Origin of the sequence: Streptomyces sp. NPDC046197, assembly GCF_040646295.1 — a bacterium.
GTDB lineage: Bacteria > Actinomycetota > Actinomycetes > Streptomycetales > Streptomycetaceae > Streptomyces.
Window position 1 is genome coordinate 91730 of sequence record NZ_JBEYZY010000017.1, and the last position, 55994, is coordinate 147723.

Below are 55994 nucleotides of genomic sequence, written 5' to 3' on the forward strand. Positions count from 1 at the left end.
CCCGAGCCGACGGGTGAGCTGACGCCCGGGCCGACGGTTGCCAGGCCCGGATCAGCGGTGAGCGGGCGCCCCGGGCCGGCGGTGGGCAGGCGCCCGGATCAGCGGTGAGCGGGCGCCCGGATCAGCGGCGAGCGGGCGCCCCGGGCCGACGGGTGAGCTGACGCCCGAGCCGACGGGTGAGCTGACGCCCGGGCCGACGGTTGCCAGGCCCGGATCAGCGGTGAGCGGGCGCCCCGGGCCGGCGGTGAGCCGACACCTGGACCGCGGTGGGCAGGCGCCCGGATCAGCGGTGAGCGGGCGCCCCGGGCCGGCGGTGAGCCGACACCTGGACCGCGGTGGGCAGGCGCCCGGGCCGACGGTGGGCAGGCGCCCGGATCAGCGGTGAGCGGGCGCCCCGGGCCGGCGGTGAGCCGACACCTGGACCGCGGTGGGCAGGCGCGCGGGCCGACGGTGGGCAGGCGCCCGGATCAGCGGTGGACCGACGCCCGGGCCAGCCGTAGGCCAGCCGTGGCCCGACGACCGCGGGCCAGCGGTGAGCCGGCACCGCGCCGGCGGTCGGCCCGCACCCCCGCCAGCAGTAGGCCGGCGCCGGATCAGCCGTCGCCCGGATCAGCCGTGGGCCGGCCCCCGTGCCAGCGGTGGGCCGGCCCCCGTGCCGACCATGGGCCGACCATGGGCCGGCGGTGGGCCGGCGGTCGGTGTCGTGGGCCGGTCGGGTGGCACGCCGTACCCCCGCGTGGGCGGGGGGCTGGGCGTGCCCGATAGCCTTCGGCCATGACCACGCTGCATTCCGCCGTGCGACGGCGCCGCGCCGTCGCCGCTGCCGGCGCCGTTTCCGCCGGACTGCTCGTCCTGTCCGCCTGCGAGAAGCCGACGCCGATGGCCACGATCACCGTCGGCAAGTCCTCGGTCAGCTCGGAGGCCACCTGCTACAACAACGGCAACCCGCTGAGCCCCGCCGACCCGAAGTGCCGCAAGGACTCGGGCGTCAAGACGATCACGGTCGACCCTGACGAGACCGTGCGCTTCGGTGTCGACCCGAAGATCGCGGACCAGGGCTGGACCATCCTGATGAACGGTCAGCAGCTGACCGACTCCAGCAAGAAGACCTACCGCGCCATTCCGGGCAGCGTGTTCTTCAACGCCCAGTACGGCGCCAGCGGCAACTCGACGCTGGTCACCATCCAGGAGGGCCAGAAGAACGTGATCGGTCTGTGGGCCTTCAAGCTCAAGAAGGCCTCCTGACCACGTCCGTACGCGTCCTCGTGGCCACCGCGGTCCCCGTCGAACGGGACGCGGTGGCACGGGCGTTCGCGGGACCGGTCCGCGAGGTACCGCTGCCCGCGGTGACCCTGCACCGGCTCCAGGGCCCCGGCCACGACCTGATCGCCGCCGGTGTCGGCCCCGCCCTGGCCGCCGCCTCCACCGCGTGCGCCCTCACCGCCGCCGCCCTCGACGGCACCCCCTACGACCTCGTCGTCTCCGCCGGCATCGCCGGGGGTTTCCCGCCCGCCGCGCCCGTGGGTTCACTCGTCGTCGCCGACGAGATCACCGCGGCCGATCTGGGCGCCGAGACCGGCGACGGCTTCCTGCCGGTGACCGAGCTGGGCTTCGGCACCGTCACCCACAGTCCACCGGAACCACTCGTACGAGGGATCGCGGCCGCCATCGGAGCACCCACCGGCACGGTGCTGACCGTCTCGACCGTCACCGGCACCGCCGCCCGGGCCGACGCACTGCGCGCCCGTCACCCCCGCGCCCTCGCCGAGGCCATGGAGGGGTTCGGGGTCGCCGAGGCCGCCGCCGCGCACGGCGTCCCCGTGCTGGAGATGCGCGCGGTCTCCAACCCCGTCGGCCCGCGCGACCGCGCCGCCTGGCGCATCGGCGACGCCCTGGCCGCCCTGACCGAGGGCTTCGGGAAGCTTGCGCCCGTCCTGGAGGGTTGGAACCCACATGAACTCTGAGAGCCGTCGCCTGCAGATCGCCTACTCCCCCTGCCCGAACGACACCTTCGTCTTCGAGGCCCTCGCCCACGGCCGCGTCCCGGGCGGGCCCGCGCTGGACGTCACCTTCGCGGACATCGACGTCACCAACGGCATGGCCGAGCGCGGCGAGTTCGACGTGCTGAAGGTGTCGTACGCGGTGCTGCCGTACGTCCTGGGTGAGTACGCGCTGCTGCCGTGCGGCGGCGCGCTGGGCCGGGGCTGCGGACCGCTGGTGCTCACCCGGGAGCCGGAGACCGGGGGCACCTCCCACGCTTTCGGCGGTGGGGGACTGGCGGGCCGGACGGTGGCCGTGCCGAGCGAGAAGTCGACGGCGTACCTGCTGTTCCGTCTCTGGGCGGCGGACACCGTCCCCGGCGGGGTGGGTGAGATCGTCGTGATGCCGTTCCACGAGATCATGCCGGCCGTGCGGGACGGGAAGGCCGACGCGGGGCTCGTGATCCACGAGGCGCGTTTCACCTACCAGAACTACGGCCTGCACAAGCTCGCCGACATGGGCGAGCACTGGGAGAACACCACCGGTCTGCCGATCCCGCTGGGCGCGATCATCGCCAAGCGGTCGCTGGGCGCGGACACGCTGACCTCGCTCGCCGAGTCGATTCGCGCCTCCGTACGCGCCGCCTGGGACGACCCGGAGGCCTCCCGGCCGTACGTCATGGAACACGCCCAGGAGATGGATCCGGCCGTCGCCGACCAGCACATCGGGCTGTACGTCAACGAGTTCACCGCCGGCCTCGGCGAGGACGGCTACGCGGCGGTCCGCGGCCTGCTCACGCGTGCGGCGGCCGAGGGGTTGCTGCCGCCCCTCGGCCCGAACGCGCTCGACTTCCCGTGAGAGTGGCTCCCGCGGGGCCCGCGAGAGCCCGCAAGAGCTAGACGTCCAACTGGTCGGCGACCGCGCGCAGCAGACCGGCGATCTTCTTGCCGGAGGCCTTCTCGGGGTAGCGGCCCTTCTCCAGCATCGGCGTGATGTTCTCCAGCAGGGTCGTCAGATCCTGCACGATGGAGGCCAGCTCGTCCGGCTTCCTGCGCTGCGCGGCCGCCACCGACGGGGTCGGATCCAGCAGTGTGACCGACAGGGCCTGGTCGCCGCGCTGCCCGGCGACGACACCGAACTCCACGCGCTGTCCCGGCTTCAGCGTCTCGACTCCGGCGGGGAGGACCGAGGAATGGACGAAGACGTCACCGCCGTCGTCGCGGGAGAGAAAGCCGAAGCCCTTCTCGCTGTTGAACCACTTGACCTTGCCGGTAGGCACGTCTGTCCTCGTCCTCGTACTCGTCGGAAAACTGCTTCGGAAACGGCTCTTGATAGCACTGGGGCGGGTCGCGTCGGGACCCGCCGGTACCAAGGCTAATGGTCTTGGGGCCGGTGACAAGACGTCGCCCGGTTGTTCCTTCGCGCTGGGAACTACCCTGGTCCGGTGCGTGACAAAACCCAAACGAATTCCCCCGCGGCCGGTGACCGGCTGATCCGTGCCGGTGCCATCGTCTTCTTCGTCGGTGCCGTGGCCACTGTGGTCACGGTGGCGCCGCTGTTCGTCGGGGCGAAGCCTTTTCCCACGTACATGTTCGGTCTGAGCATGCTCATGGGCGTCGGCTTCCTGATCGCGGCCGCGGGGGTGCTCCGGTCGATCGCGGCCGGGCGCCGTCAGGCCCGCGGCGACTCGCGGTAGCCGGTGCCGTCCGACGGGTCGCCGTTCGAAAAGACCGCGCGATAGTCCGAAAACCAATTCGGGAACTCGGTCAGGTCCGCGAGAACGACGTCCGCGCCCGCCGCGCGCAGTTCCCGCTCGTCGCACGGCCCGGTGGCCACCGCCACCGACAGCGCGCCCGCGGTACGGGCGCCGCGCACGTCTCCGACGTGGTCGCCCACGTACACGCGCGCGCCGTGCTCGCGCAGCGCCTGCGCCTTCTGTTCCGCCCACAGTTCGCCGATCACCGCGTCGGGTTCGATGCCCAGGTGCTCCAGGTGCAGCTTCGCGCTCGGCTCGTACTTGGCGGTCACGACTATCGCCCGACCACCCGCCTCCCGCACGGCGGCGATCGCCTCGCGGGCCCCGGTCAGCGCGGGCGTCGCGGTGACGGCGATCGTCGGGTACATCTCGCGGTACAGGTCGACCATGGGCCCGACCTGGTCGGCCGGGAACCAGTTGGCCAGCTCCTCCGCGAGCGGCGGGCCGAGCCGGGTGACCACCAGATCGGCGTCGATGTACGTCCCCGTCCGCTCGGACAGCGCCAGGTAGCACGCGCGGATGCCGGGGCGGGAGTCGATCAGGGTCATGTCGAGGTCGAAGCCGACGGTCGGCGGGCGCGAGGTCATGGGGGCCATTGTCCCCAGGAGCCGGGACCGCCGGAGCTCCGGCCCGTGTGACCTGCGTCCGTCCCGAGGGGCCGCCTGCGTGGCCCGGCGAGGCCACGCAGGACAGCCGGACAGGCCCTGATCCTGGCTCTGCCTCTGCCTCTGCCCCTGCCTCTGCCCCTGGCTCTGCCTCTGCCTCTGCCTCTGCCTCTGCTCCTAGCGCTGCCTCTGTGAGCGCCACACCAGGAACAGGGCCGAGAGGACGGCCGCGGCGCGGACCACCCAGGGCCAGGTCTCGGCGATCGCGTCGTTCATGTGGCCCTGGGCGATGGGGTCGCCCCAGCGTCCGTTGCCGCGGCCCCACAGCCAGACGATTCCGCCGGCGGCCGCCAGACCGGGCATGCCCATGACGGCCCACTTGGACTCGCTCGCGGTCAGGCGGCGGGAGGCGTAGGCGATGAGCCAGCCGAGCAGGAGGGCGAACCAGTTGCCGAGGACCGCGCCGGCGACCAGCAGTCCGGCCGCGAGCAGGAGCAGGGGATTGCTCCACCGGCCCGGGCGCAGCGCCAGGAGGCGCCGACGCGGTGCGGGGGCGTCCACCGGGATCGCGGGCTCCACGGGCTCCGCGGTGTCCTCCGCCTGTTCCACGGCCGCCGCGGGCCGGCCGTCGGCCTTCCGCGCGGGTTCCCGCGGTGGCGGCTTGAGCAGCTCCGGGATCTCCACACCGCCCGTGAAGCCCGGTACGTCGTCGCCGATCCCGAAGGCGGAGGGGTCCGTCCGCCACCAGTCGGGCGAGGTCGCCGCGCCGCCGAGTTCGTCGGCGCTCGCCAGGTGCGGCGGGGACGGGGAGCCGGAGGGGGCAGGACCCGGATTCGGCCGGGAGGGGCGCGGCCGCGGCACGACCCGGCGCAGTCCCTTCGGCGTCGCGTCCTGCTGCTCGTCGCCCTCGCGCTGGACGGGGACGGAGGGCGCCGGTGCCTTCGCGGTGCCGCCTCCGGCGCCGGTGCCGCCCGCGGCCGAGACGACCTCGTCGGGGCTGCCCAGGCGGTCCAGGATGCGCCGGACGGCGGCGGGGCTGTCGACGGCGGCCCTGGCGCGGCACCGGTCGATCTCGTTGCGCAGCTCCGAGACCAGACGCATTCTCGTGGCCGACGGCAGCTGCCGTTGCTGAGCGACGTCCCCGACGCGGCTCAGATACTCGTAGACGACCTGGTCGCTCTCGATCCCCACGGAACCCCTCCGGGGCGATGGGCGAAAACCCCGTGGAACGAAGGTAGCGCAGGCCAACACCTCCCCAACGCGGGCCGCCACCACCAGCCGTCCTGCACCCAGCAGCCCGCCCGGCACCTCCCCAACGCGGGCCGACACCCACCAGCCCGTCCGGTGCTTGAGGACGAGGCCGTTCAGGCCGAAGGGGGGGTCCGGGGGCACAGCCCCCAGCTACCCGCACCCCAACCAACCCGAGCCCCACTTCCCCGTGACCGCCGGAGGCAACCCGCTACCGTTGGTCGGATGAGCAGCGATGAGAAATCGGCGGCCCCCCGCTCGCTCGCCGAAGCGCTCCGCGCGCGCGACGACGCCTCTCTGGCCGCGCTCCTGCGCAGCCGGCCGGATCTCATCACGCCCGTTCCCACCGACCTCACCCAGCTCGCCACCCGGGCCGGCACCCGCGCCTCGGTGGTCCGCGCCCTGGAGCGGCTGGACCGGTTCGCCCTGCAGACAGCGGAGGCACTCGCCGTCGCGGGCGACCCCGCCACCCATGGCGAGCTGCTCGGCCTGATGGCCGGGGACACCGGTGATCCGGTCGTCGCCGCCGCCCTGCCCCGCGCCCTGGGCACCCTGCGCGAACAGGCCCTCGTGTGGGGCGGCGACGACCGGCTGCGCCTGGTGCGCACCGCCCGCGAGTTGCTCGCCCCCTCGCCCCAGCACCCGTCCCCGACAGGGCTCGGCCCGACGGTGCAGGAGGCGACGGCGGGCATGTCACCGGGCCGGATCCAGGAGCTCCTGACCACTGCCGGGCTGCCCTCGACGCACGACTCGGTCTCCGCCGTGGCCTCGCTGACCGGGCTCTTCACGGACCGGACGCGGATGGCGGCCCTGCTCGCCGGGGCCCCGGCCGACTCCCTCGGCGTACTGGACCGCCTGGTGTGGGGCCCTCCCTACGGCCAGGTCACCCCCGATCCCGCGCCCCGGCTGCGCTGGCTGCTCGACCGCGGTCTGCTGCTGCCGACGGCGCCCGGCACGGTCGTACTGCCCCGCGAGGTGGCCCTGCACCTGCGCGAGGGCCGCGCCCACCGCGAACCCGAGCCGGTGCCGCCGCCCGTCGAGGCCGCCGCGACCCACCGTCCACAGGTTGTGGACTCCACCGCGGCCGGGCAGGCGTACACCGCGCTCGCGACCGTCGAGGAGCTGCTGAAGGACTGGGACGAGGGCGGGCCGAACGTGCTGCGGGCCGGCGGTCTGAGCGTGCGCGATCTGAAACGCACGGCCGTCGCCCTGGACTTGTCCGAGCCGGTGGCCGCCTTCTGGGTCGAACTCGCCTACGCCGCCGGTCTGCTGGCCTCCGACGGAGAGCCGGACGAGCGGTACGCGGCGACCCCCGCCTACGACGAGTGGCTGGAGCGGCCTGCGGCCGAGCGCTGGGCGCGGCTGGCCGGGGTGTGGCTGACGGCGACCCGGACTCCGGGGCTGGTGGGCGGGCGGGACGCGAAGGACCGCGCGCTGTCGGCGCTCGGCCCCGGACTGGACCGTTCGGCGGCGGCGGAGGTACGGCACCGGGTGCTCACCCTGCTGGCCGGCCTGCCGGAGGGCGCCGCGCCGTCCCACGAGTCGGTGCTGGCCCGGCTGCGCTGGGAGCGGCCGTTGCGCGGCCCCCATCGGGAGGACGACCTGCGCAGCCGGCTGGCCCGGTGGACGCTGTCCGAGGCGGAGCTGCTCGGCGTGACCGGGCGGGGCGCGCTGTCCGCGCACGGGCGGGCGCTGCTGGGGGCACCGCCCGCCAAGGCCTCCGCGGCGGAGGCCGAGCCCGCGGGCCCCGGTGACAAGCTCCCCGTCCACAAGCACCGCCGGCCCGCGGGAGCCTCCCCCGGCCCACTGGGGACCGTATCGGGCACGACCGGTGCGAAACCCCTTCCCCCGGCCTCCGCGGAACCGACCTCCCCCGCCGAACGGGCCACCGCCACCGCCGCGGCCGCCCGCCTCCTGGCCCCGCTGCTGCCCGAGCCCCTCGACCACATCCTGCTCCAGGCCGACCTCACCGCGGTGGCCCCCGGCCCGCTCCAGCGGCCGCTGGCCGACATGCTGGGGGTGCTCGCGGACGTGGAGTCCAAGGGCGGCGCGACCGTCTACCGGTTCACCCCGGCCTCCGTACGGCGGGCCCTGGACGCCGGTCGGACCGCCGCGGACCTGCACGCCTTTCTCACCGCGCACTCCCGTACGCCGGTGCCGCAGCCGCTGGCGTACCTGATCGACGACGTGGCCCGCCGGCACGGGCATCTGCGCGTGGGCGCGGCCTCGGCGTACGTGCGCTGCGACGACGACGCGCTGCTGAACGAGATCCTGGCCGACAAGCGGTCCGCGGCCCTGCGGCTGCGCCGCCTGGCGCCGACCGTGCTGGCGGCACAGGCCGATCCGGCGACGCTGCTGGAGGGCCTGCGGGCGATGGGCCACGCCCCGGCCGCCGAGTCCGCCGAGGGGGACGTCCTGGTCACCCGCGCGCACGCCCACCGCACCCCGCCGCGCACCGCACCCGAGCCGGTGCCGGACGGCCCGCCCGCGCCCGACGCCACCCTGCTGTCCGCCGCCGTCCGCGCGATCCGGGCGGGTGACCTGGCCTCCACCACACCGCGCAAGCCGGTCGCGGCCCCGCTCGCGAACGGCGTCCTGCCCCGTACCAGTTCTGCCGAGACCCTCGCCACCATGCAGGCCGCCGTCCTGACCGGCGGGAGCCTGTGGATCGGCTACGTCAACGCCGAGGGCGCCGCGAGCCAGCGCGTCATCGCGCCGATCCGTGTGGAGGGCGGCTTCGTGACGGCGTACGACCACACCGCGGACGAGGTCCGCACCTACCCGCTGCACCGGGTCACGGGCGTGGCCGAGCTCGCCGACGACCAGGAATGAGCAGCGGGCGGGAAACGGAAAAGTCATGAAACAGCTGCGCCGACGGCTACGTTCTGTGCTATTCCAGTGACAACGCATCAACGGCCGGGATGCGTTGCCCGGGGGGACGGCAAGGGGGGCGGCCGCGATGAGCGATCCAGGAGCAGGACCACCGGGGCACGGACCGTCGCCCGACGGACATCGCCGCACCGCCCGGGCGACCATCTGGGCGGCGGTGATCGGGGGCTGCGCGACGATCGTGGCCGGTGTGCTGGCGGCTTTGGTGGCGGGCGTGTTCCAGACCGATGCCGGGCCGAGGACGGTGTCCGTGGTCTCGTCGCCGCCGTCGGCGGAGAGCTCCTCGGCGGACGCCGGTCCGGGCGACCGCACCACGAGTTCCGCCTCGGGCCCGGGGGACGGCTCCGCCTCGCCCGCGGACGATCCGTCCGGGGAGCCCACGGACGACCCCACGGACACCCCGGCCGGAAGCCCGACGGACGACCCCGGCGGCGACCCGACGGACTCCTCCGGCCTGACGCCCCAGCAGCGGGAGCTGGCCGACCGGATCGCCGGAGGGGACCTGTCCGGCTGCCGGGCCGCGAGCCCCGGCGCCTACGCGAGCGCGGCCGTCAACTGCCGGTCGGCCACCGGTCCGGCGCGGAACCCGCTCGTCGTCTCGTTCGCCGACGCCGGCCGGATGGCGCTGTGGCTGAACGCGGAGAAGTCGCGGTTCACCGTCAGCACCCTCGCCGCCAACTGCTACACCGCCCAGGCCTACGCCGGCCCCTGGTACAACAGGTACGGGGCCCGCACCGGCACCATCCTGTGCCACTGGGACAGCGGCAGGTACCGCATGGCGTGGTCGTACGACGACAAACTGGTCGCGGTGGTGGCGGAGGACCCGAACGCTTCGTCGCTGGTCACCTGGTGGCGCGGGATCCCGGTCGATCCGTGATCGCGCGGTCATTTGCGACACTGGATGTTCGGCCGCTACGGAAAGGGTGCCGCGCGTGAATGGTCCGCTGATCGTCCAGTCAGACAAGACCCTGCTCCTCGAGGTCGACCACGAGCAGGCCGACGACTGCCGCCGGGCGATCGCGCCGTTCGCGGAGCTGGAACGGGCACCCGAGCACATCCACACCTACCGGGTCACCCCGCTCGGCCTGTGGAACGCCCGCGCGGCCGGCCACGACGCCGAGCAGGTCGTGGACGCGCTGGTGCAGTACAGCCGCTACCCCGTGCCGCACGCGCTGCTCGTCGACATCGCCGACACGATGGACCGCTACGGGCGGCTGACGCTCAGCAAGCACCCCGCGCACGGGCTGGTGCTGTCGACCACCGACCGGCCGGTGCTGGAGGAGATCCTCAAGTCCAAGCGGATCACTCCCCTGGTCGGCGCCCGCATCGACCCCGACACCGTGGCCGTGCACCCCTCGGAGCGGGGGCAGATCAAGCAGGTGCTGCTGAAGCTGGGCTGGCCCGCCGAGGACCTCGCCGGGTACGTCGACGGCGAGGCGCACCCGATCGAGCTGCGCGAGAACGGCTGGGCGCTGCGGGCGTACCAGAAGCAGGCCGTGGAGAACTTCTGGCACGGCGGTTCGGGCGTGGTCGTCCTGCCCTGCGGTGCGGGCAAGACGCTGGTCGGCGCCGGATCGATGGCGCAGGCCAAGTCGACGACGCTGATCCTCGTCACCAACACCGTGTCCGCCCGGCAGTGGAAGCACGAGCTGGTGAAGCGGACCTCGCTGACCGAGGACGAGATCGGCGAGTACAGCGGGACGAGGAAGGAGATCCGGCCGGTCACCATCGCCACCTACCAGGTGCTGACGACCAAGCGGAAGGGCGTCTACCCGCACCTGGAGCTGTTCGACTCCCGCGACTGGGGGCTGATCGTCTACGACGAGGTGCACCTGCTGCCCGCTCCGGTCTTCAAGTTCACGGCCGACCTCCAGGCGCGGCGGCGACTGGGCCTGACCGCGACCCTGGTGCGCGAGGACGGCCGCGAGTCGGACGTGTTCTCCCTCATCGGCCCCAAGCGGTTCGACGCGCCCTGGAAGGAGATCGAGGCCCAGGGCTACATCGCGCCCGCCGACTGCGTCGAGGTGCGGGTGAACCTGACGGAGGCCGAGCGGCTGGCGTACGCCACCGCCGAGACGGAGGAGAAGTACCGCTTCTGCGCGACGACGGAGACCAAGCGGAAGGTCACGGAGGCCATCGTCCGGCGCTTCGCGGGGCAGCAGATCCTGGTCATCGGCCAGTACATCGACCAACTCGACGAGCTGGGCGAGCACTTGAACGCCCCGGTGATCAAGGGCGAGACGACCAACCTCCAGCGCGAGAAGCTCTTCGACGCCTTCCGTGAGGGAGAGATCAGCGTGCTGGTGGTGTCGAAGGTCGCGAACTTCTCCATCGACCTGCCGGAGGCCACCGTCGCCATCCAGGTCTCGGGCACCTTCGGCTCCCGGCAGGAGGAGGCCCAGCGCCTGGGCCGGGTGCTGCGCCCGAAGGCAGACGGTCACCAGGCGCACTTCTACTCGGTGGTGGCCCGGGACACGATCGACCAGGACTTCGCCGCCCACCGGCAGCGCTTCCTGGCCGAGCAGGGCTACGCCTACCGCATCGTGGACGCGGACGAGATCCTCGCCGAGAGCTGATCGCCCGGCCCTTTGGCGACCGGGCGCAGCCGGAGGGCCAAGGCCGCCAGCAGGCCCAGCCCCAGCAGCACGTACGGGGACGCCAGGGGCTGCTGCCACCACGGGACGTGCAGGTCCAGGTCGCCGTCGTGCGGGACCAGCCACATCGTGCGGGCCGTGAAGACGACCGCGGTGAAGACCGCCCACCGCCCGTGGCCATCGGCCACGAGTACGGCGATCAGCGGGATGCACCACACCCAGTGGTGGGACCAGCTGATCGGCGAGACGAGCAGCGCGGTGACCGCGGTCAGCAGAACGCCCCACCGCTCGTCGGGGGCCCGGCGCGCGAGCCACAGACCTGCGGCGGCCACCACCAGCGACGGGACCAGCCACGCCAGGCCCGGTGCCGGGTCCCGCAGCGCGCGGGCGACCAGCCCCTGGATGGACTGGTTGTCGATGATCCACGGCTTGCCCACCCGGCCGGTCTCGTACAGGCGCCGGGTGAAGAAGTCGACGCTGGCCGTGGGCAGGACGAGGGCGCCGAGGGCGACGGTCGCGGCGAACCCGGCCGCCGCCGTGGCCGCCTCGCGTCGGCGGCCCTTCAGCAGCAGGTACACGATGAAGAGTCCCGGCGTCAGCTTGATGCCGGTGGCGACGCCCAGCGCGAGTCCCCTGCCGCGGGCGCCGGGTGGCCGGGTGAGGTCCCACAGGACGAGGCAGGTGACCGCGAGGTTGATCTGCCCGTAGACGAAGGTCTGGAAGACCGGTTCGAGCCAGACGGCGAGGGCGGTGACCGTGCACAGCAGCGGAAGACCGGCCGGGCGTCCCGCGAAACGGGCGGAGAGGTGGACCAGCCAGGCGAGCAGGAGCGCGTTGCCCGCGAGGAACGCCGCCTTCAGGACCGGGGCCGGCATCCACGCCGTCGGTACGAACAGCAGCGCCGCGAAGGGCGGGTAGGTGGCCGACAGCCGCCACTGGGTGAGCGTGACGCCGTAGAGGTCACGGCCGTGCAGGACCGCCCGGCCCTCGTCCCGGTAGACCAGCGCGTCGGACATGTGCAGGTGCTGGACGACACACAGGGCCGCGAGGGCGCACAGCGAGACGGCGAGGAGGACCAGGGCAGGGGCTGCATGTGACCGCAGGGCCACCGTCCGTTCTTCCACGGGCCGACCCTAGTTGGTCACTTGTGACGTACGCCTGCTTCCTCGCCGTACTCGCCGAGGATGATCACGTCGAACGCCGCGCCCGCGAAGACCCTGACGGCGTGCAGGGCGTCGCCCAGGCGGTGGTGGTGAATGCCCCGCACGGCCGTGGCGCCGGCCGGCCGGGCGGCGGAGGCTGGATGAATGGTTGCTGCGCTCATGTCTCCATGGTGAATCTCCCGGCCCCCTTCCGGAATCGGTCTCCGGGGCCAATTCCGCCGGTCTTCCCGTACCCCCGTAGAGGGAGCGCACCCCCTACACCGGGGGGACGCAACCCCCTAGGGGTAGGGGTGCGGAGATCGTCGTACGCGGAAATCCGTTGGCCTCCGCGTCCCCCTCCGGCCTAGAATCTCCGCTCTTGCCCGCCTCCTCACGGAGAGCCGCCGACCGGACGGAAACCGGACGGCATCCGCACCGGCGTTCCGCAGCCGTCTGTCCCGTAGGCCTCCGGAGGCACACCCTTGTCCACGCCAGCCGACGCCCCCCTCGCCCGCGAACGGTCCCACCTGGCCGCGTCCCGGGCCGCCCTGCGCGCCATGCGCGAGGACGTCGAGTCGCTCGACATCAGCGACGTCACCGCGAACTGGGTCAACGCCGAGGTCCTGGCCCGCCAGATCGACGAGCGCATCAAGGCGCTGGCCGACCTCGGCGGCACCCCGCTGTTCTTCGGCCGCCTCGACTACCTGCACGCGCCCGGAGCCGAGCAGGCCGAGGGCGCCGAGGGAGAGAGGTTCTACATCGGGCGCCGGCACGTGCACGACGCCGACGGCGACCCGATGGTGATCGACTGGCGCGCGCCCGTCTCGCAGCCGTTCTACCGGGCCTCCAAGAAGGACCCGATGGACATCGCGCTGCGCCGCCGCTTCGGCTACACCGGCGGCGACCTCACCGCGTACGAGGACGAGCACCTGTCCGAGCCGGCCGACTCGTCGGAGGCCACCACCAGCAAGCTGCTCCAGCAGGAGATCGAGCGCCCGCGCGTGGGCCCGATGCGGGACATCGTCGCCACCATCCAGCCCGAGCAGGACGAGATCGTACGGTCGGGGCTGTCGGGCACGGTCTGTGTGCAGGGCGGGCCCGGCACCGGGAAGACCGCCGTCGGCCTGCACCGGGTCGCCTACCTCCTCTACGCGCACCGGGAGCGGCTGGCGCGCACCGGCACCCTGGTCATCGGGCCCAACCGGTCCTTCCTGCACTACATCGAGCAAGTCCTGCCCGCCCTCGGCGAGTTGGCGGTGCGCCAGGCAACGGTCGACGACCTGGTGGCCCATGTGGAGGTACGGGGCACGGACGATGCGGCGGCGGCGATCGTCAAGGGCGACGCGAGGATGGCCCAGGTGCTGCGCAGGGCCGTATACGCGCACGTCACCCCGCCCACCGAACCGGTCGTGGTGGTGCGCGGCTCACGGCGCTGGCGCGTCCCGGCGTACGAACTGGAGGACATCGTCCGCGAGTTGCTGGATCGCGGCATCCGCTACGGCGCCGCCCGCGAGGCCCTGCCGCAGCGCATCGCCCACGCGGTGCTGGTACAGATGGAGCGCTCGGGCGAGGCCCCGGACGACCGCGTGCAGGACGCCGTCGCGCGCAACCCGGCGGTGAAGGCCGCCGTCAAGGCGATCTGGCCGCCGGTCGACCCGGCGAAACTGGTGCTCCGGCTGCTGACGGACGCGGACTTCCTCGCCGAGCACGCCGGGGGAGTCCTGAGCGAGGAGGAGCAGAAGACGATCCTGTGGGCCAGGCCCGTGCGGTCGGTGAAGTCGGCCAAGTGGTCGGCGGCGGACGCGGTGCTGATCGACGAGGCGACCGACCTCGTCGAGCGGACGCAGTCCCTGGGCCATGTGGTGCTGGACGAGGCACAGGACCTCTCCCCCATGCAGTACCGGGCGGTCGGCCGGCGCTGCACCACGGGCTCCGCGACCGTCCTCGGCGACCTGGCCCAGGGCACCACGCCCTGGGCGACCCGCACCTGGGAGGAGGCGCTCGGCCACCTCGGCAAGTCCGACGGGGCCGTCGAGGAGCTCACCGCCGGATTCCGCGTGCCGACGGACGTCATCACGTACGCCTCCCGGCTGCTGCCGCACATCGCGCCGGGCCTGACACCGGTCGCGTCGGTCCGCGAGAACCCCGGGTTCTTCGAAGTCCGCGCGAGCACCGGTGACGCGGAAGTGGTCGCCGCCTGCGAGGAGTTGCTGCGCAACGAGGGTTCGACCGGCCTCATCGCCGCCGACGCCCGTGTCCCCGCGCTCGCCGAGGCGCTCACGGCGGCCGGACTGACGTATCTGGCCCCCGGCGAGGAGACGACGGCGCAGACGCGACTGACCCTGGTCCCGGCCTCACTGGCCAAGGGCCTGGAGTACGACTACGTGGTCCTGGACGAGCCGCAGGCCGTGGTCGACGGCGAACCCGACGAGCGCACCGGCCTGCGCCGCCTGTACGTGGCGCTGACCCGCGCCGTGTCGGGCCTCGTCGTGACCCACGCGACCACGCTGCCACCACAGCTGTCCGCTCGTGATCAATACACCTAGGGGGTGTCGTTCGGATCGCCTCGGATCAGGCCGCGGCGCATGGTGCGGTGCATCGCAAGGCGGAGCATGACCCGCGTACTGGGTGTACTCGGGTGATGCGACAACGCCGCGAGGTGCCGTGCCAGGCGTCACGGACCCGCGGTGATCCGAACGACACCCCCGGGGGGTGTGCGCGCAGCTCAAGGCCCTAGCGGGATGACACCTCCCCGTCCAGGACTGTTCGCCACTCGGCCACGGCCTCGGGCGAGACCGGGCCGTCCCACCCGGTGGGACGAGCCGCGCCGCCGATGTGGAAGGCGTCGATCCCGGCGGCCCGGAGCGCGGCCACGTGGTCCAGCCGCAGGCCCCCGCCCACCATGATCCGCTGCTCGTACCCGGGCTCGCCCGTCCGCGCCGCCTCCGCGACCAGCGTGGGGAGGCCGTCGTCCACGCCGGACGCCGAGCCCGCCGTCAGATACGTGTCGAGGCCGGGCAGCCCGTCCAGCTGTTTGCGCAGCGCGTCGCGGTCCGCGGCCCGGTCGATCGCCCGGTGGAAGGTCCAGCGGCACCCGTCCAGCTCGGCGACGACCCGCTCCACGGCGGTCAGGTCCGCGCCGCCGTCCGCGTCGAGGAACCCCAGCACGAACTCCTCGGCTCCCGCGGCCCGCATCTCCCCGGCCACCCGGACCAGCCGGTCCACGCCCCCGGCCCCCGCCGCGGCGAAGCCGTCCGCCAGCCGCAGCATCACGCGCAGCGGAATGTCGACGGCGGCACGGATCCCGGCGAAGGTCGCGGCCGGCGGGGTCAGCCCGTCGGCCGCGATGTCGGTGACCAGCTCAAGGCGGTCCGCGCCTCCGGCCTGGGCGGCGACCGCGTCCTCGATGCCGAGGGCGATCACCTCCAGGACTGCACGCGTGCTCATAGGACCCCTTTCCTTGGTTTCCCTGGTTTCCCCTGGAGCGGACAGGTCTAGTCCAATCTCAGGGTACGCCCGCGGGATCCCCGGTCCGAGCACAGGGAGCGGAACCGGTCACCCGAAGATGTTCAGCTCCGCCCGTTCCGCCCCCGCCAGCTCGTACCCCACCCCCGCCACCGGCACCGGACGCCCCGCGTACAGCCGTACGAGCGTGGCGGCGTCGCCGATGTACCGCGCCGGGGTCCGCTCGCCGCTCACGTCACCGAGGCGCAGCGGCTCGTCCACGTCGTCGAGGTCGGCGTGCAGCGGCAGATGCCCCTTCTCACGGGTGACGCGGGCCAGCAGGGTGAGCGCGTGCGGCAGCCCGTCGCCCGCGTAGGCCCCCGGTTCGCCGAGGGTCTCGCGCACGTCTCCGGCGTGCACCCACTCCCCCAGCGCGATCATGTCCAGTACACCGCCGGCCCGGGCGATCACCGGCCCGGCCTCGGTCATCCCGCGCTCCAGCTCGTCGACGACCCGGGCGTTCGTCCAGTCGGCCCGCTCGGCGATGTCCCGGTCATTGGACCCGGGAGAGAAGACACCCCGCTCGAACCGGCTCTCCACGACCCTGAGCAGCGCGGCGGAGCAGTGCGCCAGCACGTCCCGCACCGTCCACCCGGGACACGCCGCGGTCGGCCGGCCGAAGTCCGCGTCCGGCCTGGCCCGCAGCAGCGGAATCAGCACGTCCCGCTCGGTCATGAGCAGCCGCCCGGGCAGCTCGGGGTCCCGTACGTCGTTCACGGCAGAAGTCATGGGCTCCACGCTAGGGCGTGTCGTCGAACTCGCGCCTCCCCCGCGACGCCATGCACACACCCTCCCGGACGGGAGAATGAGCACATGGCCGATCACGCCGACCTCGACGCTCTGCGCGCTCGCTGGACCCGTGCCCTGGAAGGCGCTCGGGGTCCCGGCGCCGGTCCCGATCCGGCGCCGTACGCCGACAATCTGCTCGCCCGCTGGCAGGAGCCGCAGCGGCGGTACCACACCCTCGCGCACCTCACGGCGGTCCTGGACCGCATCGACGTACTGGAGCAGTACGCCGACGCCCCGGACGTCGTCCGCCTGGCGGCCTGGTTCCACGACGCGGTCTACCTTCCCGACCGGTCCGAGAACGAGGAGCGCTCGGCCCGCCTCGCCGAGCGCGCGCTGCCCGAGGCCGGACTACCGGAGGACCGGACCGCACAGGTCGCCCGCCTGGTCCGCCTGACCGTCGGCCACGACCCGGCCGACGACGACCGGGACGGGCAGGTCCTGTGCGACGCCGACCTGGCGATCCTCGCCTCGCCGCCGTCCGTGTACGCCGCGTACACGGCCGCGGTCCGCGAGGAGTACCACTTCGTCCCGAACGACGTGTTCCGCGAGGGCCGCGCCGGCGTACTGCGTCAGCTGCTGGCGATGCCACGCCTGTTCAGAACCCCGTACGCGGCGGCGACATGGGAGCGGACGGCCCGCTACAACATGGCCTCCGAGCTGGAAATGCTGTCGCTGTGAGTCCCCCACCGCGCCTACCCTGCGGTCATGGATGACTGGGGCGGGGAACAGGTACAGCAGGCCGTCGCGGGCGCGGTGGCGCTGCTGCGGACGGTGACGGACCGGGACTGGGAGGGGGCGCGGGCCGGGCGGCTGGAGTGGAGCTGCCGGCACACGGCCGAACACATCGCGAGCGATCTCGTGGCGTACGCGGGACAGCTGGCCGGGCGTGCCCAGGAGGCGTACGTCCCCTTCGACATCGTCCTCGACGACGGCACCGGAAACGCGGGCGTCCTGGACGTGATCGAGACGACCGGCGCCCTGCTCACCGCCGTCGTCCGCACCACCCCGAGGGAGGTCCGCGCCTTCCACCCGTACCCCTTCCGCAGCGCGAACCGTGAGGGCTTTGCCGCGATGGGGGTCACCGAGGTCGTGCTGCACACGCACGACATCGCCCAGGGCCTGGGACTGGCCTACGAGCCGCCCGCCGAGCTGTGCGCGGACCTGCTGACCCGGCTCTTCCCGCACGTCCGGCCGGGCCCCGCCCCCTGGCCGACCCTGCTGTGGGCCACCGGCCGCGGCGAACTGCCCGGCCGGGCACCGGTCACCGAGTGGCGGTGGAGCAACCCGCTCGTCGTCCCCGCGCCGCGGCTCGTCCTGGAGGGCGTCACCCCGGCCGCCGCGCGCGACCTGAGCCTCGGCGGCGACGGCGGCTTCCCCTGGATCGAGGGTGGCCCCTACCAGGGCACCCGGGATGCCGCCGGGATGGTGGTGAAGGCGTACGAGAGCGGGCTGCACCGGCCCGAGTGGGGCATATTCGTGCTCGTGCGGCGGGAGGACGGCCGGGCGCTCGGCGCGCTCGGCTTCCACGGCGCCCCCGACGAGGACGGGCGGGCGGAGGTCGGGTACGACCTCGCCGAGGCCGCCCGGGGCCGCGGCTACGCCACCGAGGCCCTGCGCGCCCTGTCGCGGTGGGCGCTGGCCCGGGACGACGTGGAGCGGCTGTTCGCGCGGGTCGACCACGACAACCTGCCCTCGCAGCGGGTGGTCACCCGCGCCGGATTCGTCCCCGCCGACCGGACGGGCGAGGGCGGCGACGGCGAGGAACAGCTCGCCTACGAACTGCGGGGCTGAGAGCGAGCGGGCCGCTACGAACTACGGGCTGAGCGAGCGGGCCGCTACGAACTGCGGGGCCGGACGCGGTGCTTGGGGCGGCGCAGGCCCGAGGCGTGCAGCAGCCGCACCACTTCACGGCTGCTGACCTGCACGGCTCCGGCGGCCACCGCGTCCGCGTAGCGGTCGGAGGGCAGGTCGTAGTGGTCGCGCTCGAAGGCCCGGCGCGGTACGCCCAACTCCTCCGCGAACAGGTGCAGTTCCTCGTAGGAGTCGTCGCTGACGAGGTGGGACCACATCCGGCCGTGCCCGGGCCAGTTCGGCGGATCGATGTAGATCGTCACCGCGCCACCCCCGTACGGGTCGGGGTCACGAGGGCGGCTTTCCACCCGTCGCCCCCGCCAGTGACCCCACCGGCGCCACCTTCACGCCCGCCTTGGAACACACCCAGTGCGGGTCGGGCCCGAGCTCCGGCTCGACGTCCAGCGCGTGCGGGTCGCCGGAGCCGCACACGGGACACAGCGGCCAGCGGCCGTACCGTTCCAGGAGCGCGTCCTGGACGTCCTGCGCGACCAGGCCGGCCACGTACTCCGCGCCGTCCGGCCACTGCTCCACCCACCAACGGCGCTGGGCGACGGAGTCCTCCACGAGCGAGACCACGTCCGCCTCCGCGACATCGCCCGCCACCAGGTCGGCGAGCACCAGGGCGCGGGCGGCGTGCAGTGCCTGCTCCAGGGGACTGATGGGATCCATGCATCCATTGTGCGCACTCTTGACCGCACCTCGGCGCCGAAAATATCTTTCACTGTGTGACCCAGGACCTGAAGGAAATTTTCGCGATGAGCGGCGGCACGGGCGGCACGCCACCGGCGCCCGCCGCCCTCGCCGCCAAGGTGCGGACGCTCGCCCCCTCGATGACCCGTTCCATGCAGCGGGTCGCCGAGGCCGTCGCGAACGACCCGGCCGGCTGCGCGGCCCTCACGGTCACCGGCCTCGCCGAGCTCACCGGCACCAGCGAGGCAACGGTCGTACGCACCGCCCGGCTGCTCGGCTACCCCGGCTACCGCGACCTGCGACTCGCCCTCGCCGGACTCGCCGCCCAGCAGCAGTCCGGCCGCGCGCCCGCGATCACGACGGACATCGCGGTGGACGACCCCATCGCCGACGTCGTCACCAAACTCGCCTACGACGAGCAGCAGACCCTCGCCGACACCGCAGCCGGTCTCGACACCGTGCAACTCGGCGCGGCCGTCACCGCGCTCGCCGCCGCCCGCCGCACCGACGTGTACGGCGTCGGCGCCTCCGGTCTGGTTGCCCAGGACCTCACCCAGAAGCTGCTGCGCATAGGACAGATAGCCCACGCGCACAGCGACCCTCACCTGGCCGTCACCAACGCCGTGCAGCTGCGCGCGGGCGACGTGGCGATCGCAATCACCCACTCGGGGTCGACGGGAGACGTCATAGAACCACTGCGCGTCGCCTTCGAGCGCGGGGCGACCACGGTCGCCATCACCGGCCGGCCCGACGCGCCCGTCACACAGTACGCCGACCACGTCCTGACCACCTCGACGGCCCGCGAGAGCGAGCTGCGCCCGGCGGCGATGTCGTCCCGGACCAGCCAACTGCTCGTCGTGGACTGCCTGTTCGTGGGCGTGGCGCAGCGTACGTACGAGACGACGGCGCCGGCGCTGGCCGCGTCGTACGAGGCCCTGGCCCACCGCCACAGCCCGCGGGGCGGCGGAACACAGCGCTAGACCGGCCGGCCCTCGCACCTCACCCCCACCCCCACGAAAGAGCCCCACAACAGCCGCAGAACAGCCGCAGAACAGCCGCAGAGCATCGCAGAACGGCAGAACGGCCTTGGAGCAGCCGTAGAGCAGTCCCAGATCAGTCGTTGAGCATCAGTACTGGTAGCCGTACGCACGAAGAGAGTCGCCCCCTCATGACCTCCACGTCCCACTACCGTGAGCTGCGCGCCGAGTTGGAGACGCTGACGACCGAGGCGTTCCGACCCGAGCTGTCCGAGATCGACCGGCTGCCCACCGTCGAGATCACCCGGCTGATGAACGCCGAGGACGCGACCGTGCCCATCGCCATCGCCGAGCGGCTGCCGGAGATCGCCGCCGCCATCGACGCCGTGGCGGAACGGATGGCGCGGGGCGGCCGGCTGCTCTACGCCGGTGCGGGAACGGCGGGGCGGTTGGGGGTCCTGGACGCCTCGGAGTGTCCACCGACCTTCAACACCGACCCCGCCCAGGTCGTCGGCCTGATCGCGGGCGGGCCAAAGGCCATGGTGACGTCGATCGAGGGGGCGGAGGACTCCCGGAAGCTTGCGGTCGAGGCCCTCGACGCGCTCGGCCTCACGCCCGACGACACGGTGGTCGGCATCTCCGCCTCCGGCCGCACGCCGTACGCCATCGGCGCGGTCGAACACGCCCGTGCGCTGGGCGCGCTGACCATCGGCCTGGCCTGCAACGCCGCCAGCGCGCTTGCGGCCGCCGCCGAACACGGCATCGAGATCGTGGTGGGCCCGGAACTGGTCACCGGCTCGACCCGGCTGAAGGCCGGGACGGCCCAGAAGCTGGTCCTCAACATGCTCTCTACGGTCACCATGATCCGCCTGGGCAAGACGTACGGGAACCTGATGGTCGACGTGCGCGCCTCCAACGACAAGCTGCGCGCCCGTTCCCGCCGTATCGTCGCGCTCGCCACGGGAGCGGCGGACGACGAGATCGAACGCGCCCTGGCGGCGACCGACGGCAAGGTGAAGAACGCCATCCTGACCCTTCTGGCCGGGGTGGACGGCTCGACGGCCGCCCTCCTTCTGGAGGAGTCCGGCGGTCATCTGCGTGCCGCGCTGGCGGCGGCGGGGAGCTGACGCGCACGCTCGGGACGTGCGCACGAACCCACCCTCCACGGCAGCCGCGATCCTCCTCCAGGTCGGCGGTCCGGCGAACGTCACCTCCGTCGCCCACTGCATGACCCGCCTGCGCCTGGGCCTCGCGGACCCTTCCCTGGCCAACGAGGAAGCGCTGCGAGCGCTGCCGCAGGTGCTGGGCGTGGTCACCACCGGCGACACCTACCAGCTCGTGCTCGGCCCCGGCCTGGTCGTCAGCGTGACAGCCCAGTTCGAAACCCTGCTGAAGAGGGGCCGGGCGGCACAGGCAGCGGCGGACGCCTTGGCAACGCACACGGCGGCGGGCGCCCCGGCGGCGCAGGCGGCGGGCGGCCCGCCGACCGGGACAGTGACGGACGGCCCGGCGGCCGGGACGCTGACGGTCGGGCCGGAGGCGGGGACCTTGGCGGATGGGCTCGCCGGGCGGGGGAGGCAGTTGCGGGAGGCTGCTCGGCGGCGCAATGCGACGCCGGTCAAGCGGGCGCTCGGGCGGGTGGCGAACGTCTTTGTGCCGCTGATCCCGGCGCTGATCGGGTGCGGGGTGCTGGCAGGCGCGGCCGGCCTGCTCGCCAACGCCGGCTGGCTGCCCGGCCTCACGCCCGCGCTGACGTCCCTGTCCTCGGGCTTCATGGCGTTGATCGCGGTGTTCGTGGGGGTGAACACGGCGAAGGAGTTCGGCGGCACGCCGGTGCTGGGCGGCGCCGTCGCGGCCGTGGTGGTCCACCCCGGCGTGGCGAAGGTGACGGCGTTCGGGACGGCCCTGCGACCCGGCCAGGGAGGGGTGCTGGGCGCACTGGCGGCGGCGCTGCTCGCGACCCGCGTGGAGAAGTGGTGCCGGGGCCGGGTCCCGGGCGCGCTGGACGTCCTGGTGACCCCGACACTCACGGTGCTGCTCTCCGGCCTGGCGACGCTGTACGGGCTGATGTACGCGGCCGGAGCCGTCTCCACCGCCGTGGGCACGACGGCGAACTGGCTGCTGCAGACGACGGGCGCGGCGGCCGGCCTGATCCTGGGGGCGCTGTTCCTGCCCCTCGTCATGCTGGGCCTGCACCAGGCCCTGATCCCCCTCCACACCACCCTGATCGAACAGCAGGGCTCCACACCGCTGCTGCCCCTCCTGGCGATGGCGGGCGCGGGCCAGGTCGGCGCGGCCCTGGCGGTGTACGTCCGCCTGCGCCACGACACCTCTATCCGTACGACGATCAGATCGGCGCTCCCCGCCGGCCTCCTGGGCGTCGGCGAACCCCTGATCTACGGCGTCTCCCTCCCGCTGGGCCGGCCCTTCCTGACCGCCTGCGCGGGCGGGGCGGCGGGCGGCGCCTTCATCGGCTCCTTCGCGATGCTCGGGACCAAGGTGGGCGCCACCGCGATCGGCCCGTCGGGCTGGGCCCTGTTCCCCCTGCTGGCCGGGAACAGGAGCCCGGCCGCGACGGCGGCGATCTACGGGGGCGGTCTGCTGACCGGCTACGCGGTGGGCTTCCTGGCGACGTACCTCTTCGGCTTCGGGGGCCGGTCGCTTCACGACGGTGAGAACCGGGCCGGGTAGGGTCGAGCCGCTCCCCCGCCCGTCCTACCCTTGGGGAGACACCGTCGAGCCGCCCCCCGTGGACGCCACCCTCGACACCGGAAAGCTCAAGGACCGCACCGACTGACGACGATGAACCACGCCCAGCTCACCGCCCTCGGCCGCGCCCTCCGCCTGCTCGGCGAGCACGGCGAGGCCCTCACCGCCGACACGCCGGACGCCAGGCTGCACGAGATGAAGGGCGATCTGCGGCGCGCCCTGGACCTGCTCGACGAGAGCGTCACCGGCACGGCCCCGGCCACCCGTTGCCCCGAGCACCCCCATGGCCCCGTCGACGAGGGCGCCCAGGACCTGTGCCTGCTGTGCGAGACCCGGCGTCGCGCCGCCCGTCGCTCCGAGGTCAACGGCTCCTACCCGTCGTACGCCCGGCCCGCCGAGCCCACCGCCACCGCCCCGTCCCGCTACGGCGTCCGCGAGGACCGCCCGCAACCGCAGCAGCGCTGGCTGCCGGAGCTGTGGAACGGGCGGGAGTGGCAGTTGTGCGGCACCCCGCGCCGCGACCGGCGCGAGGCCGAACTGTTCCTCGCCGCGCAGCGCCGTGGGCCGCACGCCGCCATGGCCTACCGGCTCGTGCACGAGTTCACCGACTACGAGGTGGTACGGGTCTGGGGGACCCCGGTGCGGGTCGACATCGAGCCGATGGGCAACAACGGATAGGCCGAAAAGGGCGGCGCCCCGACGGGCGCCGCCCCGGTCGCGGACGTCGGCGACGTCAGCTCAGCGTCTTCAGCGCCGACGCCTCGTACGGCTGAAGCTCGTGGACGCGGTCCCCGAGGACCTTCGCCGCCCACTCGGGGTCCTGGAGCAGCGCGCGGCCCACGGCCACCAGGTCGAACTCGTCGCGCTCCAGGCGGTCGAGGAGGTTGTCGAGGCTGCCCACCTGCGCACCCTCCCCCTGGAACGCCTTGATGAAGTCGCCGTCGAGACCGACCGAGCCGACGGTGATGACCTGCTTGCCCGTCAGCTTCTTGGTCCAGCCGGCGAGGTTGAGGTCGGAACCCTCGAACTCCGGCAGCCAGTAGCGGCGCGTGGAGGCGTGGAAGACGTCCACTCCGGCCGCCGCCAGCGGGGTCAGGATCGCCTCCAGCTCCTCCGGGGTCTCGGCGAGCCGAGCGTCGTAGGCCTCCTGCTTCCACTGCGAGTAGCGGAAGATGATCGGGAAGTCGGGCGAGACGGCGGCGCGGACCGCCGCCACGATCTCCGCGGCGAACCTGGTGCGGGCCACCGGGTCGCCGCCGTAGCCGTCCGTACGGCGGTTGGTGCCTTCCCACAGGAACTGGTCGAGCAGATAGCCGTGGGCGCCGTGCAGTTCCACACCGTCGAAGCCGATGCGCTGGGCGGCGGCCGCCGCCTCGGCGAACGCGCCGATGACCTCGTCCAGGTCCTGCCGCGTCATCGCCCTGCCGGTGCCCTCGGTGCCGTCGATGCGCAGCCCGGAGGGGCCCACCGCAGGGGCCTCGGGGTAGGGCGGCTCGCCCGGCTTGCGGACCATGCCGATGTGCCACAGCTGCGGCACGATCGTGCCGCCCGCCGCGTGCACCTCCTCGGCGACCTTCGCCCAGCCCGCGAGCTGCTCCTCCCCGTGGAAGCGCGGCACCCGGTCGCTCTGCCCGGCGGAGTCGTGCCCCACGTACGTGCCTTCCGTGACGATCAGACCGACTCCGGCGGCGGCACGGCGGGCGTAGTACGAGCGCACGTCCTCGCCGGGGATGCCGCCCGGGGAGAACATGCGGGTCATCGGGGCCATGACGATCCGGTTGGGGACCGTGAGCCCGTTGAGCGCGATCGGACGGGAGAGGATCTGGGCCGCGCGGGAGGCGGGGGACGTGTTGACGGTCACGTGGGGGCTCCTCGTGAGTGGCTCTGTCGACCAGGCGGTATGTGCACGCGCATTGTTGCAGCTACTAAAGTAACTGCCCCCGCAGTGGGCCCATTCCGCAGCCGGCCGGGCCATCGTGTGATCCCGGACACGCCCGAGGGCGGCACTCCCTGCTTCCAGGGAGTGCCGCCCTCGGTACGAAAGGACGGTCGATCAACCGGACCGGTCGATCAGAAGTCCATGTCACCGCCCGGCATGCCGCCGCCGGCCGGCGCGGCGGCCTTCTCCGGCTTGTCGGCGATGACGGCCTCGGTGGTGAGGAACAGCGCGGCGATGGAGGCGGCGTTCTGCAGCGCGGAACGGGTCACCTTCGCCGGGTCGATGATGCCCTCGGCGATCATGTCGACGTACTCGCCGGTGGCGGCGTTCAGACCGTGGCCGACGGCCAGGTTGCGCACCTTCTCCACGACGACGCCGCCCTCGAGACCACCGTTGACGGCGATCTGCTTCAGCGGGGCCTCCAGGGCCAGCTTCACGGCGTTGGCGCCGGTCGCCTCGTCGCCCTCGAGCTCCAGCTTCTCGAAGACCTGGGAGGCCTGCAGCAGGGCCACGCCACCACCGGCGACGATGCCCTCCTCGACGGCCGCCTTGGCGTTGCGGACGGCGTCCTCGATGCGGTGCTTGCGCTCCTTGAGCTCGACCTCGGTGGCGGCACCGGCCTTGATGACCGCGACACCGCCGGCCAGCTTGGCCAGGCGCTCCTGGAGCTTCTCGCGGTCGTAGTCGGAGTCGCTGTTCTCGATCTCGGCGCGGATCTGGTTCACGCGGCCCTGCACCTGCTCCGGGGAGCCGGCGCCGTCGACGATGGTGGTCTCGTCCTTGGTGATGACGACCTTGCGGGCGCGGCCCAGGAGGTCCAGGGACGCGTTCTCCAGCTTGAGGCCGACCTCCTCGGAGATGACCTCGCCGCCCGTGAGGATGGCGATGTCGCCGAGCATGGCCTTGCGGCGGTCACCGAAGCCCGGGGCCTTCACGGCAACCGACTTGAAGGTGCCGCGGATCTTGTTGACGACCAGGGTCGACAGGGCCTCGCCCTCGACGTCCTCGGCGATGATCAGCAGCGGCTTGCCCGACTGCATGACCTTCTCCAGGAGCGGGAGCAGGTCCTTGACCGAGGAGATCTTGGAGTTGGCGATGAGGATGTACGGGTCCTCGAGCACCGCCTCCATGCGCTCCATGTCGGTCGCGAAGTAGGCGGAGATGTAGCCCTTGTCGAAGCGCATGCCCTCGGTGAGCTCGAGCTCCAGACCGAAGGTCTGCGACTCCTCGACGGTGATGACGCCTTCCTTGCCGACCTTGTCCATGGCCTCGGCGATGAGCTCACCGATCTGGGTGTCGGCGGCGGAGATGGAGGCCGTGGAGGCGATCTGCTCCTTGGTCTCGACCTCCTTCGCCTGGTCGAGCAGGGCGGCGGAGACGGCCTCGACGGCCTTCTCGATACCGCGCTTGAGGGCCATCGGGTTGGCGCCGGCGGCGACGTTGCGCAGGCCTTCCTTGACCAGGGCCTGGGCGAGAACGGTCGCGGTGGTCGTACCGTCACCGGCGACGTCGTCCGTCTTCTTGGCGACTTCCTTGACCAGCTCGGCGCCGATCTTCTCGTACGGGTCCTCGAGCTCGATCTCCTTGGCGATGGAGACACCGTCGTTGGTGATCGTGGGGGCGCCCCACTTCTTCTCAAGGACGACGTTGCGGCCCTTGGGGCCGAGGGTCACCTTGACGGCGTCCGCGAGCTGGTTCATGCCGCGCTCGAGGCCGCGCCGCGCCTCCTCGTCGAACGCGATGATCTTGGCCATGTGAAGTGGTCCCTCCAGGACTGGGGGTGATTACTTCGGACCGCGCCCGCGCCCGCGACGGACGGCCCCGGCCGGTGGTTCCCTGCCCCACCCGGTCCGTGGCCTCACCGACCCGGTCCTTCATTGTCACTCTCACCTTCAGAGTGCTAACGCCAATGATTAGCACTCGACCCTCCCGAGTGCAAGCGACCAGGGGGGAGCGGCGGCCGCGGTCAGCCCCGCGCGAACAGGCGTGTCGCAGGGCGGCGCGCCCGGACCCGGACACGCCGAAGGGCCCGCACCACGGTGAGGTGCGGGCCCTTCGACAGAAGACGTTTCTTGCGGTGGTCGCGCGATTCAGGCCGTGACGCGGACCATGTCGGCCTGCGGGCCCTTCTGGCCCTGCGAGATCTCGAACTCGACCCGCTGGCCCTCTTCCAGCGTGCGGTAGCCGTCCATCTGGATCGCGCTGTAGTGGACGAAAACGTCCGCACCACCGTCGACCGCGATGAAGCCGTACCCCTTCTCCGCGTTGAACCACTTGACGGTGCCCTGAGCCATGCCTAACTCCCCTATTACTGGCCCTTGCACAGATCCACACCTCGCGGACCCGGGTCAGACCTCACCCCCCATGGATTGGGGGCGTGCGCCGGAACGCGTCGACCGCGGCTGAATGTATCTGTCCAACTGCCGTCTGCAACAGGTCAATCGGACGAGAATTCCAGACGCGCATGGTCCGGAATTTGGCGAAAAATCACCTGAATTCAGGGCAAGTCAGACCCCGCAAACGGCGCAAAAGCCGCAAATCGCCCTCGCACTTTGGCTACTTCTTGTCGGGCATGCGGCAGGAATCCATGGCTTGCGCCCCTGAGATCAGGAGCGCGTTCCCCAACTGTACCGCGCTCAATCACACTGAATTGCCCCCTCCGCTTCTCTCACGGAGGAGGCAATTCGATGAACTCTCAGTGACGGGCATTACCGAAGGTAATGACGAGGCCGTCCGGGGCCGCCGCGCGGCACGCCGACGCGCCGTCAGCCGCCGGCCACCGCCGGAATGATCGAGACGCCGGCGCCGTCCGGGGTGGCGGTCTCCAGGCCCTGCTCGAAGCGGACGTCGTCGTCGTTGACGTACACGTTGACGAAACGGCGCAGCCTGCCCTGGTCGTCCAGGACCCGGGCGGCGATGCCGTTGTGGTTCTTCTCCAGGTCGGCGATGACCTCGGCCAGGGTCGCGCCCTGGGCCTTCACCTCGGCCTGGCCGCCGGTGTAGGTGCGCAGGATGGTCGGGATGCGAACGGTCACGCTCATGCGAGGCCAGCCTCTCGGAAGGAGTCCAGGTTCGGACGGATCGTCGCGGTGAGCCCGGTACCCGCCACCGCGTCCAGGGTCTTGAGACCGTCGCCCGTGTTGAGGACGACGGTGGTCTTGGCCGGGTCGAGCACGCCGTTGTCGATCAGCTTCTTCGTCACCCCGACCGTCACACCGCCCGCCGTCTCGGCGAAGACGCCCTCGGTCCGGGCGAGCAGCCTGATGGCGTCGACGACCTGCTCGTCCGTCACGTCCTCCACCGCACCGCCCGTGCGGCGCGCGATGTCGAGGACGTACGGGCCGTCGGCCGGGTTGCCGATGGCGAGGGACTTGGCGATGGTGTTCGGCTTCTGGGGACGCACGACGTCGTGGCCGGCCTTGAAGGCGGTCGACACCGGCGAGCAGCCCTCGGCCTGGGCGCCGAAGATCTTGTACGGCCGGTCCTCCACCAGCCCGAGCCCGATCAGCTCCTGCAGACCCTTGTCGATCTTGGTGAGCTGTGAGCCGGAGGCGATCGGGACCACGATCTGGTCGGGCAGCCGCCAGCCGAGCTGCTCGCAGATCTCGTACGCCAGGGTCTTGGACCCTTCCGCGTAGTACGGGCGCAGGTTGACGTTGACGAAGCCCCAGCCCTCGCCGGCCGGGTCACCGATCAGCTCGGAGCAGAAGCGGTTCACGTCGTCGTAGTTGCCCTCGATGCCGACGAGCTCACCGCCGTAGATCGCGGCCATGACGACCTTGCCCTGCTCCAGGTCGTGCGGGATGAACACGCACGAGCGGAAGCCGGCCCGCGCGGCGGCGGCACCGACGGCACCGGCCAGGTTGCCGGTGGAGGAGCAGGACAGGGTGGTGAAGCCGAAGGCGCGGGCGGCCTCCAGTGCCTGGGCGACGACACGGTCCTTGAAGGAGTGGGTCGGGTTGCCGGAGTCGTCCTTCACGTACAGCCCGCCGGTGACGCCGAGTTCGCGGGCGAGGTTGTCGGCCTGGACGAGCTTGGTCCAGCCCGGGTTCAGGTTCGGCCTGGTCGCCACGTCCGCCGGGACGGGCAGCAGCGGCGCGTAGCGCCAGATGTTCGCGGGGCCCGCTTCGATCCGCTTGCGCAGTTCCTCGGTGTCGTAGGCCGAGAAGTCGTAGGCGATCTCCAGCGGGCCGAAACACTCCTCGCAGGCGAACACAGGACCCAGAGGTACACGGTGGCCGCATTCGCGACAGGACAGCGCGGCGGCGGGGCCGAGGTCGACGGTGGGGTCGGTGCTGCTTGCAACAGTCTGCACAGCCATGTGAGGCGAGGCCCTTTCTCCTCATCTTCCTCACGACGCATCTCGCCGTGAGACGGATTTGGCACCTTCCCTAGCCGGGAGCCTCGCGAAGACGATCTGCTGTGCTCGCAAGCAGTCGATACGAGAACCGGCTGGAGGGTTGCCGGGGCTTCATCGGGCCGTGTCCCTCTGCCCCTCTGGATGAGCGGTATGTGGTTGTGAAGCCGCGGCGACCCCCGACACGTGATGGTCATCCGCGTTGTTCAAGACTGTAACCGACGGCCACGACAGTTGAGATAGTCGTCCGAACCGCGAGACGGATCACCGGACCGTGTGATCCGTGCCGTGATCCGAACACCAGTGAGGAGCCGCCGACCGTGCTGGAAGAAGTCGAGCGCTGGCTGAGGACACGCTCCTGGTCCGTGACCGATCGCCCGCTCCACACGATCCTGGCCGCCAAACGCGCGAGCGGCTCGTCGGTCAGCGTCGTGCTGCCCGCGCTCAACGAGGAGGAGACGGTCGGCGACATCGTCGCCGTCATCCGCCACGACCTCATGGAGCAGGTGCCACTCGTCGACGAGCTCCTCGTCGTCGACTCGGGCTCCACCGACCGCACCTCCGAGGTGGCCGCCGCGGCCGGCGCCCGGGTCGTCCACCGCGACGACATCCTGCCGCGCATCCCGGCCGTGCCCGGCAAGGGCGAGGTGCTGTGGCGCTCGCTGCTCGTCACCCGCGGGGACGTCGTCTGCTTCGTGGACGCCGACCTGAGGGAGTTCTCCTCCGACTTCGTCACCGGGATCGTGGGCCCGCTGCTCACCGACCCCGGTGTGGACCTGGTGAAGGCCATGTACGACCGCCCGCTGACGCTCGCCGGCGAGTCCGCGTCCGGCGCGGCGGCAGGTCAGGGCGGACGCGTCACCGAGCTGATGGCGCGTCCACTGCTGAACATGCACTGGCCCCAGCTGGCCGGCTTCGTGCAGCCGCTCGGCGGCGAGTACGCGGCCCGCCGCTCGCTGCTGGAACAGCTTCCCTTCCCGGTCGGCTACGGCGTCGAGCTCGGCATGCTGGTCGACGCGCTGCACCTGGTGGGTCTGGACGCGCTCGCGCAGGTCGACGTCGGTGTGCGCAAACACCGGCATCAGGACGGGCAGGCGCTGGGCCGCATGGCCGCCGCGATCTACCGCACCGCCCAGCTCCGTCTGGCCCGCGGCCATCTGATCCGCCCCTCCCTCACCCAGTTCGAACGGGGTGAGGACGGCTTCGAGCCGCGCACCTACTCGGTGGACACCGAGGAGCGGCCGCCCATGGTGGAGATCGCGGAGTACGCGGCCCGGAAGGTGGCGTAAAACGCCGGCCCGGCCGTATACGGCCACCCACGAAGCGGAACCGTACGTTTGAGCGTTTCCGGGCCGGGCTAGGTTGAGGACCATGGTTTCAACGCACGGTGCCGAGGTGCTGGTCGCGTCCAACCGCGGCCCGGTTTCGTACGAAGTGCGCCCCGACGGTGGGGCCGGCTCGCTGCACGCCAGACGCGGCGGCGGCGGGCTGGTGTCCGGGCTGTCGGCGATCGGCCCGGACGCGGGCGCGGTGTGGGTGTGCGCCGCGCTGAGCGACGCCGACCGCGAGGCGGTGCGCCGCTTCGAGGGCGGCCGCCGGCTGCCCGCCGACGCGACCGGCGGTCAGCAGGTACGGATGCTCGACATCGACGCGGACGTCTTCGCCGACGCCTACAACGGCATCGCCAACTCCGTGCTGTGGTTCGTCCACCACATGCTCTACCAGACCCCGCTGGAGCCGGTCTTCGACGCGGAGTTCCGGCGCCAGTGGGCGTCGTACGAGGCCTACAACCGGGCCTTCGCGCAGGCGCTGGCGGAGGAGGCGGCCGAGGGCGCGGCGGTCCTGGTGCAGGACTACCACCTGACGCTGGTGCCGGGGATGCTGCGCGACTTCCGGCCGGATGTGCGCATCGGCCATTTCTCGCACACGCCGTGGGCACCGGTGGACTACTTCCGGATGCTGCCGGACGACATCGCCGAGCAGGTGCTGCGCGGCATGCTGGGCGCCGACCGGCTCGGTTTCCTCACCCGGCGGTGGGCGGACGCGTTCACCGGGTGCTGCGAGGCGCTGGTCGGCGGACTCGGGGGCACCCGGGTCGGGGTGCACGGGCTCGGCGCGGACGCGGACTTCCTGCGCAGGCGGTCGCGGGAGGCCGACGTGGACGAACGCATGGCCGCGCTGCGCGCGGAGATCGGCACGGGGCCCGACGGGCGCGCCCGCAGGACCATCGTGCGGGTGGACCGGACCGAGCTGTCGAAGAACATCGTGCGGGGCCTGCTGGCCTACCGGCAGCTGCTGGAGGACCACCCGGAGTGGCGCGAACGGGTGGTGCACCTCGCCTTCGCCTACCCCTCGCGCCAGGACCTCGCCGTCTACCGCGACTACACGGACGAGGTGCGGCGGCTGGCGGAGGAGATCAACGGGCAGTACGGCAGGCCCGGGTGGACGCCGGTGGTGCTGCATGTGAGGGACGACTTCGCCCGCTCGCTCGCGGCCTACCGGCTGGCCGACGTGGCCCTGGTGAACCCCGTCCGGGACGGCATGAACCTGGTCGCCAAGGAGGTGCCGGTGGTGTCCGACTCCGGCTGCGCGCTGGTGCTGTCGCGGGAGGCGGGGGCGTACGCGGAGCTGGGCGAGGACGCGCTCGTGGTCAACCCCTACGACGTGGTCGGGACGGCGTCGGCCCTGCACGAGGCACTGACCCTGCCGGCGCACGAGCGGGCCGATCGCTCCAAGAGGCTGGCGGCAGCGGCCACCGCGCTGCCGCCGGCTCAGTGGTTCCTGGACCAGCTGCACGAGCTGACGGCCGAGAACTGACGGCTCAGAACCGACGGCCAGGAACCCGCCGCTCGGAGCCGACGGCTCAGCCGAGCCGATCGGCGAGGTTCCGCAGCAGCTCCACCACCCCCTGCGGGCCGTCCACCACCAGGTCGGCCCGCTCCGAAAGTTCGGTCACCTCGCTGCTGCCGCTGCACACCAGCAGGCCCGGTACGCCCTCCGCGCGAAGTTTGCCGACCGCGGCGAAGGCGGGCAGGTCGCCGAGGTCGTCGCCGGCGTACAGGACCGACGCGGCGCCGATGTCACGGACGTAGTCCAGCAGCGCGACGCCCTTGTCCATGCCCGGCGGGCGCAGTTCGAGGACCATGCGGCCCGGTTCGACGATCAGGCCGTGCCGGGTGGCCAGCTCGGTGAGGGGCTCACGCAGCACCTCGAAGGCGGCCTGCGGGTCCTTGGCGCGGCGGGTGTGGACGGCGACGGACCGGCCCTTCTCCTCGATCCAGGCCCCGTGCCAGGCACCGATCCGGTCGAGGAGGCCCGGCAGTTCGGCCCGGACGGCCGCGACGCCGGGATCCGCGGCGGGGGCGCTGACGGAGCCGGTGGCGGCGTCCCAGCGCTCGGCGCCGTAGTGACCGAGGACGACGAGGTGCCGCAGGCCGGGAACACCCGCGAAACCGCCGTGCCGCACGGCGACCCCGGCCGGGCGGCCGGTGACCACCGCCACGGCGGCCACCTTCGGCGCGAGCGCGGCCAGCGCGGGCACCGCCTGCGGGTGTGCCCGGGCCTGGTCCGGGTCCGGCACGATCGGCGCGAGCGTCCCGTCGAAGTCGAGCGCGATCACCGCCTTCTCCGGCCGCGCGAGGATCGCGGCGAGCCCGTCCCGCCCGGCCCGCGTGGCAGGCGTCGGCAGGGAGTGCTTGGGTTTGGTCGAGTCCGTGTCGTGGCTGCCCATACGGCGACCCTATCCACGCGGGGCCGCCCGCACTCCTCGTCGAGCCGACGCCGAGCGGCCCGCCGACGGGCCGTCCACGCACGGCCCCGCACTCCCCCACACAGGGGCGGCCGCGGCGACGGCCAGGGCAGTGGCCAGGACCGTGGCCAGGCATCACCGCTCGCCCCGTCGCTCCTCCCGCACCCGGCGGAGCCGGTTGACCGTCACCGGGTCGTGCGCCAGCGCGCGTCTGTCGTCGAGCAGGGCGTTGAGGAGCTGGTAGTAGCGGACCGGGGACAGGCCGAGCTCCTCGCGTATCGCGCGCTCCTTGGCACCGGGGCCCGGAGAGCCGCGGCGCTCCAGGGCGAGGATGTCCCGTTCCCTGCGGCCGAGCTCCTCCTGGTCGTCCTGGTCGTGGTCCATACCGGGAACCGTAGCCCCCGCCACCGACACAGCTCCGTCCGCCCGCCCCGCGGCTGCCTACCCGCCTTGCGTGCCTACCTGGCCGCTCACTACCTGCCGCTCGCCGCGCTGTCCGCGGCGGTGGCCGTCGCCTGGAGCCCGCCGAGGACCGCGGCCGGGCTGCCGCCGGGGGCGACGGCCTGGCCGATGTGCTGCTTGATGTCCGCGCTTACATGGGCCCAGGACGTCTTGCCGGCCGGGTAGAGCTGGGCGGCGGAGAGCGCCGCCAGGAACGGCCCGAGCTTCTTGTCCTCCTCCGCCGCGGCCATCGTGTCGGACGCGGTGCCGGTGACGGGCAGCAGGTCGTACTCGCGGGAGAAGTCGAGCACGTTCTTGTCGCTGTAGACGAAGTCGAGGAAGTCGCCGATCTTGTCGCGGTGGCCGTTCTTCTTGAAGGCCATCATCCAGTCGGCGACGCCCATGGTCGCCTTGGCCGTGCCGTTGCGGCCCGGCATCGGGACGGTACCGAACCGCACACCCTTCTTCGCGGCCTGCTGCATCAGCGTGGGGTGGCCGTTGAGCATGCCCACCTCACCGTCGGCGAAGGCGGCGAACGCGTCCGCACGGTTGAGCTTGCCGGGGGCGACCGGCCCGGTCAGCCCCTTGCCGACCAGCTCGTCCTTGAGCCAGTCGAAGGTCTTGACGTTCTGCGCCGAGTCCAGGGTGTAGGTACCGCCGTCGTCGGTGTAGCCGGAGCCACCGCTGAGCAGCCACTGCATGGTCTCCGCCTGCGCCTCCTCCGGGCCGAGGGGCAACGCGTACGGGTACTTCACGCCCTGTGCCTTCAGCGCCGTGGCGTCGGCGGCGAGCTCGGCCCATGTCGTCGGCGGGGTGAGGTGGGCCCGGTCGAAGAGCGTCCTGTTGTAGAAGAGGACGCGCGTGGAGGCCGCGAACGGAATGCCGTACTGCACGTGCTGCAGCTGCCCGGCGTCGGAGAGCTGGCCGATGAAGTTCGCCTGGACGGGGATGGAGAGCAGGTCGTCGGCCTTGTAGAGCAGACCCCGCGACGCGTAGTCGGCGTACGCGCCGATCTGCGCCATGTCGGGCGCGTTGCCCGCGTCGACCATCTCCTTGACCTTGCGGTCGACGTCGGTCCAGGAGTAGACGCTGACCTGCACCTTCACGCCCGGGTGCTGGGACTCGTAGTCCTTGGCGAGCCCGTCCCAGTACTTCTGGGAACTGTTGGCCGCCGAGTCGCCGTAGTCGGCGGCGACCAGTCTGAGGGTGACGTCGGAGGAGCCGGTGCTCCCGCAGCCGCCGAGGACCGCCGTCATGCCCAGTGCGGACACCACCGCGATCATTCCTGTCCTACGCCGCTGCACTGCTTCTCTGCCCCACACACTGCCGGCTCGCCGAACGGAAACGCACAGAACCGGAACCTGCGCCGCCGCAAGGCGAAAACTTTCAAAACGTCAGCCATAAGGTCTACACCACGTAAGTGGACTAGACCTCTCGCGGGTCCGCGGGCCACACTGTCCTCCGTGAGACACGTCATCGCCCTCGATGTGGGCGGCACCGGCATGAAGGCCGCCCTGGTGGCGGCCGGCCCCGTGCCGTCCGGCGGGACACCCGCCGGGCCCCCCGCCCTGCTGCACCGGGCGCGCCGGGCGACCGGGCGCGAGCGCGGGCCCGAGGCCGTCGTCGAGGAGATCCTCGGCTTCGCCGCCGAGCTGCACGCCTACGGCGCGGAGCGCTTCGGTGAGCCCGCGGCCGCGGCCGGCGTCGCCGTGCCCGGCATCGTCGACGAGGAGCGGGGCGTCGCCGTCTACGCGGCCAACCTCGACTGGCGTGACGTGCCGCTGCGCGACCTGCTGGCCGAACGGCTCGGCATCCCCGTGGCCCTCGGCCACGACGTGCGCACCGGCGGGCTCGCGGAGGGCCGGGTCGGGGCGGGCCGGGGCGCCGACCGGTTCCTCTTCGTGCCGCTGGGTACCGGGATCGCGGGAGCCATCGGCATCGACGGCCGGGTGGAGGCGGGGGCGCACGGATTCGCGGGCGAGATCGGCCACGTCGTCGTGCGGCCCGGGGGCACCCCCTGCCCGTGCGGGCAGCGCGGCTGTCTGGAGCGGTTCGCCTCCGCGGCGGCGGTCAGCCAGGCGTGGGCCGAGGCCTGCGGGGACCCGGACGCGGACGCGGCGGACTGCGCCAAGGCCGTGGAGTCCGGGGACCCGAGGGCCCGCGAGGTGTGGCAGGAGGCGGTGGACGCGCTCGCCGACGGGCTGGTCACCGCGCTCACCCTGCTGGACCCGCGCACGCTGATCATCGGTGGCGGGCTCGCCGAGGCGGGGGAAACCTTGTTCACACCACTGCGGGACGCCGTCCGGCGCCGCGTCACCTTCCAGAAGCTGCCGTCGATCGTCCCCGCCGCCCTCGGGGACACCGCCGGATGCCTGGGCGCGGGGCTCCTCGCCCGGGATCTCCTGAACACCCCTACGACTCCCCGGAGGTAACCACCTGATGGCCGCTAGCAAGGTTCTCACCGGTGCCCGGGTGGTACTGCCCACCGGGATCGTGGACGGCGGCCGCGTGATCGTCCAGGGCACGCGGATCGCCGACACGGCCCCAGCAGACGCGCAGACCGTCGACGTACGGGGCCACTGGCTGGTCCCGGGCTTCGTCGACCTCCACAACCACGGCGGTGGCGGAGCGTCCTTCACCTCCGGGACGGTCGACGAGGTCCTGCACGGCATCCACACCCACCGGCAGCACGGCACGACCACGCTCGTCGCCTCCACCGTCACCGGTGAGATGGACTTCCTCGGGCAGCGGGCCGGGATGCTGAGCGAGCTGGCCGAGCAGGGCGACCTCGCCGGGATCCACTTCGAGGGGCCGTTCATCTCGCCGTGCCGCAAGGGGGCGCACTCCGCGCAGCTGCTGCGCGACCCGGACCCGGCGGAGGTGCGCAAGCTGATCGACGCGGCCCGCGGCACCGCGAAGATGGTCACCCTCGCCACCGAACTGCCCGGCGGCATCGACTCGGTGCGGCTGCTGGCCGAGCACGGGGTGATCGCGGCGATCGGGCACACGGACGCGACGTACGAGCAGACGGTGCAGGCGATCGACGCGGGGGCGACGGTGGCGACCCACCTGTTCAACGCCATGCCGACCCTCGGCCACCGCACGCCGGGGCCGATCGCGGCGCTCCTGGAGGACGAGCGGGTCACCGTCGAGCTGATCAACGACGGCACGCACCTTCACCCGGCGGCTCTGGAACTGGCGTTCCATCGCGCGGGCGCCGGACGGGTGGCCTTCATCACCGACGCCATGGACGCGGCCGGTTTCGGCGACGGCCGCTACATGCTCGGCCCGCTGGAGGTCGAGGTGGCCGACGGGGTGGCGCGCCTGGTGGAGGGCGGCTCGATCGCCGGCTCGACACTCACCCTGGACCGGGCCTTCAAGCGGGCGGTGACGGTCGACCGGCTGCCGGTGCGGGACGTGGTGGCCGCCCTGTCCGCCAACCCGGCCCGGCTGCTCGGCATGGACGACCGGGTGGGCTCGCTGGAGCCCGGCAAGGACGCCGACCTGGTGCTCCTGGACGAGAACTTCGACCTCAAGGGCGTGATGCGGCGCGGCGAATGGGTGGTCGATCCCCAACTGGGCTGATCCGTCCGGCCATACGGCCGTAGTGGCCGACTCCGGGACTGGGCCGGCCGCCGACTGTTTGGCATGATCGTGCCTCCGGAGCTTCGCGGCAGGCGCATTCAATCGGGGGAGGTCGGCCCAGGTGATCCTGACGGTCACGCTGAACACCGCTCTCGACATCACCTATCGGGTGCCGTCCCTCAGACCCCACACCTCGCACCGGGTGTCCCAGGTGACCGAACGGCCCGGCGGCAAGGGACTGAACGTGGCCCGGGTGCTCGCGGCCCTCGGCCACGAGGTGACGGTCACCGGCTTCACCGGCGGAGCCACCGGGAGCGTCGTGCGCGACCGGCTCGCGGACTCGCTCGGCGTGGCGGACGCGCTCGTCCCGGTCGCCGGCGCGACCCGGCGCACCATAGCCGTCGTGGACGAGCGCACCGGCGACACCACCCAGCTCAACGAGCCGGGGCCGGTCATCACCCCCGGCGAGTGGTCCACCTTCCAGGACGTCTACGAGAACCTGCTCGGCTCGGTGTCGGCGGTGGCGCTGTGCGGCAGTCTGCCGCCCGGCGTGCCGGTGGGCGCTTACGCGGGCCTGGTGCGCTCCGCGCACACCGCTGACGTCCCCGTACTGCTGGACACCAGCGGCGAGCCGCTGCGCCGGGCCGTCGCCGCCCGCCCCGACATCATCAAGCCGAACGCCGAGGAGCTGGCCGAACTCACCGGCTCCCACGAGCCCCTGCGCGCCACCCAGGACGCCCGCAGACGCGGCGCCCGGGCGGTCGTCGCCTCCCTGGGCGGCGAGGGCCTCCTCGCCCACACCCCGGAGGGCCACTGGCGCGCCACCCCGCCGGCCCGCGTCCACGGCAACCCCACCGGCGCCGGGGACTCCGCGGTCGCGGGTCTGCTGTCGGGGCTGGTCGAGCACCTCCCCTGGCCGGACCGCCTGGCCCGCGCCACCGCCCTGTCCACGGCCACGGTCCTCGCCCACGCGGCCGGCGAGTTCGACCGCGGCGCCTACGAGGAGCTGCTGGGGCGGGTGTCGGTGACGGGGGAGGTCAGCGCCGCCTGAGGGTCAGCCGCCGGACTTGACCCAGCCCTTGACCAGCCAGAGCTGGTCGAGGTTCGCGTCGCACTGGTTGCCCTGCTCGCACGAGACCTTGATGGAGTTCGTGCCCTTGTTGAGCTGGACCCAGTTGAACGTGTGCGTCCAGCCCTTCTCGTAGTCGCCCGCGGGGGCGTTCGCGTAGTTCTTCAGGTTGACCGGCGTGGTGGACGGGGTGCCGTTGACCGTGAGGGTCGCGGTGCCGTCCTTGCCGGGCACGCCGTAGCCGACGAAGAGCGTGTACTTGCCGTCGGCCGGGATTCCGTTGACGTTCCAGGTGATCGAGGCGCCGGGCTGGTTGAAGCCGGTGACGTAGACGCCGCCGTCCGCCTTCGCGCCCTTGACGTCCGACGCGGTCGTGGCGCCGCCGCCGAGCAGCAGGGCCTTGGCGTCGATGGTCGGCAGGTTGTCCGCGGCCGCGGCGCTGTTGCTCGCCGACGGGCTCGGCGCGCTGCTCTGCGAGGCGGCCGGGGTGGAGCCCCCGGCCTTGTCGCCGGACTTGCCGTGCGAGTTGTCGCCGATCATCGCCACGCCGATGCCGATGACCACCGCCGCGACCACCGCGATGGCGCCGATCAGCAGGCCCTTGGTGTTCGGGCCCCGGCCGCGGCCGCCGCCCTGGGCGGGCCGGCCGGTCGTGCCGGTCGTCGGGGCGCCACCGGGCAGCGTCTCCGGGGCCGCGTAGTGGGCGTTCGGCTGGCCGTACGCGCCCTGCTGCGGGACCTGCCCGTACGGCGCCGTGGGGGGCTGCTGGGCGTACTGCCGCTGGCCGACCGTGCGGACCCGGCTGACCGAGTTCGGGTAGCCGTAGCCACCGGACGGCGGCTGGGCCCCGTTGGCCTGGCCATCCGCGTACAGATAGCCGAACGGGTCGTCGTCCTCGGGCGTGCTCGCGCCGCTGTTGCCGGGCGTCATCCCTTGGTACTCCTCAACAGGTGCGGGTCGGGTGCGGTACGTGGTGAGAATGGCGAGCCTACCCGTTCTTCGTGCCCCAAACGGGTGACTCACGCCGCATCAGCCCACTGACCTGCCCGTCATCCGGCACGCCGGTGCTGTTTGGGACGAGATCGTTTCTCTACATACATACGTTCGTCGGCAGACTTCAACACTTCGTCCGCCGTCATGCCGCAGTGCGCCCAGCCGATGCCGAAGCTGGCGCCGACCCGCACGGCGCGGCCCTCGGCGCGGATCGGCTGGATGATCTCGTTGCGCAGCCGCACGGCGAGGTCCTGGGCGTCGGCGCGGCCCAGCCCGTCGGCCAGGATCACGAACTCGTCGCCGCCGAGCCGGGCCACCGTGTCGCCGTCCCGGACGCCGTTGCTGAGCCGCTGGGCCACCTCGATGAGCACCGCGTCGCCCGCGTTGTGTCCGAACCGGTCGTTGATCGACTTGAAGCCGTCCAGGTCGCAGAAGAGCACGGCGAGGCCCTTGGCGCCGTCGTCGTGGTCGCCGTCGGGGGCGACGGTGTGCACGTGGTGGTCGAAGGCGTCGTACGCCTCGGCGGCGGACCGGAAGTCGAAGCCGTGACCGCCGACGTCGTACGCCGGGTGGCCGTAGGCCGCGTCGAGCGACTCCAGCTCGCCGGGGTACGCCGACTGGGGGCGCCGGCAGAGGCGGGCCGAGAGGCGGGCGCGCAGCTCGGCGGAGTTCGGCAGGCCGGTGAGCGAGTCGTGGGAGGCGCGGTGGGCGAGCTGGAGCTCGCGGCGCTTGCGTTCCTCGATGTCCTCGACGTGGGTGAGCAGGAAGCGGGGGCCGTCGGCGGCGTCCGCGACGACGGAGTTGCGCAGGGACACCCACACGTACGTGCCGTCGCGGCGGCCCAGGCGCAGCTCGGCGCGGCCGCCCTCGGCGGAGGTCCGCAGCAGGGTGCCGATGTCCTCGGGGTGGACGAGGTCGGAGAAGGAGTAGCGGCGCATCGCGGAGGCCGGGCGGCCCAGCAGCCGGCACAGGGCGTCGTTGGTGCGCAGGATGCGGCCGTGCTGGTCGCCGCCCATCTCGGCGATGGCCATGCCGGAGGGGGCGTACTCGAAGGCCTGCCTGAAGCTCTCCTCGCTGGCGCGCAGGGCCTGCTGCTCGCGCTCCAGGCGGACAAGGGCGCGCTGCATGTTGGCGCGCAGCCGCGCGTTGCTGATGGCGATGGCGGCCTGGAACGCGTACATCTGCAGCGCCTCACGGCCCCAGGCGCCGGGCCGGCGGCCGTTGCGGGGCCGGTCCACGGAGAGCACGCCGAGCAGCTCGCCGGAGGAACCGCCCGGTCCGCCCGGCGTGTACATCGGGGCGAACAGGCGGTCGGAGGGGTGCCACTCGTCCTCGAAGCGGGGCGCGGGCCCGTCCGTGTACCACTGCGGGACGTCGTCGTCGTCGAGGACCCAGCCCTCGGTGTGGGATATGAAGACCAGGTCGCCCCACTGCTCGCCCATGCCCAGCCGACGCTCCCAGGCCTCGCGGGAGCCGACACGGCCGGCGATCAGCGCCTCGGCGGCGGAGTTCCCCGCGAAGGCGGCGACCACGAGATCGCCGTCGGGGCGTACGAGGTTCACGCACGCCAGCTCGTAGCCGAGGCCGTTCACGACTCCGTCGGCGACGGTCTGCAGTGTGTCCGCAAGGCTTCGGGCGGTGTTCATGTCCGCCATGACCTGGTGCAGTTGTCGCAGGGTCGCCAGCCGGACGTACGGCTCCGACTCGGTCTCCATGCTCGCCCTCCCCCCGCGACCTCGCAGCGAATCAAGGGTTCTCTTCGGCGTATCGTCTGGTGCAGCGTCCCAGCCACTGAATCACAGCGCGAAGCCCACTCGGTACACAGGGTCAACAATTCATGGCGCTTGTGACTCAAGTCACAGCTAAACGTGAACAATTAAGTGGAGTTTCTGCGTTTTCCCTGCGCCTTTACTGAACGCAAAATTTTGCGGGTGCGCGGACATCATGAACGAGTGTTCCGCCGGACCCGCCGAAATCCGTCGGCGAGTACTCCGCCGCAGGTCCTAGGTCCGGCTTCGGGCCAGGGCCCGATGCGGGCGGCGGCAACCGGTGATTAGCGTTTGTTGTGTGCTGAACACATCTGCCGCTCCGTCGTCCCGCGCCGTCACGGCCTCCGCCGCCAAGGCCTCCGCCGAGCTCCCGGCTTCGCTCGAACAGGGGGGACTCCCCTCCGGGCATGCTGAGGGGGTGAGCAACGAGGAGTTCCGCGCCGCCATGTCCCGGCTGGCCGCGGGCGTGGTGCTGGTGACCGCGCAGGAGCCGCCGCTCGACCCGGGCGACCCGCTGGCGCCGGGGGGCGAGGACGTGGGCATGACCGCCACGGCGTTCATGTCGGTGTCCCTGGACCCGCCGCTGGCCCTGGTCAGCCTGCGCGAGGGTTCCCGCATGGACGACCTGCTCGCCGAGCAGCCGTTGTGGGCGGTCTCCGTGCTCTCCGGGAGCCAGCGCCACATCGCCGGCCGCTTCGCCATGAAGGGCCGCATCAGCGACCGGCTCCTGTTCGAGGACATCCCCTACGTCCGCGGCAAGCTCTCCGGCGCCCCGCTGGTGGGCGGCGCCCTGGCCACCCTGGAGCTGCGCACCGAGCAGCGGGTGGCGGCGGGCGACCACACGCTGGTCATCGGGCGGGTCCTGACGGCACACGTCCCGAGCGCCGACGGCGGCCCGCTGACGTACTTCCGGGGGCGGTACCGGCTACTGGGCTGAGCGGGAATTCCGTGGTCCCGCGATGGGGCTGGGTCTCCGACGGACCGGGGAGAGTGCCGAGGGCCGGACGGTGGGCGTGCCGGAGCTCTCCGGCAGCACGGAGTGACAGCGGGTCCCGGTGGTGTCGTCACCGGGTCCTGTCGCGGTGTCGTCACCGGGCCCTGTCGCGGTGTCGTCACCGGGTCCTGTCAGGGGCGGGCGGGAGTTCGACGACAGGGCCTCAGCCCCAGTCGCGGCCCGAGCGTCCGCGTTTCGTGTCCGCCCGCTGTTTCTTCTCGCGCAGGCGCCGCTCGTTGATGCCGCGCGGGATGCGGGTCGGCTTGCGCGGCCTGGGCGGTGGCGCGCTCGCCTCGGCGAGGAGTGCGGCCAGACGTACGGCGGCGGCCTCGCGGTTGCGCCACTGGGAGCGGTGCTCGGAGGCACGGACGCTGACGACGCCGTCGACGAGCCGGCCGGCCAGCCGCTGGAGCGCCCGCTCCTTCCACACCTGTGGAAGCGCCTCGGTCCGCGCCAGGTCGAAACGCAGCTCCACCTGCGAGTCACTGGTGTTGACGTGCTGTCCGCCGGGCCCCGACGAGCGCGAGAAACGCCACATCAGCTCGGCCTCGGGGAGCGAGACGGAGCCGCGGACGACATAGGGACCAGACATGCCGTACATGTTCCCGGCTGTGCCCGGCCCACGTCACCCGGTTTTCACGACGGCCAGGGTTCCAGGGGCACGGGTAAAGAGGGTAAAGAGATGCGGAACCATGGGGACCCCCCTTGGCGTTCCTAGGGGTGGCGGTAGCTTCGTCCGCACACGCAACGAGGGAAGGGACTCCCAACAATGGCTGTAAGCCTGTCCAAGGGCGGCAATGTCTCGCTCACGAAGGAAGCTCCGGGCCTGACCGCCGTCACCGTGGGCCTCGGCTGGGACGTCCGCACCACCACCGGCACGGACTTCGACCTCGACGCCTCCGCGATCGCGGTCAACACGCAGGGCAAGGTCTACTCCGACGCCCACTTCGTCTTCTTCAACAACAAGCAGACCCCGGACAACTCCATCGTCCACACCGGTGACAACCGCACGGGTGAGGGCGCCGGTGACGACGAGGCCATCAACGTCAACCTCGCCGCCCTCCCCGCCGACATCGACAAGGTCGTCTTCCCGGTCTCCATCTACGACGCCGAGAACCGCGGCCAGAACTTCGGCCAGGTCCGCAACGCCTACATCCGCATCGTCAACCAGGCCGGCGGCGCCGAGATCGCCCGCTACGACCTCTCCGAGGACGCGGCCACCGAGACGGCGATGGTCTTCGGCGAGCTGTACCGCAACGGCGCGGAGTGGAAGTTCCGCGCGGTCGGCCAGGGTTACGCCTCGGGCCTGGTCGGCATCGCCCAGGACTTCGGCGTCAACGTCTGACGGACTCCCTCGCGGTCGCCGGGCATCGGGGTTGCCCCGGTGCCCCGGCCGGGCAGGGCCGGGGCCCCGGTCTTTCCCCGGGCGCCGACGGCCCGTCCGCGGTACGTTGCGCCGGTGATCCTCGAAGTCCTCACCGTCGCACCCGACCACGAACTCCCGGGTGAGCTGCTGGTCGAGCTCACCGCGCTCTACGCCTCCCACCGCGAGTTCCACGCCCTCAGCGGCGAGTTCCCCGACCCGGACGACATCCGTCCGGAGCAGGTGGCGGCCGCCCTGGCCGAGGAGCTGGCGAACCCCGACGTGGAGGTGCTGCTCGCCCGCGCAGAGGGGTGGCTCGTCGGCATCGCGATCACACTCGCCCGCCATCCCGACCCCGCCGACCCGGACCCGTGGATCGGCCTGCTGATGGTGGACGCCGGCGCCCAACGGCGTGGGTACGGGCGGCGGTTGGCCACACTGGTCGAGGAGCGCTTCCGCGCGGCCGGACGGACCGCCGTACGCCTCGCCGTCCTGGAGAACAACCCCAGGGCCCTCGCCTTCTGGACCGCCCTCGGCTACCACGTCATCGACCACCGCCCGGACCGCCGGCTCGGCCGCCCCTGCTCGGTGTTGCGCAAGGAGCTGACCACGCCCCGGCCGTCGTGACCCCGCCGCGGCGGACGGACCTCAGGGGTGTGCGGGCTTCCCGTCGCCGTACAGCCAGTCCTTCCAGATGCCGCTGAAGTCCTTGTCCGGCGCCTTCTTCTCCACGTATGCGGTGAAGTCGGCGGTGTCCGCGTTGCCGTGGCGGTGGGTGGCGGCCCAGCCCTGGATGATGTCGTAGAAGGTGTCGTCGCCGACGGTCTGCCGGATCTTCTGCAGGACCATCGCGCCGCGCTGGTAGACGGGGGCGTCGGAGATGTGCGCGGCGCCGCTCGGTCTCGCCGGCGGATACGCCCAGATCGCCTTGTTCTCCTCGTCACTGTCGTAGTAGTCGCCGCGGTAGAGGTGGTCGAAGGTCTGCTGCGCGCTCTCGCCGCCGTTGTCCTCCCACCACAGCCACTCCGCGTAGGTGGCGAAGCCCTCGTTGAGCCACATGTCCCGCCAGCTCCTCGGCGTCACGGAGTCGCCGTACCACTGGTGGGCGAGTTCGTGGACGAGGGTCTCGACGTCCGGGGCGCCGGAGAAGAAGGGACGGTTCTGCGTCTCCAGGGCGTAGTCGGCCGACTTCGGGGGGCCGACTATGGCGCCGGTGGAGGAGAAGGGGAAGGGCCCGAAGTTGTACTCCTCCCATTCCATGATCTGGGGCAGCTTCGCGAGCACCTCGCGGCTCGCCTCCGCCTGGCCGGTGGCGACGGCGACGTAGACCGGCAGGCCGTTCTTCGTTGTCGAGCGGGTGATGTCGTAGTGACCGATGGCGAGGGTGGCGACATAGCTGGCCATCGGTTCGGCGGTGCGCCAGCGGAAGGTCGTGCGGCCGCCGCTGCTGGTCCGGCTCTTCAACTCGCCGTTGGAGACGGCCTGCAGACCGTCGGGCACGGTGACGGAGACGTCGTAGGTGGCCTTGTCGGAGGGATGGTCGTTGCCGGGGAACCACGCCATCGAGCCCGTCGGCTCGCCGAGCGCCACCCCACCGTCGGCGGTGGGCAGCCAGCCCTCCTCGGAGCCGTCGGGGTCGGTGATCGTCACCGGGGTGCCGGAGTAGCGCACCGTCGCGCTGAACGTCCCGCCCTTCCTCAGCTCCTCGTGCGGGCGGACGGTGAGTTCCTGGCCGGCCCGGTTGAAGTGGGCGTCCCGGCCCTCGACGGTGACGCCGGTGACGTCCATCCCCTGCAGATCCAGGTTGAAGGCGGTCAGGTTCTTCGTGGCGCGAGCGGTGATCACCGCGGTGCCGGTGAGGCGGTGGCCGTCCGGGGCGTAGGCGAGGGTCAGGTCGTAGTGGGCCACGTCGTATCCCCCGTTGCCCGCCTTGGGGAAGTACGGGTCCCGCACGCCCCAGCCGCCCGGGGTGCCGTGCACACCGCCGCCGCAGGCCGTCAGGGTGAGCGCGAGCAGCATGGAGAGCGCGGCCGCGGGGCGGCCGGCGGGTGCGGATCGGGACACAGGAGCGATCCTATGCGGCGGCCGTGACACCATCGCCTACGTGCTCGACATCGGCTACGCCCTCTCCAACCGCTTCCCCGACCCCCCGCAGACGGACTACCGGCGTGCGGACGTGCACGCGCTGCGGCACGACCTGTTCTGCGGTGACGTGTATCTGGCCGACACCGCGGCGGACCGGGAGCTGGCCACGGCCTGGGGGTGGGTGCCGGTGCTCGACTTCGCGTGGGCGCTGTGCGACATCGTGGAGCGGCTGGACAGGGACCCGGCCGGTTCGCGCGCCTCGCGCCCGCAACGGGCGGAGCTGGACTTCACCGAGTCGACCGACCGCATGCTCTTCGAGCGGCGGTTCGGCTGGGTGGACATCGAGTCCGACTGGATGCCGGCCGAGGAAGCGCCGCTGACCTTTCCCCACGCCACGCTGCGCCGGGAGGCGCGGGACTTTCTGCACGACCTGATCGCCGACCTGTGCGACATGCACGAGGACCTCGCGGAGAATCCGGCGATCTGGACCCTCCAGGCCCGCTTTCCCCGGGTGCCGTGAGCGGGGCGCACGGCCTGTACGATCATCCCCCGTGCCCGAAACGATCTCCCGCCACCAGCGTTCCGCGCTTGGCCACTTGGCGCCCGGTGAGCAGCTTCAGACGTACGCCGTGGTCGTCCCCGCCAAGGGTGCCAAGGGCGTCAAGGTGAGCATCCACGGGCACGGGCGGTTCGGCGGGGAGCTCGGTGACCAGCTGGTGCGGAGCGTCGGCGCGCAGTCCGGCGGGGCCGGCAGCATCGCGTCCGGCCTGCCGGCCACCTCCGGAGCCCTGCTGATGCGGGTCACCGACCAGCGCGTCGGCCTGGTGCACCCGCTGGACGGCACGCCGGTGTGGGAGGTGCCCCGGGCCTGGGTGGCCCGGGTCGATCGGCGGCCCCGCCTCCAGCTGATGGCCCGCTTCCGGCTCCACTACGCCGACGGCTCCTGGCTCGCCTTCCTCACCATGCGGCGCCGGACCATCGAGGACTTCCGCTCCTGGATCGGCTGAGCTCCCGGCGCGCGGCCGTCAGCCCTCCACTCTGATCCCCAGCCCAGCCGCCAGCACCGGTGCCAGGTCCAGCAGCTGGGCGGGGCTGATCACCGCCCCCGCCAGCCGGTCCACACCGCGGGCGATCTCCAGCGACGCGGCCCCCCGCAGGTCCACGTCGGTGAACGTCGCCGCGGTGAAGTCGGCGGCCTTCAGCGCGCAGTCCACGAACTCGACCCGCTCCAGCCGGGCACCCCCGAAGTCCGGCTCGACCAGGACGCAGCCCTCGAACACGACGTCCCTGAGCCTCGCCCTGCGCAGGTTCAGACAGTCGATCTTGCCGCCCCGGATCCACACCCGCTCCAGGACCGCTCCGTGCAGCTGCACCCCGCCGAGGCGGGCGTCGACCAGCTCGACGTCGCGCAGGGTCGACTCGGCGAGGTCGGTGCCGACCCCCCGTATGCCGGTGAGGACCGAGTCGAGCAGCCGGGCGTGGTGCAGGGACGTCTCCTGCAGGGCGCAGCCGGTCAGCGCGCAGTCCAGGAAGCGCGCGCCGGCGCCGTTGTGCCCGGCGAAGTCCGCGTCCCGGAACTCCAGCCCGTCGTAGTCGCCGTCCGGCGCCAACTCCCCGCCGCCGTACGTCTGCAGCGGCGGCAGCCGCACCTCCGGCCGCCGCGCCGGCCTCACCCCGGTCCCGTCGGCACCGCTCCCGCTCGCACCGGTCCTGCCAGTTGCTCTCCTCACCATGCCCCCATGCTGCACCCGACCACTGACAACGCCGCCGACCGCGCCCAGCGCCGCCCCGCCCCGCCGCGGCCAGCGCGTCACCCCGGGACGGCGCTGCGCGCGGGCCACCGCGGGACCCTGCCCCGGCAGGTGCCGGAGCCATGACCAGGCATAGGACGGACAGGGATGCGGTACCTCCCGATTCATGGTCTTCTGGCCAGGTGACTGTCACCCGAACAGGTGAGGCGACGTCCGAGCGCACCGGCCGTCGCCGCTGGTGGGGCCTGGTGGTGATCGCGCTGGCACAGCTGATGGTCGTCCTCGACGCCACCATCGTGAACATCGCCCTCCCCTCCGCACAGCGCGACCTGCACATGTCCGACGGCAACCGTCAGTGGGTCATCACCGCCTACACCCTCGCCTTCGGCGGACTGCTCCTGCTGGGCGGGCGGATCGCCGATCTGGTGGGCCGCAAGCGCACGTTCGTCATCGGGCTCGTCGGCTTCGCCGGTGCCTCGGCCCTCGGCGGCGCGGCCATGTCCTCCGGCATGCTCTTCGGCGCCCGTGCGCTGCAGGGCGCCTTCGCCGCCGTGCTCGCCCCGTCGGCGCTCAGCCTGCTCACCACGACGTTCACCGACCCCAGGGAGCGTGGAAAGGCGTTCGGGATCTACGGCGCCCTCGCGGGCAGCGGATCGGCGATCGGCTTCATCGTCGGCGGGCTGCTGACCGAGTACCTGAACTGGCGCTGGTGCCTGTACGTCAACGTCCCCATCGCCGTCGTCGCGGTGCTCGGCGCCCTCGCCCTGCTGCCCGACAGCCCCCGCCGCGCGGGCGCCCGGCTGGACGTCCCGGGCGTGCTGCTGGGCTGCGGCGGTCTGGTCGCGATCGTCTACGGGTTCAGCGAGGCCGAGCCGCGCGGCTGGACGGACCCGCTGGTGCTGACCCTGTTCGCGGGCGGCGTGGTCCTGCTGGCGGGGTTCGTGTGGCGGCAGACCCGGGCGCCGGTGCCGCTGCTGCCCCTGCACATCATCAGGGACCGCAACCGGGCGGGCTGCTTCCTGACCATGCTGCTGGCCGTGATCGGCATGTTCGGGCTGTTCCTCTTCCTGACCTACTACCTGCAGGGCATCCTCGGCTACTCGCCGCTGCGGACCGGTCTGGCCTTCCTGCCGCTGACCGCCGCGATCATCGTCGGCTCCACGCAGATCTCGGCCCGCCTGCTGCAGCGCGTGGCACCGCGGATGCTGATGGTCCCCGGCATGGTCCTGGCCGCGAGCGGCCTGGTGATCCTCACGCACATCACCGTCGCCTCGGAGTACACCACCGAGATCCTGCCCGCGCTGCTGCTGATGGGCCTGGGCATGGGCCTGACCTTCATGCCGGTGTTCGCCACCGCCACCGCGGGCGTGGCCCCGCAGGACTCGGGCGTCACCTCCGCGACCGTGAACACCTCGCAGCAGGTCGGCGGTTCGATCGGCACCGCCCTGCTCAACACGATCGCCACCACCAGCAGCGCCGCCTACATCACCGCCCATCTGAGCGGTCCGGCGGACCGGGCCCGGGTGGTTCCGGAGGGCGTCGTCCACGGGTACACGGTGGCCATCTGGTGGGCCGCCGGCGTCATGCTGCTGGCCGGGCTGGTCGCGGGCCTGATGGTGACGGCGGGGCCTCCCGGGCGCGGGGCGGCGGACGCGGTGCTGCCGGAGCCGGTGGCCTGAGAAGCCCGCGAAGGGGTGGGGAGGGGTCCCGTACGGGGCCCCTCCCCGTGGAGGTCAGCGCAGGCGCCGGGGGTCGATCGCCCAGATGCCGCGCCCGTGCGTGGCCGCGTAGAGCAGGCCGTCGGGGCCGGTCCTCAGCTGCATGACCGCCGTGGTGGGCAGGTTGTCGCCCGCCACCTTCCAGCCCGCCGACTTCGGGGTCCGGACGAGGACGCCGAGGTCGGTCCCGAGCACGATCGTCCCGCCCTTCAGCAGGGCCACCGAGTTCGCCGGAACGTCCGGCAGGTTCCCGGAGACGTCCTTCCAGGTCACCCCGCCGTCCCGGGTCTCGAACAGGTGGCCCACACCGGCGCCCGGACCCTCGGTCCACTTGCGGGAGAACCCGTTGACCGCGAGCAGGACGTGGTTGGCGTCGGCCGGGTCGATCGCGAGCCCGGACAGGTACCGGTTGGGGACGGTGCCGTCGACCGGCAGGGTCAGCTGATGCCAGCCGGTGCCGTCGGCGTTGCCCACCGCGATGCCGCGGGTGAAGCCCTGGTTGTTGCAGGGCCCGCACCAGGCCGCGTACACCTTGCCGCCGGAGGCGGCGACCGCCGTGGCGGTGTTGCCCGCCCCCAGGTCGTAGGCGCCGGACCATTCGCTGCCGCTGCGGATCGCCCAGCCCTTGGTGTTGATCCACACGTGCCGGCCGCCGGCGACCCAGGTGTTCTTGTCCTTGATGTCGGCGTTCAGCGGGGCGATGAAGCGGGCCTCGCTGGTGGCGCTGTCGGGCGGTGCGACGGAGTACGTGGTCGCCTTGGACGGGTCGGTGGTCCAGCTGCCGTCGTTGACCGCGCAGTTCTGCGTCACCGACACCGCGAGGTAGACGTACTCCTGGGCGGTGTTGCAGCCGGCCGCCGGGTCGGTGATCGTGTCGCCGCCGTCGCCGCCGAAGTCGGAGCCCATCACACGGTCTCCCGGGCGCAGGACCGACTGGCCGTTGTCCTGCAGGCCGCCGGTGACGGCGACCCCGCGGCCGTCGGTGCCGACGCCCACCGAGTAGTACTGCAGGGCGTCCATGGTGCCGTCGTTGAGGGACGTCCAGTCGGTGGCGTGGCCCTCGGCGTTGGCGCTGCCGTTCAGCGGGCGCCGGTAGGCTCCGCCGTCGTCGCCCACGACGACGTACGGCTTGCCGTGGTCGCTGCCGATCGTCACCGCGTGCTGGTCGGCGTGCACGGTGGCCGGGCAGTCGCCGGACTGCTTGGCCGGGTCGATGGACCAGCACTTGAAGCCGAAGTTCCAGTACGGTCCCGGGACCGTCCAGGACGTGCCGCCGTCCTTGGTTTCGAAGACCTCCTCCAGACCGGCGTACACGTGGTCGGGGTTCTTCGGGTCCACGGCGAGGAACTGGTTGTACCAGGCCTGGATGCCGGGCTGGTACCCGGCGCCGGTGAGCGCCGAACCGGAGTCGCGCAGCTGCTTGTAGTCGGCGATCCTCGTCCACGGGCCCGTGGGCGAGCCCGACTTGGAGACGAAGATGCCCTCCAGGCCGCTGTCGGGGTTCTCGGCCGTCTGCTGCGGCGACTGGTCGATGGCGTAGTAGCGGGAGCCGTCGGCGCTGCGCGCGAAGGTGACGTTGCCGACGTCCTCGCTGTTTGCCGGCAGGTCGCCGAGCCCGGTCAGCCGCTGCCAGCCGTCCTTGCCCTTGGTGTAGAAGCCGTTGTACGTGTCACCGCCGCGCCAGCCGACCGCGAGCACCACGTGGTCCGGGTTCTTCGGGTCCACGGCGATGTCGTTGGCGATGTTCTTGTAGGCGGCGTTCGGATCGGCGGCCTTCGAACCGCCCGGCAGATAGTCCGGGTTGGGCGCGAACTCCAGCCTCCAGGCACCCTTCAGGGTCTTGGTGGAGTGGCTCCACACGCCCCGCGTGGTCGCCGCCCACACCTTGTCGCCGGCGAACCGCAGCGCGTGGATCGAGGTCGACTCCAGCTCGTCGCCGCCGACCCGGTCGCGTCGGCTGAAGCTGCCGTGCCGCGGGTCGTCGAGGACGTAGACGCCGGTGCCGAGGAAAGAGGTGGCGCTGGTGTTCGCCTCACCGGTCGCGTACCAGAGCCGTCCGCGGCCGTCCAGCTGCAGGTCTCCGGTGGACAGGGCGGGCAGCCCGTCGGAGATCTCGGTCCAGTGGCCGCCGCCGGTCCGCGACCGGAAGACACCGCCGTTGGCCGAACCGGCGTACACATAGCCGCGGTTGTCGGCGGCGAGTCCGGTCACCCGGCCGGTGACCCGGCCCGAGCCGCCGCTGGAGTTGGAGTTGACGTCCCGGTAGCGGGGGTCGTCGGAGTCGTAGGGCAGCCGGGTCACGTCCTGCCAACTGCCCTTGGTGTGCGGCAGGTTCCGCAGCGCGTCGTAGGCGGCCCCGTACGCGCCCGGCGCGACGATGCCGGGCGAGGTGCGGGCCTCGGCGTACTGGTCGGCCTGTTCGGCGATCCCCTCACCCTCGTTGCCGCCGTCGTCGTCCCCGTCCTTCGCGAAGGCGGAGCGGCCCTGGTGCTGCTCGTTCAGCCGGGCCTGGTGGCGCAGCGCGCGGACCCCGAAGGGGTCGCCGCCGCCACGCCCCGCGGCCTGGGCCTGCGTGATGGTCAGTCCCAGTGCCGCGGTGGTGATGAGTACTGCCGCTGTTCGTCTTCTGTGCCGGCTTGTGGCCGCCATGAAGTGCCCTCCCCTAAAGAGCCGTGGCGTACATGACAGACGTCGGCACACAGCTTCAATGGGAAGGGAGTTGCGGGAGGTGTCTCGTACTGCAATCAGAGGGTAAAGATTCAGCCGTGGCGCGAAGCCACGTCAATGACGCCCGGCCACCCGGTCGGCCATCCGGGCCAGACGCGACGACTGGGCGCTGTGGGTCAGCAGTTCACGCCGGTCCGCCGTGCGGTAGGTGGCGTACATGCCCTGCACGCCCAGCCAGCGCAACGGCTCCGGCTCCCACTTGCGGACCTTGTGGCCGACCCAGGGCAGGTCGGTGAGCTCGGTCCGGCCCCCCTGCCCGGAGTCCTGCCGGACGAGGTCCCTGAGGGTGCGGGCGGCGAGGTTGGTGGTGGCCACGCCGGAGCCGACGTAGCCGCCCGCCCAGCCCAGTCCCGTCGAGCGGTCCAGGGTGACGGTGGCGCACCAGTCGCGCGGCACGCCGAGCACGCCCGACCAGGCGTGCTCGACGCGCACCCCGGCCAGCGCGGGGAAGAACCGGATCAGGATGTCGCGCAGGGCCTCGATCGTCGCCTCCTGCGTGCGGCCGTCGTTGTCGGTGCGCGAGCCGAAGCGGTACGGCACCCCGCGGCCGCCCAGCGCGATCCGGCCGTCGGCGGTGCGCTGGGCGTACATGTAGGCGTGCGCCATGTCGCCGAGGGTCTCCCGGCCGGCCCAGCCGACCGCCTCCCACTGCTCGTCGGTCAGCGGCTCGGTCGCGATCATCGAGGAGTTCATGGGCAGCCAGGTGCGCCGCTGGCCCTTGAGCGAGGCGGTGAAGCCCTCCGTGCAGCGCAGGACGTACGGCGCCCGTACGGTTCCGTACGGGGTGACCGCGTGCTTCGGGCGGATCTCCGTGACCGGCGTCGACTCGTGGATGGTGACCCCGAGGGCCTCCACCACCGCCGCGAGGCCCTTGACGAGCTTGGCCGGGTTCAGCCGGGCCCCGTGCGGGGTCCAGGCCGAGCCGACGGCGTCGGCCACCCGGACGCGCTCGGCGGTCTGCCGGGCGCCGTACAGCTCGCGGTCCTTCTCGCCGTACGACAGCTCGTGCTCGTGGAAGGCCTTCAGGCGGGCCAACTGGGCGGGAGTGCGGGCTACTTCCAGCACGCCGCCCTTGTGCACGTCGGCCTCGACGCCCTCCTCGGCGGCGACCCGGATCACCTCGTCGACGGTGTCGTTCATGGCGCGCTGGAGACGTACGGCGGCCTCGTGGCCGTGCAGCTTCGCGTACCGGTCGCGGCCGGCGATCCCGTTGTACAGCCAGCCCCCGTTGCGGCCCGAGGCGCCGTAGCCGCAGAACTTCTGCTCCAGGAGGGTGATCCGCAGGAAGGGAGCCGCCTTCTTCAGGTAGTACGCGGTCCACAGTCCGGTGTACCCACCGCCGACGATCACGACGTCGGCCGTGGCGTCACCGGTGAGCGGCTCCCGCACCGAGGGGAGACCGTCGTGCGCGAACCAGAAGGAGACGCCGCCGTTGACGGCACTGCTTGCCGAGCTGCTCATGGCCGGACGTTAACGCCTCGCGGCGGCCAGTGTCTCCTTCGGATTCCATGCTTTTCCCCGCCCTCTGACCAGCGGATAGCAGCCGAGACCGATCAGAACGGCGGTGAAATGCCCGAGATCGGTGAAGGTGCGCCCGGCCACCAGCGGCACCCCGTAGAAGACGAGCACGGCAGCGGCGTAGGCATACCGCCAGGGAGGGGCGATCCGGTAGGTCAGCACCCCGACCACCCCCGCCAGCGCGTAACTCACGCCCACGTCCAGGGTGTTGACGGCGGACTCCGGCGCCACGCCCCGCCGGATCGCCCACAGCAGGGCGCCCTCGCTGATCAGGGTCGCCAGCAGGTGCGCGGCCACGCACACCAGCAACCAGCGCAGGGTGCCCAGCCAGCGCTCGGCCTGCGCGTGGAAGACCGTGTACAGGACCACGTACGGCAGCCAGTGGCCGCTCTCGATCCACATCGCACTGGCGACCAGCACCCGTACGGGGTTGTTGGACAGCTCGTGGATGTTCGTCGAGCGCTGCCGCAGGAACTGGTGCTCGATATGGGGGGTCATGCGGTGCAGGGCGACGGTGCTGACGAACAGGACCAGCAGCCAGACGTACGTGCCCGGGGCGCTGCGGACGTATGCCGCCACCAGGTCCAGCCCCCGCCGAAATCGCATGCCCCAGCTCACACCCGCAAGTATGGGCGCGAAGGCGACCGAGGTGCCCGGCGCGCCGGCCCGGCAGCCATCACGACCCCGCTCGATCGGCCGCCTCCCGTCCCATGACACGCCGCCGGATGGCCCATCCGGCGTTCCAACGACTCATCAGGTCATAGCGTGCAGTATATGACAAAACGCCACATCTCCCTGCTCCTTTGCACCGCGGCGCTCGTCGGCTCGGGGGTCGGCGCCGCCTGGCCGACCTCCCTGCCGAAGACCTATCTGGTGCACCAGGGAGAGTCGATCCAGAAGGCGGTGGACTCCGCCAAGTCGGGTGACACGGTGCTGCTGTTCCCCGGCGTCTACCACGAGAGCGTCAAGGTGACGACGCCCGGGCTGACCCTGCGCGGCATGGGCCACGCCACCGTCCTGGCACCGCCCGCCGGCAAGGCCACGGGCGACTGCGGCGAGCGCGGCAACGGCATCTGCGTGGCGGGGACCAAGACCAAGCGGCTCAAGGACGTCACCGTCTCCGACCTGACCCTGACCGGCTTCCCCCGCGCGGGGCTGATCGCGGTGGGGACCGACGGGCTGACCGTGCAGCACGTGACCGCCGCGAACAACGGGCTGTGGGGCATCGCCGAGGAGCGCTCCGTGCGCAGCGTGATCCGGCAGAACACCGCCCAGGACAACGGCGACGCGGGCGTCTTCCTCGCCAACACCATCACGGCCGAGCAGGGCGCCACCGAGACCCAGGGCACGCTGATCTCCCACAACCGGCTGGAGGGCAACCGGATCGGCGTCACCGTCCGCCGCCTGCGCGACCTCACCGTCGCCGAGAACAACGTCAGCGGCAACTGCGCGGGCGTGTTCGTCGTCGGCGACGAGAACAAGCCGAAGGCCGGCAACCTCACCGTGCGCGGCAACTGGGTCGTGGAGAACAACAAGTACTGCCCGAAGACCGCCCGGCTGCCCTACCTGCAGGGCTCCGGCATCGTCCTGACCGGCGCCGAGGACACCCGGGTGACCGGCAACGCCGTCGTCGGCAACACGGGCAAGTCCCCGCTGTCGGGCGGCGTCGTGCTGTTCAAGAGCTTCGTGGGCGTCACCAGCGACCGGAACCGGATCAGCGACAACACGCTGGACTCGAACACGCCGGCGGACATCGTCAACCAGGAGTCCGCCAAGCGGAACAACACCTTCGAGCACAACGTCTGCTGGGCCTCCAAGCCCGCCGGACTGTGCTGAGGCCGCACCCACCCGTGGACCCGACCAAGCCCTAGGAAAGGGAGGCGGCACATGACGACCGCACCATCCCCCAAGCGCTCGGCCCCGCTCGAGCAGGGGGCGCCCCCCGCCCCACCGCCGTCCATGCGGCTCAGGGAGCTCGCGTTCGGGGCGGCCTGTGCCGGCGCCCTCCGGGCGGCCGCCCGGCTGGGTGTCGCCGACGCGCTGGGGGACGGCCCCATGGCCGTGGAGGACCTCGCGGCCGCTTTGAAGACCGAGCCCAAGCCGCTGCGCCGGCTGCTGCGCGCGCTCTCCTGCTACGGCGTCTTCGCCGAGCGGCCGGACGGGGCGTTCACGCACACCGACATGTCCCGGCTGCTGCGCGAGGACGACCCCAACAGCCTGCGCTACATCACCCTGTGGTGCACCGAGGCGTGGACCTGGGACGCCTGGCCGAAGCTGGACGAGGCGGTGCGCACCGGCCGCAACGTCGTGCAGGACCTGTACGGCAAGGAGTTCTTCGTCTACCTCAACGAGGACGCCCCGGAGTCGGCCGACGTCTTCAACCGGGCCATGACGACCTCCAGCCGGCAGTCCGCGCAGGACGTCGCCGAGCTGCTGGACCTGTCGGGGGCCAAGTCGGTGGCCGACATCGGCGGCGGGCAGGGGCACGTGGTGGCCGGACTGCTGGAGAAGTACCCCGCCATGCACGGCACCCTGCTCGACCTGCCGCGGGTGGTGGAGAACGCCGACCCACGGCTGCGCGCGGGAGGCCCACTCGCGGACCGGGTGCGCATCGTGCCCGGCGACTGCCGTGAGGCCATCCCGGTGAAGGCCGACGTCTACATCATCAAGAACATCCTGGAGTGGGACGACGACTCCACCGCCCGGTGCCTGCGCAACGTCATCCAGGCGGGCGGGCCCAAGGCGCGGGTCGTGGTCATCGAGAACCTCGTCGACGACACGCCGTCGATGCGGTTCAGCACCGCCATGGACCTGCTGCTGCTGCTGAACGTCGGCGGAGCCAAGCACACCACCGACAGCATGGTCGGCCGGCTGAAGGCGGCGGGCCTGGTCATCGACGACATCAGCCCGGTCAACCCCTACCTGCACGCGTTCGACTGCACCGTTCCCGCCTGACCGGTGCACTGTCCCCGCCTGGCCGGCGGGACCTTCCCGGACCACCGGCCGCCGGGCCCGCGACACTGCGGGCCCGGCGGCCGGTGGCCGTCTGTGTGGCCAGACGGCGGGGTCGGACGGCGGGATCGGACGGCGGGGTCAGGCCGCCCGGTCGCGCTCCCAGAGGTAGAAGCGGGTGGCCATCGCGTCCTTCGGTGAACGCCAGGTCTCCGGGTCGTAGGCGCTGACGAACGCCGACAGCCGCT

Annotated in this window: 53 protein-coding genes and 1 riboswitch (1 of these 54 cut by a window edge); of the genes, 27 read left to right on the forward strand and 26 right to left on the reverse strand. The window is 72.2% G+C overall.

The genetic code is table 11. The features are described from left to right. Nucleotides 1-774: 774 nt before the first annotated feature. Genes AB0A61_RS23805 through AB0A61_RS23815 form a run of 3 tightly spaced genes read left to right on the forward strand, consistent with a single transcriptional unit; the run spans nucleotide 775 to nucleotide 2838 of the window. Nucleotides 775-1245: a DUF2771 domain-containing protein gene (locus tag AB0A61_RS23805; RefSeq protein WP_361295562.1), complete on the forward strand. Its 471-nt coding sequence runs from the start codon at nucleotides 775-777 to the stop codon at nucleotides 1243-1245. Then, entirely contained in the window at nucleotides 1215-1964 is a 750-nt protein-coding gene (locus AB0A61_RS23810) for a futalosine hydrolase (protein ID WP_361295565.1), read from the forward strand. The genes AB0A61_RS23805 and AB0A61_RS23810 overlap by 31 nt, the downstream gene beginning before the upstream one ends. After that, the gene (locus AB0A61_RS23815) at nucleotides 1954-2838 is read left to right on the forward strand and encodes a 1,4-dihydroxy-6-naphthoate synthase (protein WP_361295568.1); all 885 of its coding nucleotides are present in this window, start codon (nucleotides 1954-1956) and stop codon (nucleotides 2836-2838) included. Before AB0A61_RS23810 ends, AB0A61_RS23815 begins: the two co-directional genes overlap by 11 nt. Before the next feature lie 37 nt (nucleotides 2839-2875). Here AB0A61_RS23815 and AB0A61_RS23820 read toward each other — a convergent pair whose 3' ends face one another. Continuing rightward, nucleotides 2876-3259: a cold-shock protein gene (locus tag AB0A61_RS23820; RefSeq protein WP_361295571.1), complete on the reverse strand. Its 384-nt coding sequence runs from the start codon at nucleotides 3257-3259 to the stop codon at nucleotides 2876-2878. Between the two features lie 165 nt (nucleotides 3260-3424). Between AB0A61_RS23820 and AB0A61_RS23825 the strand changes: the two genes are divergently transcribed. Then, on the forward strand, nucleotides 3425-3676 hold the full coding sequence (locus AB0A61_RS23825; RefSeq protein ID WP_361295574.1) for a hypothetical protein: 252 nt from the start codon (nucleotides 3425-3427) through the stop codon (nucleotides 3674-3676). Here the strand turns inward: AB0A61_RS23825 and AB0A61_RS23830 are convergent. After that, nucleotides 3652-4323, reverse strand: a complete 672-nt coding sequence (locus AB0A61_RS23830) for an HAD family hydrolase (protein ID WP_361295577.1) — start codon at nucleotides 4321-4323, stop codon at nucleotides 3652-3654. The genes AB0A61_RS23825 and AB0A61_RS23830 overlap by 25 nt on opposite strands. 195 nt (nucleotides 4324-4518) lie before the next feature. Further along, nucleotides 4519-5532, reverse strand: a complete 1014-nt coding sequence (locus tag AB0A61_RS23835) for a hypothetical protein (protein WP_361295580.1) — start codon at nucleotides 5530-5532, stop codon at nucleotides 4519-4521. Nucleotides 5533-5814: 282 nt separating this feature from the next. Between AB0A61_RS23835 and AB0A61_RS23840 the strand changes: the two genes are divergently transcribed. From AB0A61_RS23840 to AB0A61_RS23850, 3 genes are all read left to right on the forward strand, one after another. Then, nucleotides 5815-8421, forward strand: coding sequence for a helicase-associated domain-containing protein (locus AB0A61_RS23840; protein WP_361295583.1), 2607 nt, complete (start codon nucleotides 5815-5817; stop codon nucleotides 8419-8421). A gap of 127 nt (nucleotides 8422-8548) precedes the next feature. After that, the gene (locus AB0A61_RS23845; protein ID WP_361295586.1) at nucleotides 8549-9355 is read left to right on the forward strand and encodes a PT domain-containing protein; all 807 of its coding nucleotides are present in this window, start codon (nucleotides 8549-8551) and stop codon (nucleotides 9353-9355) included. Nucleotides 9356-9410: 55 nt separating this feature from the next. Continuing rightward, the gene (locus AB0A61_RS23850; protein ID WP_361295589.1) at nucleotides 9411-11054 is read left to right on the forward strand and encodes a DNA repair helicase XPB; all 1644 of its coding nucleotides are present in this window, start codon (nucleotides 9411-9413) and stop codon (nucleotides 11052-11054) included. Here the strand turns inward: AB0A61_RS23850 and AB0A61_RS23855 are convergent. Both AB0A61_RS23855 and AB0A61_RS23860 read right to left on the reverse strand, forming a co-directional pair. Beyond that, nucleotides 11012-12196: a glycosyltransferase 87 family protein gene (locus tag AB0A61_RS23855; protein WP_361295592.1), complete on the reverse strand. Its 1185-nt coding sequence runs from the start codon at nucleotides 12194-12196 to the stop codon at nucleotides 11012-11014. The two genes, AB0A61_RS23850 and AB0A61_RS23855, sit on opposite strands and share 43 nt — an antisense overlap. Nucleotides 12197-12213: 17 nt before the next feature. Beyond that, the gene (locus AB0A61_RS23860; protein WP_361295595.1) at nucleotides 12214-12396 is read right to left on the reverse strand and encodes a hypothetical protein; all 183 of its coding nucleotides are present in this window, start codon (nucleotides 12394-12396) and stop codon (nucleotides 12214-12216) included. 300 nt (nucleotides 12397-12696) lie between these two features. Here AB0A61_RS23860 and AB0A61_RS23865 point away from each other — a divergent pair, with 300 nt between their 5' ends. After that, complete coding sequence (locus AB0A61_RS23865; protein ID WP_361295598.1) at nucleotides 12697-14760, forward strand: UvrD-helicase domain-containing protein; 2064 nt, start codon at nucleotides 12697-12699, stop codon at nucleotides 14758-14760. 187 nt (nucleotides 14761-14947) lie between these two features. Here AB0A61_RS23865 and AB0A61_RS23870 read toward each other — a convergent pair whose 3' ends face one another. Together AB0A61_RS23870 and AB0A61_RS23875 are read right to left on the reverse strand one after the other, a co-directional pair. After that, on the reverse strand, nucleotides 14948-15661 hold the full coding sequence (locus AB0A61_RS23870; RefSeq protein ID WP_361295601.1) for a copper homeostasis protein CutC: 714 nt from the start codon (nucleotides 15659-15661) through the stop codon (nucleotides 14948-14950). 108 nt (nucleotides 15662-15769) lie between these two features. Then, nucleotides 15770-16447 (reverse strand): maleylpyruvate isomerase family mycothiol-dependent enzyme, encoded by a 678-nt coding sequence (locus tag AB0A61_RS23875; protein ID WP_361295604.1) that lies wholly within the window; start codon nucleotides 16445-16447, stop codon nucleotides 15770-15772. Between the two features lie 84 nt (nucleotides 16448-16531). On the opposite strand from AB0A61_RS23875, the gene AB0A61_RS23880 reads away from it, so the two are divergent. Both AB0A61_RS23880 and AB0A61_RS23885 read left to right on the forward strand, forming a co-directional pair. Next, complete coding sequence (locus tag AB0A61_RS23880; protein ID WP_361295607.1) at nucleotides 16532-17185, forward strand: hypothetical protein; 654 nt, start codon at nucleotides 16532-16534, stop codon at nucleotides 17183-17185. Between the two features lie 27 nt (nucleotides 17186-17212). Further along, on the forward strand, nucleotides 17213-18298 hold the full coding sequence (locus AB0A61_RS23885; RefSeq protein WP_361295609.1) for a GNAT family N-acetyltransferase: 1086 nt from the start codon (nucleotides 17213-17215) through the stop codon (nucleotides 18296-18298). A gap of 44 nt (nucleotides 18299-18342) precedes the next feature. On the opposite strand, the gene AB0A61_RS23890 is transcribed toward AB0A61_RS23885, so the two are convergent. Both AB0A61_RS23890 and AB0A61_RS23895 read right to left on the reverse strand, forming a co-directional pair. Then, nucleotides 18343-18621, reverse strand: a complete 279-nt coding sequence (locus AB0A61_RS23890; RefSeq protein ID WP_361295612.1) for a DUF4031 domain-containing protein — start codon at nucleotides 18619-18621, stop codon at nucleotides 18343-18345. Nucleotides 18622-18646: 25 nt separating this feature from the next. After that, nucleotides 18647-19030, reverse strand: coding sequence for a hypothetical protein (locus tag AB0A61_RS23895; RefSeq protein ID WP_361295615.1), 384 nt, complete (start codon nucleotides 19028-19030; stop codon nucleotides 18647-18649). A 56-nt stretch (nucleotides 19031-19086) separates the two neighbouring features. Here AB0A61_RS23895 and AB0A61_RS23900 point away from each other — a divergent pair, with 56 nt between their 5' ends. From AB0A61_RS23900 to AB0A61_RS23915, 4 genes are all read left to right on the forward strand, one after another. Further along, nucleotides 19087-20031, forward strand: a complete 945-nt coding sequence (locus AB0A61_RS23900) for a MurR/RpiR family transcriptional regulator (RefSeq protein WP_361295617.1) — start codon at nucleotides 19087-19089, stop codon at nucleotides 20029-20031. Nucleotides 20032-20219: 188 nt separating this feature from the next. Further along, nucleotides 20220-21155 (forward strand): N-acetylmuramic acid 6-phosphate etherase, encoded by a 936-nt coding sequence (gene murQ, locus AB0A61_RS23905; RefSeq protein ID WP_361295620.1) that lies wholly within the window; start codon nucleotides 20220-20222, stop codon nucleotides 21153-21155. Nucleotides 21156-21171: 16 nt separating this feature from the next. Continuing rightward, a complete protein-coding gene (locus AB0A61_RS23910) occupies nucleotides 21172-22719 on the forward strand; it encodes a PTS transporter subunit EIIC (RefSeq protein ID WP_361295623.1) in 1548 nt (515 codons plus the stop codon). Nucleotides 22720-22830: 111 nt separating this feature from the next. Continuing rightward, the gene (locus AB0A61_RS23915; RefSeq protein WP_361295626.1) at nucleotides 22831-23415 is read left to right on the forward strand and encodes a hypothetical protein; all 585 of its coding nucleotides are present in this window, start codon (nucleotides 22831-22833) and stop codon (nucleotides 23413-23415) included. Between the two features lie 55 nt (nucleotides 23416-23470). Here AB0A61_RS23915 and AB0A61_RS23920 read toward each other — a convergent pair whose 3' ends face one another. From AB0A61_RS23920 to thrC, 5 genes are all read right to left on the reverse strand, one after another. Further along, nucleotides 23471-24598: an NADH:flavin oxidoreductase gene (locus tag AB0A61_RS23920; RefSeq protein WP_361295629.1), complete on the reverse strand. Its 1128-nt coding sequence runs from the start codon at nucleotides 24596-24598 to the stop codon at nucleotides 23471-23473. A gap of 209 nt (nucleotides 24599-24807) precedes the next feature. After that, nucleotides 24808-26430: a chaperonin GroEL gene (groL, locus tag AB0A61_RS23925; RefSeq protein ID WP_361295632.1), complete on the reverse strand. Its 1623-nt coding sequence runs from the start codon at nucleotides 26428-26430 to the stop codon at nucleotides 24808-24810. A gap of 336 nt (nucleotides 26431-26766) precedes the next feature. After that, entirely contained in the window at nucleotides 26767-26970 is a 204-nt protein-coding gene (locus AB0A61_RS23930; protein ID WP_004986573.1) for a cold-shock protein, read from the reverse strand. A gap of 471 nt (nucleotides 26971-27441) precedes the next feature. Next, nucleotides 27442-27717 carry a MoaD/ThiS family protein gene (locus AB0A61_RS23935; protein WP_361295635.1) on the reverse strand — a complete coding sequence of 92 codons (276 nt, stop codon included), beginning with the start codon at nucleotides 27715-27717 and terminating at the stop codon, nucleotides 27442-27444. After that, nucleotides 27714-28997 carry a threonine synthase gene (gene thrC / locus AB0A61_RS23940; protein WP_361295638.1) on the reverse strand — a complete coding sequence of 428 codons (1284 nt, stop codon included), beginning with the start codon at nucleotides 28995-28997 and terminating at the stop codon, nucleotides 27714-27716. Before thrC ends, AB0A61_RS23935 begins: the two co-directional genes overlap by 4 nt. 18 nt (nucleotides 28998-29015) lie before the next feature. Further along, nucleotides 29016-29184: riboswitch (SAM riboswitch) on the reverse strand. 169 nt (nucleotides 29185-29353) lie between these two features. Here thrC and AB0A61_RS23945 point away from each other — a divergent pair. Further along, nucleotides 29354-30322 carry a glucosyl-3-phosphoglycerate synthase gene (locus tag AB0A61_RS23945; protein ID WP_361295641.1) on the forward strand — a complete coding sequence of 323 codons (969 nt, stop codon included), beginning with the start codon at nucleotides 29354-29356 and terminating at the stop codon, nucleotides 30320-30322. An 82-nt stretch (nucleotides 30323-30404) separates the two neighbouring features. Continuing rightward, entirely contained in the window at nucleotides 30405-31850 is a 1446-nt protein-coding gene (locus AB0A61_RS23950) for a trehalose-6-phosphate synthase (protein ID WP_361295644.1), read from the forward strand. Between the two features lie 46 nt (nucleotides 31851-31896). Here AB0A61_RS23950 and otsB read toward each other — a convergent pair whose 3' ends face one another. The 3 genes from otsB to AB0A61_RS23965 form a co-directional block, all read right to left on the reverse strand. After that, nucleotides 31897-32763 carry a trehalose-phosphatase gene (gene otsB, locus AB0A61_RS23955; RefSeq protein WP_361295647.1) on the reverse strand — a complete coding sequence of 289 codons (867 nt, stop codon included), beginning with the start codon at nucleotides 32761-32763 and terminating at the stop codon, nucleotides 31897-31899. 153 nt (nucleotides 32764-32916) lie between these two features. Then, a complete protein-coding gene (locus tag AB0A61_RS23960) occupies nucleotides 32917-33165 on the reverse strand; it encodes a DUF3263 domain-containing protein (RefSeq protein ID WP_361295650.1) in 249 nt (82 codons plus the stop codon). Nucleotides 33166-33254: 89 nt separating this feature from the next. After that, nucleotides 33255-34505: an extracellular solute-binding protein gene (locus tag AB0A61_RS23965; protein WP_361295653.1), complete on the reverse strand. Its 1251-nt coding sequence runs from the start codon at nucleotides 34503-34505 to the stop codon at nucleotides 33255-33257. Nucleotides 34506-34685: 180 nt separating this feature from the next. Here AB0A61_RS23965 and AB0A61_RS23970 point away from each other — a divergent pair, with 180 nt between their 5' ends. The 3 genes from AB0A61_RS23970 to AB0A61_RS23980 all read left to right on the forward strand — a co-directional run bounded on the left by AB0A61_RS23970 (nucleotide 34686) and on the right by AB0A61_RS23980 (nucleotide 37858). Next, nucleotides 34686-35654: an ROK family protein gene (locus tag AB0A61_RS23970; RefSeq protein ID WP_361295656.1), complete on the forward strand. Its 969-nt coding sequence runs from the start codon at nucleotides 34686-34688 to the stop codon at nucleotides 35652-35654. 7 nt (nucleotides 35655-35661) lie between these two features. Further along, nucleotides 35662-36807 carry an N-acetylglucosamine-6-phosphate deacetylase gene (nagA, locus tag AB0A61_RS23975; RefSeq protein WP_361295659.1) on the forward strand — a complete coding sequence of 382 codons (1146 nt, stop codon included), beginning with the start codon at nucleotides 35662-35664 and terminating at the stop codon, nucleotides 36805-36807. Nucleotides 36808-36928: 121 nt separating this feature from the next. Beyond that, nucleotides 36929-37858, forward strand: a complete 930-nt coding sequence (locus AB0A61_RS23980) for a 1-phosphofructokinase family hexose kinase (protein ID WP_361295661.1) — start codon at nucleotides 36929-36931, stop codon at nucleotides 37856-37858. A gap of 3 nt (nucleotides 37859-37861) precedes the next feature. Here AB0A61_RS23980 and AB0A61_RS23985 read toward each other — a convergent pair whose 3' ends face one another. Together AB0A61_RS23985 and cdgB are read right to left on the reverse strand one after the other, a co-directional pair. Continuing rightward, the gene (locus tag AB0A61_RS23985; protein ID WP_361295664.1) at nucleotides 37862-38806 is read right to left on the reverse strand and encodes a carbohydrate-binding protein; all 945 of its coding nucleotides are present in this window, start codon (nucleotides 38804-38806) and stop codon (nucleotides 37862-37864) included. 119 nt (nucleotides 38807-38925) lie between these two features. Then, complete coding sequence (cdgB, locus tag AB0A61_RS23990) at nucleotides 38926-40584, reverse strand: diguanylate cyclase CdgB (RefSeq protein WP_361295667.1); 1659 nt, start codon at nucleotides 40582-40584, stop codon at nucleotides 38926-38928. 472 nt (nucleotides 40585-41056) lie between these two features. On the opposite strand from cdgB, the gene AB0A61_RS23995 reads away from it, so the two are divergent. Next, nucleotides 41057-41575 (forward strand): flavin reductase family protein, encoded by a 519-nt coding sequence (locus AB0A61_RS23995; protein WP_361295813.1) that lies wholly within the window; start codon nucleotides 41057-41059, stop codon nucleotides 41573-41575. Nucleotides 41576-41795: 220 nt separating this feature from the next. Here AB0A61_RS23995 and arfB read toward each other — a convergent pair whose 3' ends face one another. After that, nucleotides 41796-42233, reverse strand: coding sequence for an alternative ribosome rescue aminoacyl-tRNA hydrolase ArfB (arfB, locus tag AB0A61_RS24000; RefSeq protein WP_361295670.1), 438 nt, complete (start codon nucleotides 42231-42233; stop codon nucleotides 41796-41798). A gap of 168 nt (nucleotides 42234-42401) precedes the next feature. Between arfB and AB0A61_RS24005 the strand changes: the two genes are divergently transcribed. Then, nucleotides 42402-42977 (forward strand): TerD family protein, encoded by a 576-nt coding sequence (locus AB0A61_RS24005; RefSeq protein ID WP_361295673.1) that lies wholly within the window; start codon nucleotides 42402-42404, stop codon nucleotides 42975-42977. 114 nt (nucleotides 42978-43091) lie between these two features. Continuing rightward, complete coding sequence (locus AB0A61_RS24010) at nucleotides 43092-43622, forward strand: GNAT family N-acetyltransferase (protein ID WP_361295676.1); 531 nt, start codon at nucleotides 43092-43094, stop codon at nucleotides 43620-43622. Nucleotides 43623-43643: 21 nt separating this feature from the next. Here AB0A61_RS24010 and AB0A61_RS24015 read toward each other — a convergent pair whose 3' ends face one another. Next, nucleotides 43644-45014, reverse strand: a complete 1371-nt coding sequence (locus AB0A61_RS24015) for a M1 family metallopeptidase (RefSeq protein WP_361295816.1) — start codon at nucleotides 45012-45014, stop codon at nucleotides 43644-43646. 85 nt (nucleotides 45015-45099) lie between these two features. On the opposite strand from AB0A61_RS24015, the gene AB0A61_RS24020 reads away from it, so the two are divergent. Together AB0A61_RS24020 and AB0A61_RS24025 are read left to right on the forward strand one after the other, a co-directional pair. Further along, a complete protein-coding gene (locus AB0A61_RS24020; RefSeq protein WP_361295679.1) occupies nucleotides 45100-45600 on the forward strand; it encodes a hypothetical protein in 501 nt (166 codons plus the stop codon). A gap of 31 nt (nucleotides 45601-45631) precedes the next feature. Continuing rightward, complete coding sequence (locus AB0A61_RS24025; RefSeq protein WP_361295682.1) at nucleotides 45632-46087, forward strand: hypothetical protein; 456 nt, start codon at nucleotides 45632-45634, stop codon at nucleotides 46085-46087. A gap of 18 nt (nucleotides 46088-46105) precedes the next feature. Here AB0A61_RS24025 and AB0A61_RS24030 read toward each other — a convergent pair whose 3' ends face one another. Beyond that, the gene (locus AB0A61_RS24030; RefSeq protein ID WP_361295685.1) at nucleotides 46106-46813 is read right to left on the reverse strand and encodes a pentapeptide repeat-containing protein; all 708 of its coding nucleotides are present in this window, start codon (nucleotides 46811-46813) and stop codon (nucleotides 46106-46108) included. A 200-nt stretch (nucleotides 46814-47013) separates the two neighbouring features. On the opposite strand from AB0A61_RS24030, the gene AB0A61_RS24035 reads away from it, so the two are divergent. Continuing rightward, on the forward strand, nucleotides 47014-48510 hold the full coding sequence (locus AB0A61_RS24035) for an MFS transporter (RefSeq protein WP_361295688.1): 1497 nt from the start codon (nucleotides 47014-47016) through the stop codon (nucleotides 48508-48510). A gap of 54 nt (nucleotides 48511-48564) precedes the next feature. Here the strand turns inward: AB0A61_RS24035 and AB0A61_RS24040 are convergent, their stop codons facing one another. From AB0A61_RS24040 to AB0A61_RS24050, 3 genes are all read right to left on the reverse strand, one after another. Then, complete coding sequence (locus AB0A61_RS24040) at nucleotides 48565-51198, reverse strand: glycosyl hydrolase (protein ID WP_361295691.1); 2634 nt, start codon at nucleotides 51196-51198, stop codon at nucleotides 48565-48567. Between the two features lie 132 nt (nucleotides 51199-51330). Further along, on the reverse strand, nucleotides 51331-52737 hold the full coding sequence (locus AB0A61_RS24045) for an FAD-dependent oxidoreductase (RefSeq protein WP_361295694.1): 1407 nt from the start codon (nucleotides 52735-52737) through the stop codon (nucleotides 51331-51333). A gap of 9 nt (nucleotides 52738-52746) precedes the next feature. Next, on the reverse strand, nucleotides 52747-53400 hold the full coding sequence (locus AB0A61_RS24050; RefSeq protein ID WP_361295819.1) for a rhomboid-like protein: 654 nt from the start codon (nucleotides 53398-53400) through the stop codon (nucleotides 52747-52749). A gap of 168 nt (nucleotides 53401-53568) precedes the next feature. Here AB0A61_RS24050 and AB0A61_RS24055 point away from each other — a divergent pair, with 168 nt between their 5' ends. Both AB0A61_RS24055 and AB0A61_RS24060 read left to right on the forward strand, forming a co-directional pair. Continuing rightward, on the forward strand, nucleotides 53569-54630 hold the full coding sequence (locus AB0A61_RS24055) for a right-handed parallel beta-helix repeat-containing protein (protein WP_361295697.1): 1062 nt from the start codon (nucleotides 53569-53571) through the stop codon (nucleotides 54628-54630). A 51-nt stretch (nucleotides 54631-54681) separates the two neighbouring features. After that, entirely contained in the window at nucleotides 54682-55749 is a 1068-nt protein-coding gene (locus tag AB0A61_RS24060; RefSeq protein ID WP_361295700.1) for a methyltransferase, read from the forward strand. Between the two features lie 138 nt (nucleotides 55750-55887). Here AB0A61_RS24060 and AB0A61_RS24065 read toward each other — a convergent pair whose 3' ends face one another. Beyond that, nucleotides 55888-55994: the final stretch of a TcmI family type II polyketide cyclase gene (locus AB0A61_RS24065; protein WP_361295703.1), read on the reverse strand. The gene runs 226 nt beyond the window's last position; only the last 107 of its 333 coding nucleotides appear in the window; its start codon lies off the right edge, out of view — the gene reads right to left on this strand; the stop codon is at nucleotides 55888-55890.

Bases quoted from the DNA above. Each gene is read 5' to 3' on its own strand.
- AB0A61_RS23930 (WP_004986573.1), bottom strand. From the start codon at position 26,970: ATGGCTCAGGGCACCGTCAAGTGGTTCAACGCGGAGAAGGGGTACGGC.
- AB0A61_RS23805 (WP_361295562.1), top strand. From the start codon at position 775: ATGACCACGCTGCATTCCGCCGTGCGACGGCGCCGCGCCGTCGCCGCT.
- AB0A61_RS24030 (WP_361295685.1), bottom strand. From the start codon at position 46,813: ATGGTGAGGAGAGCAACTGGCAGGACCGGTGCGAGCGGGAGCGGTGCC.
- AB0A61_RS24045 (WP_361295694.1), bottom strand. From the start codon at position 52,737: ATGAGCAGCTCGGCAAGCAGTGCCGTCAACGGCGGCGTCTCCTTCTGG.
- thrC (WP_361295638.1), bottom strand. From the start codon at position 28,997: ATGGCTGTGCAGACTGTTGCAAGCAGCACCGACCCCACCGTCGACCTC.
- AB0A61_RS24005 (WP_361295673.1), top strand. From the start codon at position 42,402: ATGGCTGTAAGCCTGTCCAAGGGCGGCAATGTCTCGCTCACGAAGGAA.
- AB0A61_RS23950 (WP_361295644.1), top strand. From the start codon at position 30,405: ATGGTTTCAACGCACGGTGCCGAGGTGCTGGTCGCGTCCAACCGCGGC.
- AB0A61_RS23840 (WP_361295583.1), top strand. From the start codon at position 5,815: ATGAGCAGCGATGAGAAATCGGCGGCCCCCCGCTCGCTCGCCGAAGCG.
- AB0A61_RS23915 (WP_361295626.1), top strand. From the start codon at position 22,831: ATGAACCACGCCCAGCTCACCGCCCTCGGCCGCGCCCTCCGCCTGCTC.
- AB0A61_RS24015 (WP_361295816.1), bottom strand. From the start codon at position 45,014: ATGCTGCTCGCGCTCACCCTGACGGCCTGCGGCGGCGGTGTGCACGGC.
- cdgB (WP_361295667.1), bottom strand. From the start codon at position 40,584: ATGGAGACCGAGTCGGAGCCGTACGTCCGGCTGGCGACCCTGCGACAA.
- AB0A61_RS23830 (WP_361295577.1), bottom strand. From the start codon at position 4,323: ATGACCTCGCGCCCGCCGACCGTCGGCTTCGACCTCGACATGACCCTG.
- AB0A61_RS23935 (WP_361295635.1), bottom strand. From the start codon at position 27,717: ATGAGCGTGACCGTTCGCATCCCGACCATCCTGCGCACCTACACCGGC.
- AB0A61_RS23815 (WP_361295568.1), top strand. From the start codon at position 1,954: ATGAACTCTGAGAGCCGTCGCCTGCAGATCGCCTACTCCCCCTGCCCG.
- AB0A61_RS23860 (WP_361295595.1), bottom strand. From the start codon at position 12,396: ATGAGCGCAGCAACCATTCATCCAGCCTCCGCCGCCCGGCCGGCCGGC.
- murQ (WP_361295620.1), top strand. From the start codon at position 20,220: ATGACCTCCACGTCCCACTACCGTGAGCTGCGCGCCGAGTTGGAGACG.
- AB0A61_RS23845 (WP_361295586.1), top strand. From the start codon at position 8,549: ATGAGCGATCCAGGAGCAGGACCACCGGGGCACGGACCGTCGCCCGAC.
- AB0A61_RS23965 (WP_361295653.1), bottom strand. From the start codon at position 34,505: ATGATCGCGGTGGTGTCCGCACTGGGCATGACGGCGGTCCTCGGCGGC.
- AB0A61_RS23895 (WP_361295615.1), bottom strand. From the start codon at position 19,030: ATGGATCCCATCAGTCCCCTGGAGCAGGCACTGCACGCCGCCCGCGCC.
- AB0A61_RS24055 (WP_361295697.1), top strand. From the start codon at position 53,569: ATGACAAAACGCCACATCTCCCTGCTCCTTTGCACCGCGGCGCTCGTC.
- nagA (WP_361295659.1), top strand. From the start codon at position 35,662: ATGGCCGCTAGCAAGGTTCTCACCGGTGCCCGGGTGGTACTGCCCACC.
- arfB (WP_361295670.1), bottom strand. From the start codon at position 42,233: ATGTACGGCATGTCTGGTCCCTATGTCGTCCGCGGCTCCGTCTCGCTC.
- AB0A61_RS23870 (WP_361295601.1), bottom strand. From the start codon at position 15,661: ATGAGCACGCGTGCAGTCCTGGAGGTGATCGCCCTCGGCATCGAGGAC.
- AB0A61_RS24060 (WP_361295700.1), top strand. From the start codon at position 54,682: ATGACGACCGCACCATCCCCCAAGCGCTCGGCCCCGCTCGAGCAGGGG.
- AB0A61_RS24050 (WP_361295819.1), bottom strand. From the start codon at position 53,400: ATGCGATTTCGGCGGGGGCTGGACCTGGTGGCGGCATACGTCCGCAGC.
- groL (WP_361295632.1), bottom strand. From the start codon at position 26,430: ATGGCCAAGATCATCGCGTTCGACGAGGAGGCGCGGCGCGGCCTCGAG.
- AB0A61_RS23960 (WP_361295650.1), bottom strand. From the start codon at position 33,165: ATGGACCACGACCAGGACGACCAGGAGGAGCTCGGCCGCAGGGAACGG.
- AB0A61_RS23885 (WP_361295609.1), top strand. From the start codon at position 17,213: ATGGATGACTGGGGCGGGGAACAGGTACAGCAGGCCGTCGCGGGCGCG.
- AB0A61_RS23880 (WP_361295607.1), top strand. From the start codon at position 16,532: ATGGCCGATCACGCCGACCTCGACGCTCTGCGCGCTCGCTGGACCCGT.
- AB0A61_RS23985 (WP_361295664.1), bottom strand. From the start codon at position 38,806: ATGACGCCCGGCAACAGCGGCGCGAGCACGCCCGAGGACGACGACCCG.
- AB0A61_RS23875 (WP_361295604.1), bottom strand. From the start codon at position 16,447: ATGACTTCTGCCGTGAACGACGTACGGGACCCCGAGCTGCCCGGGCGG.
- AB0A61_RS24040 (WP_361295691.1), bottom strand. From the start codon at position 51,198: ATGGCGGCCACAAGCCGGCACAGAAGACGAACAGCGGCAGTACTCATC.
- otsB (WP_361295647.1), bottom strand. From the start codon at position 32,763: ATGGGCAGCCACGACACGGACTCGACCAAACCCAAGCACTCCCTGCCG.